Source organism: Anaerosporomusa subterranea (assembly GCF_001611555.1).
Lineage (GTDB): Bacteria > Bacillota > Negativicutes > Sporomusales > Acetonemataceae > Anaerosporomusa > Anaerosporomusa subterranea.
Map to the genome: position 1 here is coordinate 1 of NZ_LSGP01000013.1, position 57,671 is coordinate 57,671.

Consider the following 57,671-nt stretch of genomic DNA (forward strand, 5'->3'; position numbering starts at 1 on the left):
GACAGTTTTGAGGGAGCATACCTTAAAGGATGCACACCTCACTTATATCCGGTAACGATAGCTAAGGGGTTCCACCTGTTCCCATTCCGAACACAGCAGTTAAGCCCTTATACGCTGAAAGTACTTGGCTGGTGACGGCCTGGGAGGATAAGTAGTTGCCGGTTACGAAATGACCTACTGATGAAGTAGGTCATTTCGTTTATTTGTTTCTTTAGAGATAAGTTTAATACGGTGGCAGTAGGCTTAGCAGCATCCGAACGCGTCGAAGGTGCAATCAGTATTAAGCTAATTGTAGAGCAAGGCTTCTTTTCAGAACGGGTTCCGAAGGTGCAACCAATATTCAGCTATTTGTAGAGCTAAGGCTTCTTTTTAGAACGCGCACACATACGCCGAAAGTATCGAAGGTGCAATCAGCAAGAAGCATATTGTAGAGCAAGAGCTTCTTTTTAGAACGTTTGGCTGGTGACGGCCTGGGAGGATAGGTAGTCGCAGGTTTGTAAAACAGCACTCGCTGGAAGCGAGTGCTGTTTGCTTTTGTTATGCTTTAGCAAGTTTCAGGTGTTTACACCTGAAACGAAACCCGCCCGATATGTGGGTGAGATTCAATGTTTAAACAAGAACCACACCGGCTGTTAGACAATGATGGTGTTCAAGTCATCATAAAAATAACAGAGAAGGTGGTTCATTATTAATTAAGTGGAAAAAAATCGTTCGGGAAAGCAGATCAATAAACGCTTAAATCTAATGCTAGGGATAAATCTGATAAAAAACTCATTCCGGCAATACTGTTGCCTTTGTCATCAAGCAGGGGGCTAAACACCCCGATGCCCATTTGCTTGGGGACAACCGCTAAGATGCCGCCGCCAACGCCGCTTTTGGCCGGGATGCCAACTGTAGCGGCAAATAAGCCCGATTCGTTGTATAAACCGCAGGTAGCCATGACCGCTTTGACGATACGGCATTTTTCTTTACTGATAATGCGCATATTGCTTTTGGGATCTATGCCATTATTGGCAAGAACACTTCCTATCGCCGCAAGATCTTTGCAAGTAACATTCACAGAGCATAGCCGAAAGTATACGTCAAGCAATTCCTCAATATCTCCCTTGATGACACCTGTACTGTACATATAGTAAGCCAAAGCTCTGTTGCGATTACCCGTTAAGGACTCCGACGTATACACTTGATGATTGACAGAAAGGTTAGGGTTTCCGGACATAGTCCTCATTAAGTTCAAAATTCTAGTAAACTTTTCCGTATAAGTCGTTCCGCGAACAAAAGGAATAGTGGCAATAGCTCCGGCATTAATCATCGGATTTAGTGGTTTATGTGTGTTTTTCGTTTCTAAGCTGGCAATAGAATTAAACCCATCCGCAGTAGGCTCTACACTAATAGCTTGGGATATTTCTGCCAAATCATTGTCAAGGAGTGCGCAAGTAAACATGATTATTTTTGCAATGCTCTGAATGGTAAACGCGACATCGTGGTCACCTGCCGCATACTCACTGTTACAGCGTATATCCATGATGTAAGCTCCCAAAAACTTCGGGTTTACTTTTGCCAACTCGGGTATATAATCAGCAACTTTTCCATTCACACTCAACCCACTATTTTTGGCAAGAAGCCTGTTTAATAACGTTTGCATACTAGAATCCCGTCCCATCCTAGAACTGGTCTGTTCAGCTACCTTCATGCCATTGCCGGACGTTTGCCTATGCTTCAATATCCGCGATGAGGTCGCGCATCATTGTAGTGATATAACCACTCATCTGGATAATCCCTGTTATTCCGGGCTCCTGATAAAGCTTAATCCAAAAGCTTCAATGCGGCGTGTACACTCAGTTTCATTCCGATTGCAAGCGAATCCTCATCCAAGCTAAACTGGGGATGATGCAATGGAAAATCACAGCCTTTGTCTGGGTTTCCTGTTCCGACAAAGATGAAGCATCCCGGTGCTTTGTTGAGATAAAAGGAGAAGTCTTCGCCGCCCATCAGAGGCGGGACCTTCGCCACGGCTTGTTTGCCCCAAACCGCTTCAACGGTCTCCTCGACAATTTTAGTCATGGTTTCATCATTGGAGACCGCATCATACCCATAGTGATAGTCAATTTTGTAAGCAGCATCGTGGGTTTTCGTAATCCCATCAATGATCTTTTCGATTTGCTGCTCTGCCTTTTGACGAATCGTCTTATTGAAGCTGCGGATTGAGCCGCACAAGCTAACCGTATCAGGTATAACATTATTGGCAGTGCCCCCGTGGAAAGTCGTCACCGTAACCACCAGATTCTCCATGGGATCAAGCTTGCGGGAAACAATATGCTGTAAATTGGTTACAACCTGGGCGCCAATGACAATCGGATCGACAGCGAGATGTGGTTGAGAAGCATGTCCACCCTTTCCCTGGATAGTTGCTTCGAACGTATCAGATGCGGCCATAGCAGGACCATAAACAATTCCGATTTTTCCTACCGGGATATGACTCATTAAATGGAAACCGAGAATCATGTCTACATTTTCCATTACACCTGCCTGAATCATTTCACGGGAACCGCCAGGGAACAATTCTTCGGCATGTTGAAAAATAAACCGGACTTCTCCTTTAATCTGGTGTCGTAATTGGGAAAGAATTTTTGCAGTTCCCAATAGCATGGCGGTATGCCCGTCATGACCACAAGCATGCATAATTCCAGGAGCTTGCGAAGCAAAATCCAACTGGGTTTCTTCTTGTATCGACAAAGCATCCATGTCTGCTCGCAGTGCTAAAATTTTTCCGGGTTTATCGCCAAATAGGCGAGCCATCACGCTTGTCTTAGTGGGGCGAGAGACTTCCAGATCTTTCAACTTGCATAGATTGTCATAAACAAACTGAGCTGTTTTTTCTTCCTGGAAGGATAATTCCGGATTTTTGTGCAGGTGTCTTCGCCAGGCAATTACCTCTTCTTTTGATTGTTCTATCAATTTATCAACTATCACAATCCCAACTCCTCTCGCTAGTAGCTTGACCATGTTAGGATAACGTGGTCAAGCTGCTAGGTGTTTATTGCACCATATAAATGCAGGGTAAGAATTTCGCCCTATTTCGCAATATAATGAAAAAATTTTCTAAAATGAGAATAACACATTTACACAAAAAATATCAAGAACTTTTTCAATTAGCGAAATTTCATGACAGTTCTTGACAAATTCATTCAAAGACAAATATAATCATTTTAGAAATATATTCTTAAGTATTACTAAAATGATTAAGAGCTTTTTATAGTCCGAGACATTCGAGAAATAGCAATAGCTCTCTGTTAAAGAGGACCATTTACGAAACTGATAAAGCAAATTGTCTTATAAAATCGGGCTTTGACCAATTGTATAAAAGGCCAGGCATTATCGAAATAACTTAGCACGAAAAAGGACTATTGGGGCGAAAAAGGGGGGATCGAACCACAAACGAATAGCAAATTCCGAATATTACTCTAATGAAAGGAGGTTCAAGAATTACGGGTTTAATGTTCATCTAAATACTCGGCAAAAGTATTTTTAACATGAACGAATTTATTCAAACGTTAAATAATTTTATAAAGGCGGAATTATCATGAATGATTATACCGGTGGCAAACATAAATGGTATGAAAAAATACCAAGTGCATTCGTCATTTTGTTTCTAATTATTTGCGCTGTCTGCGCCTTAACCTATATTGTTCCATCAGGTGAATTTAAAAGAACAATGGTTAACGGGCGCAATGTCGTCGTTGCGGGAAGTTTTACCTATTTAGAAAAAACATCAAAAATGACAGTTGATGTATGGGGCCTCTTTAAAGCAATTCCCAATGGCATGGTTGCAGCCGGCCCCGTTATGATGATTGTTTTCCTGGCAGGCGGTATGTTTAAGATTTTGGAACGTACAAAAGCCATCGAAAATGCTGTAGGAATTACCATAAGGACTATCGGTGTATCCGCAAAATCCAAACAATTGATGTTAATTGTTTTAACATTTGTTTTTGGTTTCTTTGGCGCTGCCGTTGGCTTCGAAAATGTAATTGCCTTTGTGCCGCTTGGAATCATGGTGGCATTGAGTATGGGCTACGATCTCATGGTTGGAGCAGCCATTGTCATTGGCGGCGTCGCTATTGGATTTGGGACTTCGCCGATTAATCCATATTCTATCGGCATTGCCCATGCAATTGCTGAATTACCCATTTTTTCAGGAATGGTTCCCAGAACCGTGTACTGTATTGTCTGTCTTTTGATCTTGATTCACCACATCTCGCTCTACATGAAAAAAATAGAGAGAAATCCTGAAATGAGCTTGGTTAAAGGCATATCAACAGAAGGGCTATCCATTGATAAAGAAAGAATTAATGAGTATAAACTGGATATACGAGGAAAATTAGTTCTTTTACTCTTCGCTTCTTTTATTGTTGTCATTGTATTTGGAGTAGTACAATATAAATGGTATCTAACAGAAATTTCCGCTCTTTTTGTATTGTATGCAATTCTTTTTGGCTTAATTGCGCGTTTTACTGCAGACGAAATAGCGGATACCTTTGTCCAAGGAGCTTCCGAAATTGCCGGAGGGGCGATGATTGTTGGCTTTGCCAGGTCGATTATGGTTATATTAGACCAGGGTAAAATTGGCGATACCATTATCAACACCTTGGCAGCACCTTTAGTCAATTTCCCGCCGGTCATTTGCGCCATATTAATGACACTGGTTCAAGGCGTGATAAACTTCTTTGTTCCATCCGGAAGCGGACAAGCGATGGCAACGATGCCGATCATTATTCCTCTTAGCGATCTTATCGGCGTGAATCGGCAAATCGCCGTTCAGGCATTTCAAATGGGTGACGGCTTTTTGAATCTTATTATACCAACAGCGGGAGGCCTTTTAGCGATGTTGGCGTTAGCAAGAGTTCCATTTGACAAGTGGTGCCGTTTTGCCATTCCTCTTGTCGTAAAATGCATGGTCGTAGGTTGGATCTTTTTGGCGATTGCTACATATTATAATTGGCAATAATTTTTTCTCCTTGAGCTTGTTCAGGTGTTCCGCAATGAGCACCTGAATAAGCTCTTTTTATTATTCTGTGAGTAGTTTCATCAGAGTGGCCATATGGAGAAAAGATATTTACGATTCAGTTAAACTATAGTGTATAATAGATACGAAAATATTTACAAATTACGGGGTATAGTATGGCACACAGAATCGGAATCATTGGGCCTACCCGGTCAGTGGAACGGATCCTGACGATCGCTCAAAATTTTGAGCATAATATTGAATTTGTTCCGTTTCCCTTTGAGGATGAAAGCGACATTATCCGTATTTTACAAAAGAATCAGGCGGATACGAAAGGCTGGCTATTCTCCGGGTCAGTCACCTATTTCATCGCCAAGGAGTATTTGTCAACAGAAGACAACATCGCTTATTGCGAACCGACGGGGGCAAGTTTTTACATTAACTTGTTGCAAATGACGATAAATAATAGCGCTCTACCGCGTTTTTCTGTGGATATGTTTGAATCCTTAATGGATATTGAACGATTCATACAAGAAACCGGCATTAAATGGCAAGATGTTCATATTCGATATTACAAAGCCCAATATGATCCGGAGGAAATCATTCAATTCCACCTTCGTTTATGGCAAGAAGGAAAAATTGATGGGGCAGTTACCGCCTTGCGAAGCGTTTTTCATGCGCTAAAGGCACATGGCGTGCCTGTTTACCAGTTCACGCTAACCGAGCAGGAAATTTATCAGTCCTTGAAAATAATTATTGAAAAAGTCAAGGCATCTTATTTCAAAAATACCCAAGTCGGGCTTGTTCTTATTGAAATCGGCCAATACGATGAAATCATTGAGAAAGCGAAAACTCCATATGTTCTTCAAGCGTTAGAGTTGAAACTAAAAGAGCTTCTGTTGCCGCTTTGTGAAAACCTGGATGGTTATCTGTTGGATAAGGGAACCGGTGTGTATGAAATTTTTAGTACGCGCGGAGCAGTCGAAAGAGAAATTACTACGCTCCGGAATACGGTTCAGCAGCTTTTCGCCACTGTTGACTGTAACGTTCCCGTTATCGCTGGCATCGGGTATGGTGCCACTGTTTTTGCTGCTGAAAGGAATGCCCATTGCGCGATTCGAAATGCGCGTGAAAAAAAGAGCAACGATATAATCATTGTCCAGGATAACGGGGTCATTGTCGAAGCAATTAATGAGGACAAACAATTAAGCTACTCTTATTACTCAAATGACAAAGAGTTGATAGAAAAACTACATAAAGCAGCTGTAGGCATCAAGATATACCAGAAAATTGTGGCAACAATACGCCGAATGGGCTGGGATACGTTCACGTCAATCCAATTAGCCAGACAATTATCAGTTACTGAACAAAATATCCGCCGTATCATGAACGGCCTTTGTGCTGCGGGGTTAGCCGTGCAAGTCGGCGAAGAGATTGTCGCGGCGAGAGGCAGACCGGGTAAATTATATCGGTTAGTTTAATATCTGATCGAATAGCTTAGTTAAGGGGGGCCTTTGGGGGCTTCACAGTGGATAAAAAGTCTTGGTGGTCATGCCGGGAATTTATACCCGTTCCCATTCCGGACACGGCAGTTAATGACTCGAAGGTGCAATCAGTCCTTAGCACATTGTAGAGAGCATAAGACTCTTTTTAGAACGCTACGCCGAAAGTACTTGGCTGGTGACGGCCTGGGAGGGGCGTTCTGCCAGGCTGGACATCTGCTTTAGTGCCTTATGCTGGGTGCATTTTCGGTACGTAGTCGCAGGTTTATCAAAAAGCACTCGCTTTTCAGCGAGTGCTTTTTGCTTTGCTATCCGACCCAGTGCCAATTCATAAATAACGCAGCACAAATACATAAAACGACTGCGCTGACTGCAAGGTAACTATAATACCATGCATCCCGCAGTTGGGCCAGAAATAGGTATAGTGGAAAAATGACGAGAACAAATCTTGATGCACTGTATAGTGGCAGCCATGCTGAAGTTGACATCAGTGGGATTGCAAGCCATAACCAACCAATTAGTAAATAGGTTTGGCGGCTTCTAAAATTGGCTGAGAAACTCAATAGTGATAATCCGGCAACAGCCAACAATACCATAAACGTATCTAAAGATGCTCCTGGTTGGATGTATGGATTGGCATTTAAAGTTAGTCCAATGTTATTGGAAAAATTGTCTAAGGGAGAGTTGAAATAGCGCCCCCACTCATGCTGGGAGTGCAGGAATGCCAAGGGATTATCAGCTACATACTGATTGAACCCCATATAGGTGAGTAATGCAAGCGGTGGGAAAAAGAGTGGAATCAATGCCTTTGACTCATCTGGCGGCCTTTTTTCTTGCTTGTACTCGTAGAGCAGGTAGAAGAAAAGAAAGACTCCAAGATTTCGCGTTAGGGCTGAGAGGGCGCCATATACGCCAGCCATCATCCATTTCGATTGGCGAGCATAATACACGCACGATAGAGAGAAGACGAGAAATAGCGACTCGGTATAGATACTATTAATAAAGAATGATGTGGGCATAACTGAGTAGGCGATAAGTGCCCGTTGAGCGACTTTTTCTGAGTAGTCTAGCCTAAACGTTAAATACATAATCCGAAAGCTAAAAAAAGCAAACAGATTACAAGCGAGCAATCCTGCCGTTCCATAGCTCAGGCCCAAGTATGCCAGCGTTTTCATACAAATAATGATTGCAGGAAAGAAGACGACTGATTGTGCATCATAGCCATGCTGGGCAATATATGTATACCAGTGAGCATCCCATTTGATTAATTGACCGATTATAGGTTCGAGCGGCACTAGCGATTCATTAATAAAACCGGCAGGCGGTCGGTTGGGAAATACCTTGGTTAGAAATAATGCTATGGCGATTAGACCTGTATGAAGAGAATATGCAGTCAAAACTGCATTGTGTGAGTTCATGCTATACCCTCAATAGATGATATTCCTTGCTGACACTAGTGTTTCCAGTCAGGCTAATGTCATTCAGGCGGGTGCAGCATATTCAGAACATAAGTCGAGCGTCCCGCTTAATTGCGAGACGCTCGATCTGGTTTTCCCGATATTAAACCGCTCTAAAATTTCATCTTCGGCTAAGTGGAGTCCCTAAAGGAAGTCTTCGGCAACAAACTCATAGATTTCGATCCTCACTCTTAGAGCAGCCAAGTCCCTGAATAAGTGTAACTAGGATTCAGATGGAGTTAACGCCCCATCTGAATCCCAGTCTTCTTTACTACAGGCGGTTAGACGAATTCAAGACATTGCGGATTTTATGTTTAACCATAGCTTTAATTGCTTCTCGAGCTGGCTTTAAGTATTGGCGTGGATCAAAGTCTGACGGATTCACGGCTAAATGCTCACGGACAGATGCAGTCATTGCTAGTCGTAGGTCGGTATCAATATTAATTTTGCAGACGCCCAATTTACCGGCTCTCAATAACATTGCTTCCGGAACTCCTTGAGCTCCGGCAATACTGCCGCCATACTGATTGCACTTGGCGACAAATTCAGGCAGCACAGTTGAGGCGCCATGCAAGACAAGCGGGAACTGAGGCAGTAGTTTTGTGATTTTCTCCAGGCGTTCAAAGTCTAGTGTGGGGTCGCCTTTAAATTTATAGGCCCCATGACTAGTTCCGATCGCGATAGCAAGTGAGTCGACTCCTGTGCGTTCGACAAACTCAACGGCTTGATCAGGATCAGTATAAGAGGCATCTTTGCTGCTCACCTTGACAGCGTCTTCCACACCGGCCAAGCGGCCTAACTCGGCTTCGACTGTAACGCCATGTGCATGGGCGTACTCAACTACCTTTTTGGTTAAGGCAATGTTCTCTTCAAAAGAATGTTTGGAACCGTCAATCATAACAGACGTAAAACCGCCGTCCACACAGCTCTTACAGATTTCAAAGTCATCGCCATGATCGAGATGGAGACAAATTGGCAAACCGGAATCCTCAACGGCGGCTTCAACCAATTTAATCAAGTATATATGTTTGGCATACTTGCGCGCTCCTGCTGAAACCTGTAGTATCAGTGGAGACTGCTCTTCCTTGGCGGCGTCAACAATACCCTGAATAATCTCCATGTTGTTGACATTGAAGGCGCCAACAGCGTACTGGTTTTCATATGCTTTCTCGAACATTGCTTTTGAGGTGACTAACGGCATATTTATCCCTCCTGATTTATACTATTATTTTTCTCCCTATGGGAGGCTACTGCAGAGACATGTGTGTCTAACTGCTTCAACAACTGTTCAAGGTCTTGGGGTAAAGGCGACGATAGGCTAATGACAGCGCCAGTTATTGGGTGCTGCAGTTCTAAAAAGGAAGAATGGAGCGCCTGCCGTGCAATCAGGTCGGTTTTTCCTCCATACAAATCATCTCCTAACAAGGGATGCCCTATATGGGACAGATGAAGCCGGATTTGGTGCGTTCGGCCAGTTTCCAGTTCTAACTGCAGCAAGCTGGCGGTAGGGAAAGACTGCAAAACCCGGTAATGAGTAATCGCATCTTGCCCAGTTGAGCTTACTATTCGAATGATAATGCTGTCAGGATGTCGGGCAATCGGCAAGTCAATAATGCCCTCGGCAACCTCAGGAGTTCCGGTCGCAATTGCTAAATACCGCCGTCGGAGGCGCTGTTTGTTCATCAAATGGTGAATAGAGGATAATTTCGCGATGGTAAGAAGACCAGATGTATTTCTATCAAGCCGCTGAACTGGATGAAAAGCATGAGTGTATCCCAATTGGCGATAGTAATGGACGACCGCATTCGCCAGAGTACCGCCAGGTTGTTTTGGGGTGGGATGGACGAGCATTCCTGCTGGCTTATCAACAATTAATAACCAGTCATCCTCGTAAACAATATCTAAGGGGATGTTTTCTGGGGTAATCTGAGAAGCTACTGTCCACTCCATTTCAATTTCTGATTTTGGGCTGACTTTTGCATACCAGGGGCAGACAACGCCATCTATCCTAATAACACCATGATGTTTAATTTTGCGCCTCAAGTTTAGCGAAACACCAAGACGACGCAAGCAATCGGCGAGTGACATCTGTGGATAATGCTCGGGAACAATAAAAGTTTGGTGCTCAGTACCTTCGTCATTAATCATAATACATAGCTTTCCCTTTGAAAAGGCGAAAAACCTGCCGAACCGCAAAAAAAAATAAGCCACCCGTGGGGGCAGCTTACTGTCACAGTGAAGATTGAACCATGGCGATGAGTTCTGCGACATGTTCTCGTTCCATCACCAGAGATTCTTTTAAGTAGTCTCCCATGGGACTGGCTCGCCAGCCATAGATATGCCAGATACGTCGGTGCCTACGAATTAGGGCAACTAATAGCAGCGTTAGAAGAGTTGGGCTGATGCCTAGGCGATCATCAGCTTCGTCATCTTGGTCACGCAGGGCTAATCCGTATTTCTTGATTACGTTTGCCATTGCTTCGTCATGCAGCGTGATGAGATGGATAATATCCATGTAAGCGTGCCAATGATGTGTTGCGATATTATCTAGTGTATCTCGTAAGGTTCCGGCAGCTTCTTCTCTGGCATCGAGCGCGGTTTTCATTAATTCTAGCTGCTCAATGGCCTCTTCGTGCAATGTTCGCATGTGATTGATATCAACCGCGGTGGGTTTGCGATCTCGAGTAAGTGAAAACAACTTATCACATCCCTTGCGTTAGGAAAGGCTTAGAACCAGGAACGATGTCCTCTGAATGGAGCGATAAATCGCAACATTCTCAGGGGGATGTGCATAGACGCAGACTTGCCCCGCAGGCAGACGTTGACAATGATAAAGTCGCAACCTACATAACATAGAGTACCGCAGAAAGTCTCGCGTCTGCAGATTCTTGCATCTACCGACAACATCACTTCATTGCCTAACATGCACATGATACGGTCTTTCAAGGTTTCGGTTTGGAGCGGTTGCATATTATAGTTCGTGCAGTCATCAAACATCATTTCTTTGCCGTCGTAATCACAGACTGGACTCTTTTCGTCATCACAGTACCAGTGAGGATATTTTGCATCCATAAAGTGGTTACCCTCCTTTGCTTTCTGTCAGATGGCATGATACAATTTAATAGGTATCACTTGCTACATCATATGATGAGCTGATACATAATGCTACCGCCGGTTAACGAAACATTTTAAGGAGGACTGTATGGCTAGCAAAGATTGTTCATTCGATGTTGTCAGCGAAGTAGATTTGCAGGAAGTTGACAATGCTGTTAACCAAACAGGCAAGGAAATCGCGCAACGGTTTGATTTTCGCAACAGCAAGTCGTCACTTACGCTTGAGGGAGACAAGATAACTATTCTGGCTGACGACGATTTTAAATTAAAGAGTGTTATTGATATTCTACAAACAAAAGTCATGAAGCGTGGCATTGGTTTAAAAAATTTGGATTATGGGAAAATTGAATCTGCCTCACATGGCACGGTCAGGCAAATTGTCACAATAAAAAAAGGCATTTCCAAAGAAATTGCTAAAGATGTTGTTGCCCTTATTAAGGGGACAAAGTTAAAAGTGCAAGCACAAATAATGGATGATCAGGTCCGGATCTCTGCCAAAAATAAAGATGACTTGCAAGCCGTTATTGGTTGCTTGCGGCAGAATGACTTCCCGGTGGAGCTACAATTTGTTAATTATCGCTCATAGTCAACCAAAAATAATTATCAACTAATAAGAAAACTAGAAGGAATTTATTAGACTATGTCTAATAATAATCATAAGTAACTATATTAGGAGGGATGTATAATGAAATTTGCCGACGTATTCAAAAGTGCAGATTGGAAAACAGAGAAGCATGTTCCTGTCATTGAGGCTCCGACAAAGGTTAAAGCTGGGGAAAAGTTTACTGTTGAAGTCACAGTTGGAAAAGAAATTGCACATCCGAACACAACTGAACACCATATTCGTTGGATTCGCCTGTACTTTAAGCCTGACACCGGTAATGTCTACGATCTAGGCTTGTTTGAGTTCAATGCTCATGGTGAGTCTACAGAAGGGCCAAATAAAGGTCCGGCTTATACTGAGCCTTCCGCCCAAGTGACGGTAAAGCTTAATGCTAACGGTACTTTACTGGCTGCCGCTTATTGCAATATTCATGGACTTTGGGAAAGCACAAAAGATATTTCCATTAGCGAATAATTATTAAAAAAACGTTTCCGCAAAAAAGCGGGAACGTTTTTTGTTTGCGAAAATGTGCATTGGTAGAAGGAGTTTGTTCTTCTACCGAGAATATACTATCTATAATTTTGTATTTTTTGCAGGGACCGAGAAGGGATGGTATTATGGCATTTATCGTAAAAAAATTTGGCGGCAGTTCGGTGGCTACAACTGCTAAAATCGTAGGGGTAGCAGAGCGTGTATTGAAGGAAAAAGAACCAGATGATAAAATTGTTCTAGTGGTTTCTGCCATGGGAGATACGACAGATGAGTTAATTTCTATGGCGAAGGCTATTGACAATAGACCAAGTCAGCGAGAAATGGATATGCTACTATCAACTGGAGAACAAATAACAATTTCCCTGTTAACGATGGCTTTTCAAAAACTTGGCGTAGATGCGGTTTCTTTGACAGGCGGCCAGGCGGGGATAGCGACAAGTGGAGTGCATGCTAAGGCTAGAATTGTTGACGTCAACCCGGAACGAATTCTTGCTGAGCTAGACAAAGACAAAATTGTCGTGGTCGCAGGGTTTCAAGGGGTTACCGAACTGGGTGACATCACTACTTTGGGACGCGGTGGTTCTGATACGACAGCCGTTGCATTGGCTGGCGCGCTTGGCGCAGACATCTGTGAAATTTTTACCGACGTAGATGGAGTATACTCTGCTGATCCCCGGGTTGTCAAAGATGCTCGCCGGATGAAAGAAATTACCTATAATGAAATGCTGGAGATGGCTAGATTAGGAGCTGTAGTTATGCAACCCAGATCAGTGGAAATGGGTAAGCATTATGGTGTTCCTATCCACGTTAGATCCACCTTTACGCTAGAACAAGGTACGATAATCAGGGAGGAATATACGATGAAAGAACGTGAATTTACTATTCGAGGCGTTACCCATGATGTCAACGTCGCAAAAGTCGCTATACTTGGCGTGCCAGATCAGCCGGGTATCGCCTATACAATTTTCTCCGCACTGGCGGAAAAGGCAATCGATGTAGACATGATCGTCCAAAGTATCCGTAATGCTGATAAGAAAATCATTGATATGGTATTTACTATTTCTAAACCTGACGTTGACCAAGCAAAAGTGCTGGTCGAGAAGCTAGTTAAGGATATGGGCGCGCTCGGGGTTGTCATTGACGAGAATGTAGCAAAAGTGTCTGTTGTCGGCGCTGGTATGTATGGCAGCCCAGGGATTGCTGCTACCATGTTTGGTGCGCTAGGTGAAGCCGGTGTTAATATTGAAGTAATAAGCACCTCTGAGATCAGCATCTCTTGTCTGATTAAAGAAGACCAAGTAAAAGAAGCGGTAAATGCGATTCACCAGAAGTTCTTCAAAGAGTAATTAGCAAGCGGCGGCGCCATAATGGCGCTGTTTTTTTATACGTTCGAAAATTATATGGTTTCTCATGAAACAGTACCTTTAATTAACATAACAATTTAAACAAAACAAGAAGGTATTTGGATTAATCGGTAGAATAATATATTATGTAAAGTAATTAAGGGATGATGAATACCAAAGGAGTAAGGCGAGCGCTGTGAGGAAACGTGGACACTCATAGAAGGCTTCCTCAGGCCGGCGGTAAAAATCAGACCTTGAGCGCATTACAAAAAAACTATTTTACCGAGGAGGGCCTTCTATATGAAAAAGAGACTTCTGGTAGCCGCCGTTATGGCTGCGATGACCATCTCCGCTGTGCCTGCCTTCGCTGCTCCTACGTTTTACGGTGATGCCAACATCGAGTACAACGAACTGACTGGTCAGTCTAGCGATCTGACCAACCGTATTCGCCTATCAGTAGATAGCGCTATTGCGGACAACATGTATGTACATGGCCGCGTGGTTATGAACAATGATCTTAAGGACGGTTCTTCTTCACCGGCCGGAGACAACGAAATTCGGCTTGAACAAGCTTTTATCGGCGGCAAGCTCGGTAGCTTTGACGTAAAAGCCGGTCGCCAGCCGCTGTGGTTGGGTAAAGGTGCTTTAGCGGATGTCAATGGCATCAACGGTATTCAAGCTGCTACCACAGTTAATAACATCAAATTAAACGGTTTCTATGGTAAAGATGGCGACAATCATGTGACTGCTGCTGATTTCGGTACTTCCTACAGAAGTGTAAACTTTGGCGGAAGCTACCTGCAAGAGTCTGATGAAAACAAATTCATGGGTATCAACGCTGATACCAAAATCATGGAAAACGCTGTTCTTAATGTTGAATATGTGAAGAATACGGAAAGCAAGAATGACGGATTTTTAGCTGAAGTTAAAGTCGGCAACGCTGTCAAAAAAGGCGACCTCGACTACTCTGTGGCTTATCGCGACATCGAGGACGGCGCTGTTTCCGCTTACAGCACTGAAGGCAACTACAACAACTCCGAAGGCTTCCGCCTGCAAGCTAACTACAAAGTGGATGACAACGCTACTCTGACTGCTTACCAAGATTTCACCGATAGCCAAGACGGCACTAAAAAGAACCAAACAAACGTTGAATTCAGCGTTAACTTCTAATTTCACTCTCTCAACCAAGCGGCCTTGCGGCCGCTTGGTTTTTTGTAAAAAATTACGTTGTTATCTCCATTATTTCGCAGGTATGCAAAACCGAACGAAAAGGCAATCTAGTATCAGAACCCAATAACATCTTTGAGGAGGTTTTGCGAATGTCAAGAAGTCGTAAGCCTGTGAACCCTGCAGCGCAACAAGCACTGGACCAGTTGAAAGAAGAAACCGCTTCCGAAATCGGATTAAAAGATTACAAAAACACGTACAAAGGCGCCTTAACCTCGGCTGACAACGGACGTGTCGGCGGCCAAATGGTTCGCAAAATGATCGCAGCGCAAGAACAGGGCTTTGCTGGCACAAGCGGTCAAGCAAGCACTAACTCAACCCTTACTGCAAAATATGACGCTAATAACAAACCTTGACCCATGATCTGAGAAGAGCAGGCCATTTGGCCTGCTCTTCTTGTATGTCATATTTTTGGTCAACGAAAAAGGATTTGGTTATTCAGACCGCGAATGTTAGGAGAGTGAATACGGAAAGATATGTCATATGATCGGTAAAAGGAGTGGCTTAGACTTGGAAACCGTATTGATAAAAAACTTGGGCAGACATTCCGGACAGCAGATTACCGTGGAGGGATGGCTTTATAATCGTCGCTCATCTGGCAAGATTATGTTTCTGATTGTTCGTGATGGCACTGGCTTATTGCAGGGAGTAGTTGCAAAGAAGGAAGTCGGCGAAGAAGTTTTTGCTAAGGCTGATCAGTTGACCCAAGAGTCTTCGCTGCGCTTAACCGGCATTGTCCATGAAGAACCACGTTCAGTCGGCGGCTATGAAATGCATGTGACCAACGTAGAAGTGATACATATAGCACAAGAATATCCAATTACTCATAAAGAGCACGGTGTCGACTTTTTGGCAGAGCGCCGTCATCTGTGGATCCGTACGCCGCGCCAGACCGCAATCTTGCGGGTTCGATCCGAAATCGAGCATGCCTTTCGCGATTTCTTCTATCAGCGTGATTTCGTTTTAGCTGACGCACCGATTATTACCCCAGCCGCTTGTGAAGGAACCACGACTTTATTTGAGCTTGATTATCATGGCGAAAAGGCATTTCTATCGCAAAGCGGCCAGTTATACAGTGAAGCGAATGCGATGGCGTTAGGCCGTATTTACTGTTTTGGTCCCACCTTTCGCGCCGAGAAATCGAAAACGCGGCGTCATTTGATGGAATTTTGGATGATTGAAGCAGAGATGGCTTTTTTCGATCTGGAGCAAAACATGCGTTTGCAGGAAGATATGGTGTCGTACGTTGTTCAACGCGTGCTTGAACGCTGCCAAAATGAATTGAAAGTTCTCGAACGTGATATCTCAAAACTAGAAAATATCAAAGCTCCGTTTCCGCGAATTAGCTATACAGAAGCTGTTGAAATCCTTAATAAAGCTGGCGAAGACTTCCCGTGGGGCGAGGATTTTGGCGCTCCGCATGAGACCATTATCTCCAGCCAGTTTGACCGGCCAGTGTTTGTTCACCGTTATCCGACCGCGATCAAAGCTTTTTATATGAAGCCTGATCCGAATGATCCTAAGGTCGTACTCGGTGCTGACTTGTTAGCGCCTGAAGGCTATGGCGAAGTCATTGGCGGCGGCCAGCGCATTGATGATCTGGCGCTCTTAGAACAGCGGATTGCTGAACATAAATTGCCGGTGGAGGCGTTTGAGTGGTATCTCGATCTTCGCCGCTACGGCTCAGCGCCGCATTCGGGTTTTGGGCTAGGACTCGAACGGACCGTGGCCTGGATTTGCGGGCTTGACCATATTCGCGAAACTATCCCGTTTCCCCGGATGCTTCACAAGATGTACCCCTAATAACTTTTTATGTATGAGGAGGATTTTTCATGATTACAAGTGTAGCCGCATCCCATGCGAAAGGTAAGTTTGCAACAGACAACATTTTTGGAGCCAATGCAGCAGCCGTGCAAGCGGTTGCAAAATATGGCAAGGATAGTGTTACAAACGCTACCATCGGCGCGTTATTGGATGACAATGAAGTTCTTGTGTGTTTGCCGACTGTGGAAAAGGTTCTGCGTGGACTGCCAATTCAGGAAATCATCAATTACGCCCCGATTGCCGGCTTGCCAGACTTCCAAGAATCGGTTATTGACCTGGCCTTTGCTGAGCAGAAACCAGAAGCTTATGTGAAAGCAATCGCTACCTCCGGTGGTTCCGGTGTTATCCATCATGCCATCTGGAACTATACCGAGATTGGCGATACTGTGCTGACCTCAGACTGGTTTTGGGGTCCTTACCGGGTGCTTTGCGAGGATAAACTGCGGAAATTAGATACCTTCTCTATGTTTGATGAACAGCAGCGTTTCAACCTAAACTCTTTCCAGACAAAGCTTACTAGCCTTCTGGAGAAACAGAACAACGCTCTGTTAATCATCAATACCCCGGCGCACAATCCAACAGGTTATAGCATCTCAGATGACGAGTGGACTCAATTGCTGGATATTTGTAAAGAAAGCGCCAAAAACCCGGATAAACGAGTCATCCTGTTAGCTGATATTGCTTACATAGATTTTGCTGGTGAGAAACAAGCTTGCCGTGCATTTATGCGTCAGTTTAGCAATCTGCCTGACAATATCCTGGTTATTCTCGGCTATAGCATGTCTAAAAGCTTCACCGTATATGGCCAACGCTGCGGTGCGATGATCGGCGTTTCTTCCAACAAAGATATTATCAAAGAGTTTGAAGATATTAACCAATATACTAGCCGTGCTACTTGGTCTAACATCAATCGCGGAGCGCAACGCATGCTGGCAACTATTCATAAAGATCAAGCTCTGCTGGCTCAGGTCGATGCTGAGCGGGATCAAGGCTACCGGACCATTCAAGAACGCGCTGGGATCTTTACTGCGGAAGCTAAACAAGCTAACCTTAAGATGCTGCCGTTTATTGCTGGTTATTTCTTGACAATTCCGGCCAAAAACCCTGAGGCTGTCTGCAATAAGCTCCATGATGATTTGATTTTTGCTGTACCGTTAGGTAAAGGTGTTCGAATTGCGGTTTGTGCGGTTCCATCTCGGAAAATTAAAGGTATGGCTGCTAAAGTGGCTGCAGCGATGGCGGCAGTAGAATAACTACAAGTAGATTCCAGTAATGCCCCAATATAGCATGTGTTCTCCTGGCTATACTAATAGCAGAAAGGGGGATTACGCTATGGGCATTCGGCATGGAAACATGCTTGATGGCACAATGTGGGAATTTGGGCGGCCAGCATTTTGGGCTGTTCATCTGGCGGGCGCAGCCGTACTTTTTTTCCTAGGCATGCGGTTTGCTGTTCGCAGGGTTCCTGTTCCCATCATGCTGTTCAGCATGTTGCGATCGCTGTTAAGACATTGAACAGGGAGGCGGGTGATCCGCCTCCTTTCTTCATACTCTGCGAGGTTATCGGGAATTACAGGAATGGCATGAGCATATCATAATTATGGTTGCATACATTCCACTATTAGCAATGACAGTGGAATGTGGGATAGGAGGATGTAAATGGAGAAGATTACAATCTTATTCAGTAATGGTGAACAGCGCGAGTTTGATTGGGGAGTTTCGCTGCATGAAGTTGCTGTCAAGATGGCCCCTCTCTATACCTCACCGATTGTGGCGGCTGAAGTTGACTTTGTATTACGCGATTTGACATTTAAACTGGAGAAGGATTGTAAGGTTACTTTTCTGGACGTGTCTACTGAAAGAGGTAACAAGGTCTATCAGCGCAGTTTAGCGTTTGTTATGATCGCGGCGGCTGCAGAACTATTTCCGGGAAAACAAGTAACTGTCGAGCATTCGCTAGGCAAGGGCCTTTATTGTGAAATGCATCTCGGACGGGCTGTGACTCAAGCTGACATCGATCAATTAAAACAAAAGATGAATGAGATCGTGGCTGAAAATCGGCCTCTTGCCAGACGGGTTATGCCGGTCGACCAAGCGATTTCACTATTTGAAGCTGCTGGGGAAGCCGAAAAAGTTAAACTACTGATGCAGTGGAAACAACCGGACGTTGCTATTCATACCTGTGGTGAAGTGGCTGATTATGTCCATGGCGTCATGGCGCCAAACGCAGGCTGCTTGCGCCTGTTTAATCTGCGATTGTATACGCCAGGCATAATTTTATGCTTTCCGGAACAGAACAATCCCGACAAGCTGCCTGAGTTTGTCAGCCAGCCCAAGCTGGCTAAAGTCTTCCTAGAAGCTGAGCGATGGGGAGAAATTTTGCAGTGCAGCTATGTTGCCACCCTTAATGATTATATTACGCAACGCAAAATCGCAGATATTATGCGAGTCGCAGAAGCGCTGCATGAGAAGAAATTAGCAGAAATTGCTGATTTTATTTCCATTCATCGCAAGCAGGTTCGCGTTATTCTAATAGCAGGTCCGTCTTCTTCAGGCAAAACCACCTTCGCTCAGCGTTTGGGCATTCAGTTACGAGTGAATGGTATCAGACCTGTACCGATTTCTCTTGACGATTATTTTGTTGACCGAGACCATACACCTAAGGATGAATATGGTGAATTTGACTTTGAATCCATTGATGCGATTGACATTCCGCTATTTAACCAGCAGTTGCTGCAGTTGCTGGACGGTGAAACGGTGGAAGTGCCTACATTTAATTTTCAGTTGGGAAAAAGAGAAGACAAAGGCCATCTTGTTTCCATTAGCAAAGACCAACCCTTGATTATAGAAGGAATTCACGGCTTAAATGAACATTTGACTAAAGATGTTCCCCGCGAACATAAAGTCAAAGTCTATGTTAGCGCATTGACTCAACTGTCTATCGACAATCACAATCGGATACCAACAACTGATGCGCGACTGATTCGACGCATCGTTCGCGACAGCCAATTTCGCGGCCATGATGCCTTGACAACTCTACGGTTATGGCCCTCGGTGAGGCGGGGTGAAGAACGCAATATCTTCCCTTTCCAGGAAGAAGCGGACGCTATGTTCAACTCGGCGCTCATTTACGAATTGGCTGTATTAAAAAAATGTGCAGAACCGCTGTTGGCTGCAGTACCCACAGATCAGCCGGAATATACGGAAGCAGTGCGTCTGCTTGACTTCTTAAGCTATTTTGAGTCGATTGATGAAGACGATATTCCGATCAATTCGATTCTACGAGAATTTATCGGCAAGTCCTGTTTTCAGTAATCTTGTCATTCTTATTTATCCTTGCTGCGATAACAAGAAGCCCTTCCGGAATTTCCCGGAAGGGCTTCTTGCTATACGTATTCAGAACAAGTTAGTTGGATTTGGTCCGATGTTGCTCAAAAAACTTGAGAGCAACTTCCGGAAAGGAGGCGTAAGACAAGACATCTTCTGTTGTGGCACTGGGGTAGCCTTCTTCTGCCAATTTCTTGCGTAGGGAATCCATCTGTGGCGCAATATCATCAGCTGGACGATGGGTGATCAACGGTTCATCACCCAAAATCAGCTCTTTAACCGCAGGATCAATTGGCGCTGGAGTGCGGCCGTATTTGCCACGCGCCAGATCTTTGACCTCACGCGGCACAACTTTGTAGCGCCCCATCATGACGTTGAATGCAGCCATTGAACCAACAATCTGACTGGTAGGTGTGACCAGCGGAGGATAGCCAAGCTCAGCTCTGACTTTCGGCATTTCTTCGGTTACTTCGGGGAATTTGTCAGCCATGCCTTGCTCTTTCATTTGATTGAGCAGGTTTGACAACATACCACCAGGGATTTGGAACCGTAGAACTTTTGTGTCGATGTCGATAGCTGTATTTAACTTGAAGGTTTCAGCCAACTGCTTTTTAACACCACGGAAATGATCAGCAATCGGGAAGAGTCTGTCAAGGTCAATACCGGTGTCGCGATCTTGACCTTGCAGCGCGGCGACAAGCGCTTCAGTAGCCGGTTGTGATGAGCCCATGGCAAACGGAGAGAGAGCACAGTCAACGATGTCGGCGCCTGCCTCGATGGCTTTGAGATAGGTCATGGAAGCCATGCCGCTGGTATAGTGTGTATGGACATCGACCAGAATATGAGGGGGGAGGGATTTTTTAAGTGTACTGACCAGTTCATATGCAGTATAGGGGGCAAGCAGGCCGGCCATATCTTTAATGCAGATAGAGTCAGCGCCGCGCTCGACAAGTTCTTTTGCAACTTTTAGGAAGCTTTCGTTATCATGGTAAGGACTGATTGTATACACAAACGCGCCTTGAACATGGGCCCCGGCTTCTTTGGCTGCTTTTATGGATACTTCCATATTGCGAACATCATTAAGTGCGTCAAAAATACGGATAACACTGACGCCATTGGCGACCGCACGCTTAACAAATTCGACGACAACATCGTCAGCATAGTGGTTGTAGCCAAGAACGTTCTGTCCGCGTAACAACATTTGAATCGGGGTTTTTTTCAAGTGTTTTTTTAGAGTGCGCAGTCTTTCCCAGGGATCTTCGCCTAGAAAGCGTAGGCAACTGTCAAACGTTGCACCGCCCCAGGCTTCAAGGGAGAAGTAGCCGACGTCATCAAGCTGTTCAAGTAGGGGGATCATGTCGTCAATGCGCATACGCGTGGCAGCAAGGGATTGGTGACCATCACGGAGTACGGTTTCGGTAATTTTTACGGGGTTCTTTTGATTCATTAAAATACCTCCTCATATGTTATGTAGGGAATACTATGGATGAAGTTTGCGCGCTAGCAAGGTGGCGATCGGGCCTTCACCGGTTAGGGCCGGCAGATCGGTCTCATAGCCAAGACGCGTTAGGATAGCATAGACATGGGGATTTTCAACCGGAGTTGGTGCATGAGAGGCATCACCATAATCATTCACATGATCTGTGCCGATTTCTGGCGGCAGGATTCGGGCCGGACCGCCGACACAGCCGCCTTTGCAGGCCATCCCCTCAATAAAATTGGCATCAGGTTTACCTTTGCTGATTTCTTCAAGCACTTTTTGGCAGGCAGGAATACCATCTACCTGCAGGGGCGAGAAGCTTTGGGCTCTGCGGGGCACTAGTTTTTCTAATGTCCGAGCAACTGCGGCGCTGACGCCGCCGGTGCGGGCATATACTCGTCCTGCCCAGGATGCTTGTGAGTTTTCCTCATCAGGCATGGTGGCAGGATCGACCTCAGCAGCTTCAAAAATCGTAGCCAGTTCTTGAAAAGTCAGAACAAAGTCAATAGCGCCTTTAAGATCAGGCAGCAGCGCCTCGGATTTTTTAGCGACACAGGGTCCGATGAAGACCACTTTAGCCTCAGGAGTCAGCGCTTTAATCACCCGCGCTGAAGCCACCATCGGCGATACGGAAGGAGAGATATGACCCAATAAATCGGGAAACTTGTTTTCAATTAGCTTTATCCAGACTGGGCAGCAGCAACTGGTAATTAAAAAATCATCAGTGGTTTGAACGTGATCATTAAATTCAAACGCTTCCTTCATGGTGACCAAATCGGCGGCAAGAGCTGTTTCTACTACATCTTCAAAACCTAGCTTCTGCAAGGCGGTTCGCAGTTTGCCTGGCGTAACCTCTGGGCCGAACTGGCCAGCGAAAGCCGGAGCGATTGACGCATAAACCGGGTTTGTTTTTTGTCGAAGAAGATCAATAAGGGGCACGAATTGAGACTTCTCAGACAATGCGCCAAAAGAACAGGCTGATACGCAATCCCCTTCGCCCAGGCAAAGGTCATAGTCTATAACCAACCGACCGTCTGCGTCATGGGAGATGGCGCCTTGGGCGCAAGCGGCTTCACATTTGCGGTCTACTGACTGGCAGTTGGCGCAAGCTGCTGTATTAGCAACCACGACCGGCTCACTAGCCATACCCATTAATGCTTCTTTGTCATGCTCATAGAGTACGACATCGTCATCGTGAGGGTCAAGTCCCATTGCAATCCGGATCTGGTTTGCTACATGGCGTCGGGTTGCTTTGTCTTGAAACTCGCGCTGTAGCAGTTGGCAGATTTCTTCGCGTCGTTCTAGCAGTTGTCCAAGCCAAGCCGCCTTTGCGACCTCAAACAGTACGCGTGGGCGAATATTCAATTCGGCGGTAGGACTTTCCACATATAACACCCCCTAGTGCATATTTTGCTATTTAGTAGACAAAATCCTTTTTTACTTCTATTCTAATGTTTGTTACCGTTTACTTAGCTATTCTACTAATTTGATAATCAAGATATTGACTATTGTATCATGTATACCGAATACAAGGCAAGAATATTCAGTTATCTATGGAGATATTTAATACAGCTCCTAGCTGCATTAAATATCTCCGACACGATGACAAGCAACAAAATGCTCTGTCCCCGCTAGCGCCGAGAAGTCAGGTGAGTCTACCGCGCATCGGGGTTCAGCGTAACGACAGCGGGTCCGAAACTTGCAACCGCTAGGGGGATTTAACGGGCTCGGCGGATCACCTTGGAGGATAATTCGTTGACGTTTGGTTTCGACAATTGGATCAGGGATTGGGATAGCGGACAATAGCGCCTGTGTGTATGGATGACGAGGGTGGCTGTACAATTCATCACTGGGCGCTAGCTCAACCAGCGAACCAAGATACATAACTGCAACTCGGTGGCTAATATGTTTTACCATCGATAGGTCATGAGCGATAAATAAGTAGGTAAGACCATAGGTCTCTTGTAATTCTTGCAACAAGTTCACGACTTGAGCTTGGATCGAAACATCCAGAGCGGAAATTGGCTCATCACAGACTATGAACCGTGGATTCACGGCTAAGGCTCTGGCAATACCGATGCGCTGCCGCTGACCGCCACTGAATTCGTGCGGGAAGCGGCTGGCGTGTTCTGGATTAAGACCAACCTGTTTTAACAAGTGGTAGATAGCTTCCCTGCGGTTGCTGCCAACGGCCAGTTTGTGAATTTCAAGCGGCTCACCAACGATATCGCCCACAGTCATGCGAGGGTTTAGTGAAGCGTAGGGGTCTTGGAAAATCATCTGTACCTTGCTACGCATGGCGAGAGCGTTTGGACCAGCGATTTCTTGATGAACATCTTGTCCGTCAAACCGGACTTGGCCACTTGTCGGCTGGTAGAGACCGGCTACGGTCCGACCAATGGTGGATTTTCCACAACCGGTTTCACCAACCAAACCTAGTGTTTCTCCAGGCCAGACTTCGAAGCTGACAGCTTCTACGGCTTTAACAAAGGAGAGCGGTTCACCCCAAAATGAATGTTTGGCGGTGAAGTACTTGGTTAAGCTTTGAACTTGCAATAGAGGCTGAGACTGGGTCATGCTGACACAACCTCCCCCAATAAATCTGCTGGACGCAAGGGAGAGCTTTCATGAACAAGCCAGCACCGGCATTGCCGATCGTTCTCAACTGGAAGCAACGGCGGCTCTTGACGGCAAACCTCCATGGCATAGGTGCAACGCGGCATATAGGCGCAGCCAGGAGGAGGAGCCAGCAAATCAGGCGGCTGCCCGACGATAGATTCAAGCCGTGAACGGCTGCCGTCAAGACGGGGCACTGATCGTAGCAAGCCCCAGGTGTAAGGATGTTGCGGATTGGAGTACAGTTCGGCCACGGTTGCGGCCTCAACGATTTTCCCTGCATACATGACGATCACTCTACTGCATAGACCAGCAACCACACCTAGGTCGTGTGAGATGAGAATAATTGAGGTTTGAAGTTGTTGGTTCAATCGTTTCATCAATTCAATAATCTGGGCTTGAATAGTTACGTCCAGTGCAGTGGTCGGTTCATCGGCAATGAGGATACGCGGGTCGCAGCCCAGCGCCATAGCGATCATAACTCGTTGACGCATACCGCCTGATAGTTGATGAGGATATTGTTTCAGCCGCAACTCAGGTTCGGGAATACCGACTAGATGCAGCATGTCGATGGCTTTATTTAAGGCTTCGTGCTTTGACAGGGATTGGTGGGTCATAAAGCATTCAGCCAGTTGTAGACCAATGCTTAGCACCGGATTCAGTGAGGTCATCGGGTCCTGAAAGATCATACTGATCGAGTTGCCGCGAAGCTGGCGAAGTTGTTCAGCGCTCATTGTAACGATATTGTTTCCTTCAAATACTATGCGGCCAGCCGTGATTTCGCCCGGAGGGGTTGGAATCAATCCCATCAGTGCACTGGCAGTCACACTTTTACCGCAGCCAGACTCGCCGACGATACCGATAATTTCTCCTTTACCCAGAGAAAAACTGACATCATTAACAGCTTGAACTTCACCGGCATATGTATGAAAAACCACGTTAAGGTTTTCGACTGACAAAATGGTCTCCAAGTTCGCAGTCCCCCTTTATTTGCGCATTCGCGGGTCTAACGCGTCACGCAATCCATCACCAAGAAAGTTAAAGGAAAGCATGGTTATGCTGATTGCAAGGGCCGGGTAAAATAGTTGGAACGGGTAGGAGTGAAGTGATGTGACTCCTTCTGAGGCCAACACTCCCCAGCTAGCCATTGGAGCTGACACACCCAGTCCGATGAAGCTGAGAAATGCTTCTGTAAAGATCGCTTCTGGGATGGCCAGCGTCATCGTAACGATGATCGGCCCCATGCTATTGGGCACCAGATGCCGCAAAATGATTCGCCAAGGGCTGGCGCCGATCAGTTTGGCGGCTAAGATATACTCTTGTTCGCGTAGAGAAAGTATTTGGCCGCGGACAATCCGCGCCATTCGCAGCCAGTACACCATACCAAGCGCGATAAAAATGTTGGTTAAGCCTGGCTGCAGTACAACCATTAACAAAATTACATACAGAAGTAATGGAATACCATACAAAACATCAACTATCCGCATCATCACACTGTCAATGCGTCCGCCAAAATAGCCGGCGATGCCGCCGTAGATGACACCAATGGTTAGATTGATCAGACTGGCGACAATGCCGATGGAAAGCGATATACGAGCTCCGTAAAGTACGCGGGTGAATAGATCGCGGCCCAGGTTATCAGAACCAAACCAGTAAACAGCGTTGGGCAACTGGTTGGCCATTTCTAATTGCTGGTCAGAGTAGGAGTGCGCTGTAAATAGGGGACCGAAGATTGCAAGCAATGAGATGACCAGTATCATCCATAAGCCCAGCATAGCGGCCTTGTTCCTTTTCAGACGGCGCCAAGAATCTTGCCAGTAGCCGGTACTGGGGCGAGCGAAATCATAAGTACTATCTAATGTAGAGTCGAGTCGGCGGAATAATTCTGGTTTCGGGTCCATGCTATCCATCCTTTCTGGCATCAAGCTTGATGCGTGAATCTAGCAAAACGTAAGCTATATCCACCAGAAAGTTAAGAAATACCAACAGCGTGCTATAAAAAACGGTGACCCCAAGAATAACTGTGTAATCCCGGTTATAGATACTGGTCACAAAGTGGCGTCCCAAGCCTGGAATTGCGAAAATGGTCTCAATGACGAAACTGCCAGTGAAGATGGCGGCAATCAAGGGTCCAAGGTAGGTTACAACCGGAATCAACGCGTTTTTTAATGCGTGTCGATAGATGATCAGCAAGTTTGATAATCCCTTGGCTTTGGCTGTTTTTATGTAATCTTGACTCAAAACTTCTAGCATGCTGGAACGCATCAGGCGAGCAATAAAGGCAGTAGGCAAACCGGCAAGTGATAAGGCTGGCAGTATCATGTATTCGAAATCGCCCCACATAGCGGCTGGTAATAATTCGAGTTTAAGGGCAAACACATAAATCAGCAAGGTAGCTAAAATGAAATTTGGGACAGATATACCAATCGTACCCATGAACATGGCCAGATAATCTGGCCATTTGTTTTGCCTAAAGGCAGAGAGAATACCGACAGGAATCCCAACAGCAGCCGAGAATAGCACCGTGACGGCTCCGAGTTCCGCCGAGACAGGAAAACTCTCAGCAATGACCTCATTGACAGTGCGTGATTCATACTTAAATGACGGACCCAAATCACCTCGGGCAATATTCTTTAGATAATCCAAATACTGCATCCACAGTGGGTCATTAAGATGATAGCGTTCCTCGATATTCTTCATCACCGCTGGCGGCAGATTGCGCTCATCTGTGAACGGCCCCCCCGGGATGGAGTGCATCAGAGTAAAGGTTGCTGTAATAATAACCAGCAATACGATTAACATGGAGACAAAACGTTTAATCATGTAAAATACCAAATTATCTCTCCTCCTGATCGGAAGGATATATTGCCATTATGCATGTTTCGTTGTATTTAGCTGCTTTCCCTGCCAGTTTTTTTGTATATTTCCATTGGTTCCGGGCGTTGGATACTCCTACATCTCGGTAGTCCTGCTAAAAGAGCGATGCATACTGACGTATGCATCGCTCTTTTAGCAGCTAGTGCCCGTGTCTATTAGCCTAGGACGGTTGCGTTATTCACCCGATTTCGTCCTTCTTCTTTGGCTCGGTATAAAGCTTTATCGGCAATGGCGATTATTTGCTCTTTGGAAGGCGGGTCAGGTGCCAGGAGAGGATTATAGGTTGCTATACCTAGGCTGGCAGTAATGCGCGCACTAAAACTGCCTTGGCTATCAGGAAATTGACTAAGTTCAACTGATTGGCGAATCTTTTCAGCAATGACCATTGCTTCCGCGTTTGAACACTCCGGTAAAATAATGCTAAATTCTTCGCCGCCATAACGCGCGGGAAGATCAATGCCTCGGACATTTTGGCACAGTATTTGGCCGACTTGAGCCAGCAGTTTGTCGCCAGTTAGATGACCATAGGTGTCGTTATACGATTTGAATCGGTCCAAGTCGAACATAATAAGACTGAGCGGACGTTTTAATGAGGTAGCTCGACGCAATTCCGCTTCCAAGAACATATCAAAATTGCGGCGATTTGCCAATCCGGTTAGGCCGTCAGATAATGCCATGGCTTTTACCTGGTTATAGAGTTGTGCTTTTTCTAGGCCAAGCGCAATTTGCTGGGCCATTAAGGCCGCGAAGGAGAGGCGGCACTGTTCTGGTTGCTGATTTTTTTGCCAACTGAGCAAGATCACACCCAGTGCGTGATGATCAACAACCAGCGGCAGGCTGAGTAGCTTTGCCCCTTCGATGCGCTTAGCATTTAGCCCCGGCAGTTCGCTTGCAGCTATCAGACCAGGTTTAAGTCCGCGAATGACAGCGGCAAGTTCCTGATTGTGCTCTAATGCGATTTCTTTCACATCACACTCATAATTGATCGTTGCTTTAATAAATAACAAATCGCCAGTGTTTGAACAAGTTAGGCAGATTCCGCTGTCCGCATAGAGCGCCTGCATGATAAAGGGTAGACACTGCGCGAGAATCGTATCCGGATCCATGGTCGATGCTGCTGCTTGGCTAATTTGATAGAGGAATTGTTCCTCAGATAGACGGACTTTTGTTTCCTCATATTGCCTGGCGCTAGCGATTGCCGCGCCCGCATGGCGACCTAGTGCCTGCAGCAATAAGCAATCATGCAGGCTAAATGCATTTTTTTCACTGGCGTAGGCCTCGACTCCGCCAATGATTTGTTTACCATCAAATAGTGGGGCGCTAATGATGGCTTGAATTTCGGAGAAGATTAACTGGGGTCTAAACAGCTCAGGTCGGCAGGTTAGATCATTGACAATTTGTGCTTTTCTGGCTGTAATCGCGGCGCCGGCCAGACTGTCGTCAAAAGGAACGAATTCCGGTGGCGCGCTAATCCCGTGTGTAGCTACGACCTGCAGCAACGCCCGATTTTCGCCCGCAAGAGCGACACAGCTTTGACTTGCATCCATCATGTCTGTGATCATATCAGCAATTGCCCGGTAAGTGTCATCAAGATTTAGCCGTGAGGAAATTAGAGTGCCTAGTTTTGCCAGCGTGTCTTCCATCAGGTCGCACTGTTTGAGTGATGCTTGATAGAGGTGTTCGTTGTTGGTTGCCAACGCTTCCATTTCATCTTTCATAGTCTCGACTTCTTCATAGGGTTTTCGAATGACGATGATATATACTGCTCGCAATAAATAATAGTAGGCGAATAGCCTGAACACGTGACCAACCAGGCTTAAACCAGTCGGATTGTGCAATGCAATGGCAAAGCAGCCATCTGTCAGTATGCCAAACACAATAGCACGGCTGAGAAAGTGGTAGGCTGAGTGATTCTTTGCTTGTGCAGACAGCAGGAAGAGAGCAATCATCTGTACGAGTATAGAGGAATAGGGAACCAACTGAATCAGGGTTTTAACAATTCTCGAGAATTCTGCAAAAGGCCATAGGTAAGTGCTGAGATAGATATTGGCGGTAAATACTGTGATGAGCAAAACGGCAAATGCGAGTACGGCTTTTTGCATGGTAGAGCAGGCGGCACCATTCAAGCGAGTCTTTGCAGCGTACAGCATGCCGCAAGCCCAGATCAGCCGGGAGAAGACCCAGTACAATTGCCAGACGATGAGCTTTTCGGGAATGCTTGTTTGACTAAACAAGGGACTGGTCAGTAAATGTGCTGAATCCAATACGCTAACCCACAGTATAGCTAGACTAAGAATGGTAATATGCATTCCATTCATACGAATTGTGCCATACCAAGTGAGAAAAAAGACGATGAAGCCGAGGATTATCCCCGGAAACACCAGCACATTATGGCTAGTATGCCAGACATCGGCAGGTATGAGAGGAGAGAAGAATCCAAGTAAGCATAGTAATAAGATGCCAGCAGTCAAGTAAAGCGGCAAGACCTTGCTTGGACGGCTGTTTACTTCCAACGGTGACATAGAGTACCTCCGTTATTGGTAAAGTTATTCTGTTATACTATATGCGTCCGAAAAATGTAAAGTCACAGGAGGGATGAGCTTGCGTGTTTGTTCATTATGCAATAGACTGAGCCAAATGGAAAAGCGCTGTCCGGCTTGCGGCCTGCTGCTGGCAGACGGCGGACCAGTAGCAGACTACTATGGCCCGTATAGTCCTTATATGAGTAGAGATAGTATCGAACGCATCGCAGATCCGCGTTGCATTCATCTGTTCTACTGTCCGCATTGTGGTTTTGATACTCGGGAGTGCGCGCCGGAAACAGAGGTATGATTGATACAAGAATGGATAAAATGCTGGGTTCTGAAAGATACTAAAAAAAATGAGAGGGAGGCTGATTTGCTTGTCTAACCCAGTTGTAAAATGCACAGTAGATTCCTGCACCCATTACATGCCTGGCGATCAATGCATGGCAGCGAAAATTAGCGTATATAACGACGAAGAAAAGGCCAAATCCAACACATCCGAAGATACTCTCTGCAAGTCCTTTTACCCGGGGAAATCATTGGGCAATATGGTTGGTGCTCTGCATAACGCCAATGTGGGCGGCGTAATGTCAGCTCCTTTTGTTGACGGCACTCAAATCACCCCACAGGTTGAGTGTTTTGTAAAATCCTGCAAGTTCTGGGATTCGCATAACCATTGCGATGCGGAAGCCATCCATGTTGTGGGCAAAAATGCGTCGTCCACGAGCGAAACGGATTGCCATACGTACGAATCTAGCCACTAATACTAAAAATAGGACGCAAAAAAGAGGTCCGGTCGGGACCTCTTTTCGCGCCCTATTTTTTAGTGATGTTTATGCTGACAGCCGCAACCGCAGCCGTGATGATGATCTGGTGTGCCAGCGGCGTCGAGTTGTTCTTTGACTCTTGCCTTCATCACGTCAATATATACGCGGCGAAGTTCGGCTTGCTCTGACAATTCTGCCTCAGAAAGCGTTTTTTCGCGTTGTTTGCGGGCTAACTCATTAATGCGGGCTATCATTTCCGGGGTTATCATTTACGCACCTCACAAGCAAGTCTTCTTTACCTACACTAGCAAAATATTGACAATAATGCAAGGCATGATAAACTGAAAGAGGCCTAATTTTGTTAATATACAGAACTTTTTGCGGAGGTGCGGTATGAAGTGGCGTTGTAAGGTATGTGGATATATTCATGAAGGAGATCGTCCACCACTCGAATGTCCTCTATGCGGTGTCGGTCCAGACGAATTTGAGCAAGTTGATGAACCGGCACCTAAAGCCATAACAGCTAAACGTTGGAAATGCGTTGTTTGCGATTATATCCACACTGGCGATAACCCGCCTGATGTTTGTCCGCTTTGCGGAGTTGGACCTGACAAGTTTGTCTTGCTGGAAGATGTGCAGCGTGCGACGTTGACAGCTGAAACAATCAGCGATACCACTGAGGGCACAATCCGTTCGGCGCTTGACAAGGTTAGCTATGGATTGTACATTTTGACATCACATAAGGGTGATGCTATTAATGGTCAGTGCATTAACACTGCTTTCCAACTGACAGATCAGCCCTTGCGTCTAGCCGTCAGCCTAAATAAAAGCAACTTAACCCACGAATATGTGATCGACAGCGGTGTGTTTGCTATTTCGATTCTCAGTGCAGATGATGTAGAAATGGTAAGGCGATTTGGCTATAAATCCGGCCGCGTGGTGGACAAGTTCGATGGAGTCGAATATGTTGTTGGCAAGACGGGATCTCCTATTCTCAAGGAATCGCTTGCCTTTTTAGAATGTGAGATTCTACGCGATAAAATAGTGGACGTGGGGACTCATACTCTGTTTGTTGCGGATGTTATCAACGGACGAGTGCTGCGGGATGTTTCATGCCTGACTTATGAATATTATAGAAGCTGCAAAAATAAATAAGTAGGAGGATTTGCAGCAAAAGGAGATGAATTCTTTTGTTCGACCTGCTTGTGATTGGCGGTGGACCTGCTGGGATGACCGCCGTGGTTTATGCTGCCCGCAAGAAATTGAATACCCTGCTGGTGACGCAAGATTTAGGCGGGCAAGTCTTGTGGACTCGGGATATACAAAATTACATGGGCTATCAGTTTGTCACAGGACCTGAGCTAATGGCCAAGTTTGAGGAACAAGTCAGAATGTTTCCAGTGACGGTAAAATATGAGGATGTTGTAAAACTGGAAAAAATGTCTGATGGCTCTTTTACTGTTCGCACAGCCGAAGGTGCTGAGTATCAGGGGAAAGCCGTGATTCTCGCCTCAGGCAAGCGGCCGCGTAGGCTCAATGTGCCAGGCGAGACAGAGTTGACCGGCATGGGAGTCAGTTACTGCGCAACTTGTGACGGTCCTCTGTTTGCCGGTATGTCAGTCGCTGTTGTTGGTAGTGGCAATTCAGCCTTGCAGGCCGCGATCGAACTCGCTAATGTTGCAAAGCAAGTCTATCTGGTATCGAGAGACCCCTATATAGCTGATCCGATTATCATTGAAATGCTGGAAAAATATCCGAATCTCGAAGAAATTAAAGAACACGAGTCAAAAGAGATCATTGGCAAGTACTCGGTTGAGCAATACATCATCCATCCTAACGGTCGTCCTGAACAGTCGCGGGAGCTATCTGTACAGGGGGTATTTGTTGAGGTGGGTTTGATTCCTAATTCCGAGTTTGCCGACTTAGTTGAACGTAATGAGTTCGGTGAAGTTATAGTAGACTGCCGTGCCAGAACCAATATTGAGGGCTTATTTGCCGCAGGTGACGTAACTGACGGTCCTGACAAACAGATTGTCATTGCCGCTGGCGACGGGTCAAAAGCCGCATTAGTGGCTTACGAGTACTTATTACATCAACGCTAAAGCAGAACTGCCTCAGCAAAAACAATTGTGCTTGTCTGATAAACAAAAAGTGAATTTGATTGCAGGAATTCCACTGTACAAGAGCGAAATAATTTTAGGTCTTCAGGTATAAAGAGAATAGGGCTATCACCGCCGTATCGATGTCACAGCTTAAATGCAGAACAAAAACGTGTAACAATATGTATGCTTACAAATTGTGCACGTTTTTTTTAGCCATGAATTGGACGGGAGGGGATCTGGGTGCATAGATTTACGTATCACGAACCTAGTTCGTCGATGCAAGCTGTAAAAATGCTGTCCGAATTCGAAGATGCCAAAGTTCTGGCCGGTGGGACAGATCTGCTGGTGGGAATGCGTAAAGGCGCATCGCTGCCTAAACATATTATCAACATTAAAACCGCGCCTGAATTATCCGGTATCAACGCAGGACCTGACGGAATTGCGATCGGCGCGGCAACAACAATGTATGAAACAGAAAAATATCTTCATCACCTCCCTGAATATCATGTTCTTTGCCAAGCCATTCATCATGTTGCGTCATGCCAAATACGCAACCGGGCGACTGTGGCTGGGAATTTGTGTAATGCATCTCCGGCTGCCGATACGGCGTCGGCGCTCTTGGCTATGGGGGCCAGTGTTAAAGTATTAGGGGTAAACGGAGAACGTATTATTCCAATTGACAAGTTGTTTGTCAGACCCAGACAGACGACCTTGGCGCAGGATGAACTTATCACAGCTGTTCTTTTGCCGACCATGAAGGGGATGAATGGCATTTTCCTGCGTAAATCGCGCCGTCCGTCTGTAGACCTGGCTACTGTAAATGTAGCAGTAGTTACGGATAACAAGACTGTGCGGATTGCGCTCGGAGCTGTCGCGCCAACAGTCGTTAGAGCGACTGAAGCTGAGGAACTGCTGAATCGTGAAGGTCTTAACCAAACAACGGCGGTTGTGGCGGCCAAACTGGCGCAACGATCTGCCAGCCCGATAAGCGATCTTCGCGGCACCAAAGAGTATCGTCTGGAACTGGTGCAGGTTCTAACCGAGCGGGCGTTGCTCGCCTTAGCCGGAGGTGAAGCATAGTGAAAACGATTCAGGTAAAGGTCAATGGTTATGTAGAAAAACTAACAATTGCTCCTAATCGCACACTGCTTGACGTTTTACGTGAAGATTTGGCGCTAACAGGCGCGAAACGCGGCTGCGAAGCCGGTGAATGCGGCGCCTGCACAGTTATTGTCAATGGACGGCCAGTCAACTCCTGCATGATTCTGGCAGTGGAGATGGATGGGGCTGAGATTTTGACCATTGAAGGACTGTCTCGCGGCACACAACTAGACGACATGCAACAATCGTTTATTGATGAATTCGCTCTCCAATGCGGCTACTGCACTCCAGGCATGATTCTAATGGGGAAGGCATTACTGGCAGAAAATCTGCAGCCGACAGAAGAAACCGTGCGTGAATACATCGGAGGCAACTTATGCCGCTGCACCGGCTATGAGAATATTATCAAGGCGATATTGGCAGTCGCGGCTGCCCGCAAGGGGTGATGAGAATGGGTGAATTTTCGGCCATAGGCAAGAGCATTTTTCGCAAAGATGCAGTTGAAAAAGTAACTGGCTCGGTTAAATTTGTCGATGACCTGCATTTTGGCCCAAACACCTTGATTGTCAAAGTATTGCGGAGTCCGCATGCTCATGCCTTGATTAAATCAGTAGATGTCAGTAAAGCTGAGGCACTGCCGGGAGTCCGGGCAGTTGTTACCGGCAAAGAATATCCTAACCAAACCGGTTTGTATCTGGCCGATCGGACTGTATATGCGGTTGACCGGGTTCGCTTTGTCGGCGAGCCGGTAGCGGCTGTCGCTGCTGTCGATGTGGCAACAGCGGAAGAAGCGATTGGACTTATCAAGGTTGAGTATGAGCTGTTACCTGGGGTCTTCGATCCGGTCAGCGGCGCAAAGGAAGCAGCTGTCCAAGTTCATGAACAACCCAGCCGTACCGATCAATGGTGGCAGGGCTTGTCTTGTATCAAAACAAGTGTGTCAGACAATCCGTCTCTATTGCATGAAAATCTCTGCGGCTATACTTGTGCGCCGTTCATCTTTCCGGTCCCGGGCACCAATATTAGTAATCACTTTAAGCTACGCAAAGGCAAAATTGAGGATGGTTTTGCGTCAGCTGACATCATCGTAGAAAATGCTTACGCCATCCCACATATTCAGCACGTTCCGATTGAGCCGCATGCCGCAGTAGCCTATACAGATCAAACCGGGAAAGTCACGCTCTGGGTTTCCAGCCAATCGCCGAATGCGGTTCGTAAAATGATTGCAACTGCCTTTGATTTGCCAATGAATAAACTGCGTGTTATCGCCCCGCCAGTTGGTGGCGGCTTTGGCGGTAAAGCGGGATTGACCTGTGAAGCGCTCGTTGTGCCGCTGGCGATGAAACTGCCTGGTTATTACTGCAAACTTACCCTGACGCGCGAAGAAGTCTTTCAATGTACGTTCGTTCGCCAAGGCTTGGTAGCGAGAATTAAAACCGGCGCGACTGCCGAAGGTAAGCTGGTAGCCCAGGAAGCAGAACTTTTCTGGGACGGCGGAGCGTACACAGAATACGGCGTGAATATTACCCGCAGCGGCGGCTACTGCGCTTCTGGGCCCTATGAAGTTCCCAACATAAAAGTAGATTCCTACTGCGTCTATACCAATCATCCGGTCGGTGGCCCAATGCGCGGCTTCGGCATGCCGGAAATCCATTGGGGTATTGAACAGCAGATGGATATACTTGCTGAAAAAATTGGCATTGACCCGCTGCAGTTCAGGCAAATCAATGCTATTCGCGAAGGTCGGCCGGCGGCGTTTGGCGGTCCGATGCCTGATGCTACGCTTCCGGATACTTTGGATGCTATCGCTAAAACCCATTGGGAATTGCCGAAGCCAACGCCTACAGCGCCGCATAAAGTCGTCGGACGGGGTTTGGCCTCTATGTTCAAGGCGCCTTCGATGCCGCCCAATGCACAGTCATCTGCTATTATCAAATTCAATGAAGATGCGACCGTTCATGTACTGACTACGGCTGTCGACATCGGTCAAGGAGCCTTAACCGCCCTAGCGCAAATCGCTGCCGAGGAACTGGGTATACCAGTGGATTGGGTCACAGTGTTGACCCCAGACACAGACTACACCCCCTATGAATGGCAGACTGTTGCCAGCCGGATTACTTACTCCTGCGGCAACGCGGTCAAGCGCGCCGCCAGCGACGCCAAGCAACAACTACTGGCTCTGGGCAGCGTGATTTTTGGTGTCGCGGTAGACTTGGTTGATATTAAGGAAGGGTTCATTTTCTCGAAGTTTAATCCTGCAAATAAGTTGCCGCTGTCTGACATTGTCATGGGATATCTGATGCCTAATGGCGCGGTCGGCGGTCCAGTAATCGGGCGCGGAGCCTTTATTCCGTCCGGTTTGACCGGACTTGACCGCGAGACTGGTCAGGGAGAACGCCCGGCTGTGTTCTTCACCTTCGGCACACAGGCAGCTGATATTGAAGTGGATACCCTTACTGGTGAAATTAAAGTTCTGAAGGTCAGCGCCGCTTACGAAGTCGGTAAAGTCGTCAATCCGGCATTGTGCAAGGCCCAGGTTCAGGGCGGAATCGTGCAAGGATTGAGCTCGGCACTTTATGAGAATTTGGTGCTTAAGGAAGGCAAGCCGCTGAATAATGACTTTGTTGATTACAAAATAGCCGCAGCTACCGATACCCCAGAAATGAATATTATACTTCTTGAAACCGGCCCGCAAGTCGATGGTCCTTATGGAGCAAAAGCTATTGCTGAACCAGCGATGGTTCCGACAGCTCCTGCCATCGCCAATGCATTATACGATGCTCTTGGCATACGGATTTGTGAACTGCCGCTGACTGCAGATAAAGTTCTGGCAGCAATCCGGAAGCAGGGCTGAGTCATTTCGCGGCAGGTGGATAGGCCGCCTGCCGCGAATTGGATAATATAGATAACAAACAATGAAGGGATGGTTTCGCGTGGAAAGACGTATTATTCAAGTTGAGGAAAAAGTACCTCTATCGCAGGGAATACCCCTAAGTCTACAGCATTTATTTGCGATGTTTGGCGCCACAGTTCTTGTTCCTTTCCTTTTCAAAGTCAATCCTGCTACATCGTTGCTCATGAACGGCATCGGCACTATTATCTATCTCATTATCTCTAAAGGACGCATACCTGCTTATCTAGGTTCCAGCTTCGCCTTTATTTCTCCGGTCTTTGCCGTTATGGGCGCCGCGGGGTTAGGCGGTTATGCAGCCGCTCAAGGTGGCTTTATCGTCTTTGGCTTGTTCTTTATACTGGTTGCTATCGTCGTCAGAATGGTTGGTACAGACTGGATTGATATTATATTTCCGCCAGCTGCAATGGGAGCTATTGTCGCAATTATCGGGTTAGAGCTTGCTCCTGTAGCCACAGATATGGCTGGATTGACTGGTAAACTTATCGAACAATTAAAGATTCCATATACTACGGCAGTAACGGTATCGATGTTTACTCTGGGTGTAACTATTTTAGGCTCTGTTTTGCTGAGAGGTTTTTTAGCAGCCATCCCGGTCTTGATCGGGGTTATAGCCGGCTATATCTTGTCGCTGGCGATGGGAATCGTTGACTTGAAAAGCATTGCTGATGCCCCCTGGTTTGAAGTTCCTACTCTCTATGCCCCTGTATTCAACATGAATGCCATTTTGATGATCATGCCAGCGATGCTGGTCGTATTGGCAGAACATATTGGCCACTTGGTTGTCACTGGCAACATCGTTGAGCGAGATTTAATTAAAAACCCGGGCCTTGACCGCTCACTGCTGGGTGATGGAATATCCAACGTTCTGTCCGGTCTGGTTGGCGCGACTCCGAACACCACATATGGTGAGAACATCGGCGTTATGGCGATCACCAAAGTTTTTAGCGTCTGGGTAATCGGCGGCGCAGCTGTCATTGCCGTTGTCATCTCGTTTATCGGCAAATTCGCAGCCATTATTCGCAGTATTCCTGTACCTGTCATGGGCGGAGTTTGTATTCTATTGTTCGGGGTCATTGCAGCCGCAGGCATCAGGATGTTAATCGAGAAGAAAGTTGACTACACGAAGTCACGCAATCTGATTTTGACTTCAGTTGTTCTGATCAGCGGTATCAGCGGCACTGCTGTTAAGTTTGGCACAATCGAACTCAAGGGAATGGCGTTGGGTACCATTGTCGCCATCATAATCAGTTTGCTGTTCGAGCTGTTTACCCGTATGGGCATAGCCAATGATCTGGACAGCAAACCTTCAAGATCTGCCTAATATAATCCAGGCGCTTGTTCAAACTTTGCGCCAAGCATTGGTTTAGTTTAATAGAGCACCGGTTTCCGTACAGCCTGTGACCCCTCGCCCGTTACCGGTCGCGGAGTAGCAGGCTGTCAGCTCAAATAATCGGCATTAAACATCTATAGGAGAGTTACATGACCACGGTTCTTATTAAAAGTGGTGGCGATATTGCGACCGGAATCGCCCATCGGCTATTTGTTTCCGGTTATCAGGTCGTCATCACTGAATTGCCTGAACCAACTGTCATCCGGCGAACGGTATCCTTTGCTGCAGCTGTGTATCAACAACAGTGCCAAGTAGAAGGCGTTACCGCCAAATGCGTCAGCTTCAGTCAGGCGGCGGAGTGTTTGTCTACCGGTGTTATTCCCGTATTGGTTGATCCAGAGTGTCGCTCGCTAGCGCAGTTTCAGCCGGCGGCTGTCGTTGATGCTATTTTAGCGAAACAGAACACAGGAACCCAGTTGGCAGACGCATCGCTTGTCATCGGCATCGGCCCTGGCTTTATCGCCGGACGCGATGTTCACTGTGTAATTGAGACAATGCGCGGCCATGACCTGGGGCGAGTCATTACCGATGGCTCAGCCCTGGCCAACACAGGTGTACCAGGTGAAATCGGCGGCTATAGCCTGGAACGTTTGCTGCGTGCGCCTTGTGACGGTGTGTTTACGCCGATCCGGGAGATTGGTAATGTGGTTGCCGCTGGCGAGGTTGTTGCTCAGGTATCCGGTCAGCCGGTAGTTGCAGAGATTAGCGGTGTCCTTCGTGGTCTGCTGTTTGACAGACTAGTCGTTAGACAAGGCATGAAAATCGGCGACATCGATCCACGTTGCCGTCGTGAGCATTGTTTTACGATATCAGACAAGGCCCGTGCAGTTGGCGGTGGCGTGCTTGAAGCGTTACTTGGCCACAAGGTGCTGCCAGGCAACTAAATGTGAGGTTAATGATGAAGGGGACTATTATTTCGTCTGATGTGAGGCTACTGGACAGATGGAACGGCGGGCTGCAGGGAGAAGTGCATAGCGTGTACTCAGGAGCGATCTACCTGAGAGACAATCATGGTCGTCTTGCTTGTCTGACAACAGCCGAGCAACACGACGGCCCTTGGATTGCTCGCATCGATAGGACCAGCTTTGCCGATGCGGCTGAGCTCGGCTTGCGGCAGGGAACTGCATTTTTCGTCAACGATTCGTCTGCATTGCATTGTGGCCGACTGGAGTTGGCATTTTCGCACAGTAGGAAATGGGACCGCCCACTGCCGGTATTTCCACCAATGACTGTCTCGACAGCGATACTTTCGACTGCTAAGGAGTTACTGCTGAGTGACGGTAATGATGGCGGGTATAAATATTTTTTTCAGCACAAAGAGCCAGCGGACTTATTTGCGACAGCGTTGCGGCAGCGGGGACAGTTATTGCTGACTGCGCTCAGACACAGTCGGTTTGCTGAAGCCAAAACACACGGGTTATCATTGATTGGTCTCGGCCATGGTCTCACGCCATCAGGTGATGACTTTTTGGCCGCCCTGATTACCGTTTTCCATTTGCCTGGCGGTCCCTTTCCCGAAGAATGCAGGCAAATCGGACAGTGCTGGGCGACCGCTGCAGACAGTACGACAACGACGGTGGGGGCGCTTTTGCTGCACACGGCTGCCGAAGGTCGAGCGAGAGAGCCTGTCTCTGAATTTATCGCAGCTCTGGCAACAAATCAGACAGAGGCAATCCTGCAGGCAGCAAGACAAGTACTTGCTTTTGGCTCTTGCTCCGGAACGGATTGGCTAGCTGGCCTAATTGCAGGGGTAGAAGCAGGCTGGGAATTAATTCATCGCTAGAGAGGAGAGTAAGAATGGCAGATACAGTTATCATCAGAAAAAATGCCTATCATGACTCAGTCACGTTAATGGCGCTATCTGGCAAGATTAAAAGCGTTCCCGGGGTGACCGAAGCAGTTGTCGCTATGGCTACGGCGTTAAACAAAGATCTATTACAATCAGTAGGACTTTGGACAACCGAAGTGTCTGATGCTTCGGAGTCAGATTTGGTATTGGCAGTACGGGCAGAAAGCGAGGAAGTCTGTCAACAAGCCATGGAAGCGGCTAACAACTTGTTAGCCAAGAAACCAGCTGGAGCGGCGGGAACACTGAAGTTACGGCCATCCAGCATCCAAGCAGCTCTAATTACCATGCCTGATGCTAACCTGGCAGTCATCTCTGTACCAGGCCGTTTTGCGGCGCGGGAAGCAGAGAAGGCCCTCAACAGAGGGATGAATGTCATGTTGTTTAGCGATAATGTTACACTTGCAGAAGAAAAAAAACTAAAAGAATTGGCCCACGCTAACGGATTATTAATGATGGGACCAGATTGCGGGACGGCAATCATTAATGGAGTGGGTCTTTGCTTTGCCAATGCAGTTCGGTCTGGCAATATTGGCGTCATTGGCGCTTCTGGCACCGGTCTGCAGGAAGTCACAGTTTGCATCGACGGCCTGGGAGGCGGGATTTCGCAGGCTTTTGGTGTTGGTGGTCGCGATCTGCAGGAAGCTATTGGCGGCATCATGATGCTTGATACGTTTGCCGCTCTTTGCGAGGACACCAAAACCGATGTGATCGTTTTGGTATCAAAACCGCCCGCGGCCTCGGTTGCAGCTAAAATTCAGCAGGCGGTAGATGCCTGTAACAAACCAGTCGTATTCTGCTTTGTCGGTGGCGCAGGCACAACCGACTCTGACAAGATATATGTAGCAGATACTCTTGAAGCTGCGGCAATTATCGCCACCGCTCTGGCAAACGGTCAGAAACCAGTTGCGGACGTTTCCTGGCAACAGCAGCTTGCCAGCCAGGCAAAACCGCTTGCTGCAGCATTAACGCTGCAGCAGCGGTACGTGCGAGGTCTATTTTGCGGCGGCACCCTCTGCGGTGAAGCGGTAACAATCCTGCACCACTCACTTGGGAAAGTGTATTCCAATACCGGGAAAGCCGATCAATTGGCGGATATTCACACTAGCCAGCAGCATACCTGTATTGATCTTGGTGATGATGTTTTTACCATCGGCCGTCCGCACCCGATGATTGAGCCATCGTTGCGGTTGCCGCGACTGTTGTCTGAAGCCGCTGATCCCGAAGTTGCGGTTATTTTGCTCGATGTTGTGCTGGGATACGGCTCGCATCCTGATCCAGCTGGACTCACTGCACCAGCAATAAAAGAAGCTATCGCCACTGCGGCAGCTCAAGGTAGATGTCTGGTTGTTATCGCCTATGTTTGTGGCACGGAGGGCGATCCGCAAACCAAGGCGATGCAAGAGAAGATACTGGTCGATGCTGGCGCGATTCTGGCCGACAGCAATGCACGCGCTGCCTGGCTGGCGGCAGCAATTGCACAAAGGAGGGATGCGTAATGGCCACATTATCTTTAATGTCAGGTAATTTGAAGGTAATTAACATTGGCGCAGAGCTGTTTGAACAGGAACTTGCCAAGCAAAACACGCCTGTCATTCAACTCGACTGGCGTCCACCAGCTGGCGGCGATCCTGAATTGGCAAAAGCACTGGATATGCTGCTGGATAATCCGAAGGTCGACGCTGCTAATGAGCTAGCTGTTGAACGGTTAAAAAACGCCCGTCCGGTATTTGTCGATATTGCTAAAGCCCTTGATGTTGTACCAGGCATGACTTCCCATACAATCTGCCACGCCGGGCCGCCGGTGGCTTGGAAAAAGATGGCCGGACCGATGAAAGGCGCTGTCATTGGAGCTCTCATCTATGAAGGACTAGCTAAGGATGAAGCCGAAGCGGTCAAACTGGCCGCATCGGGAGAGATTATTTATTCGCCTTGCCATGAGCATAATGCCGTTGGTCCGATGGCCGGCATACTGTCTGCTTCAATGCCTGTGCAAGTCATTGAAAATAAGACGCATGGCAACTTTGCTTTCTGCACATTAAATGAAGGATTAGGCAAAGTTCTGCGCTTTGGCGCCTACAGCGAGGAAGTTATTAACCGGTTAAAGTGGATTGAGCAGGAACTGGCTCCCGCACTCAAAACAGCGATTCGTCTGTCAGGCGGCATTGATCTCAGATCGATGATTGCCCAAGCTCTGCACATGGGAGATGAGTGTCATAACCGTAATAAAGCAGGCACTAGCCTGTTTATCCGGACAATTGCGCCGTTTTTAGCGCAGGCGGGACTGCCTGCTGAGGTGCTGGTTCGCGTATTGACCTTTATTCACTCTAACGACCACTTCTTCTTAAATCTATCTATGCCAGCTTGTAAAGCCGCGCTTGATGCCGCGCACGGTATTGAAAATAGCACACTAGTGACGACAATGGCCCGTAACGGCGTAGAGTTTGGTATTCGAGTTAGCGGTTGCCCGGGTCATACTTGGTTTACCGGACCGGCTCAGTATATACAAGGCTTATTCTTCCCAGGCTACACCCAGGCGGATGCGAATCCAGACATTGGCGATAGCGCGATCACAGAAACATGTGGCATTGGTGGTTTCGCCATGGGCGGCGCGCCGGCGATTGTCCAGTTCGTTGGCGGCACGGTGACTGACGCTCGCGAGTACACCGAAAAAATGTATGAGATTACTCTGTCTGAGAACGGCAACTTCACCCTGCCGAATCTCGATTTCCGTGGCGCAGCGACAGGTATTGATGTGCGCAAAGTGACAGAAAGCGGTTTGTTGCCTGTTATCAACACTGGGATGGCTCACAAAGACCCAGGCGTCGGCCAGGTCGGCGCCGGAGTGGTACGGCCGCCGCGCGAGTGTTTTGAAAAAGCTGTCCGTGCGCTAGCAGAGCGTATGAGATAAATTGAAAAAGTAGAGGAGAGATAAACGATGGTTAAGAATTGGGACAAAGTGAAAATGTATGATCTGACTCAAAGATTGAGTCATCTGACACCACCCTGGCCTACATATGAGCCACTGCAAATTAAATTCTTCAAACGCCTGAGCTCAAACGGCGCAAATGGTCAATTGATTACGACTTCGAATCATGTGGGGACCCACCTCGATGGTTCGCTGCACTTTTGCACCCATGGCCGCGATATCGCCAGCATTCCGTTGACTGATCTGATCGGCCCTGGCGTTGTTGTCGACCTAAGCGATATCTGTGAAGATTATGGAATTTACACGTCAAAAGACATCATGGAGCGTGCTGATGTTCGTAAAGGAGACATTCTGATCCTTCACACCGGCTATCTGAAATATAGCTGGGATCAGCCTGAAGCCGACGAAGTGCGCTATATGGTCAAACATCCAGGACCTACTCGCGAATTTGCGAAATGGTGTCGCGAGATGGAAATTAAGTACATTGGCGTAGATGCAGGCTCCGCAGACCATCCGATGAATACCAAGATTCGCGACTGGTGCCCGAAACAAGCCGCTGAGTGTGACGCCTATTTGAAAGGTAAATACGGCAAAGGGCTGGACGAAATTTTCCCGCCAGATCATTATCAATTGATGCATGTCGATTTGTTCCCGCATGATATCATCCACATTGAAAACATTGGCGGCGAATTGACCAAAGTTCTGAACAAACGCTTGATCATCGGCTGTTATCCCTGGCGATTTGTTGACGGTGAATCTTCTATTTGCCGTGTAGTCGCATACGACGAGGAATAATTGGTTACATCTTGCACAAGCCGCAAAGAAGGAGCAGTGATTGCATTGCAGGAAGTCCAAGAGTTGACAATCCAGAACATACATCACCTTTTGCAGACTGGCGAGCTATCTGTGCGAGAATTGGTCCAAGCTTATTTGGCGAGAATTGAGCAATTTGACCAACAGGGACCGGCGATCAACGCGGTGATTCAGGTCAATCCGTTAGCCCTTAAAGCGGCGGATGAGCTGGATGCCGCGCGGCGTCGCGGTGATGCTTGCGGTTTGTTGCATGGCATTCCTGTTCTCGTCAAAGACAATATTGAAACAGCCGGTTTAGAAACAACCGGAGGATCTCTCAGCTTGGCTGGCTACATACCGCAACAAGATGCCTTCCTGATCTCCCGGCTGAAGCAGGCGGGAGCAGTTATCCTAGCAAAGACCAATTTGCATGAGTTCGCTATTTGGGGTGAAACCGTCAGTTCAATGCTAGGGCAGACACTCAACCCCTATGACCTGACACGGTCTCCCGGCGGGTCGAGCGGTGGAACTGGGTCAGCAGTAGCTGCTAACTTCGGGGCTGTCGGTATTGGCACTGATACGGTGAATTCGGTACGCTCACCATCCTCGGCCAACTGTCTAATGGGAGTCAAACCGACGCTGGGATTGGTCAGCCGTACCGGGATTATCCCCTACTCACTGAATCAAGACACAGCCGGTCCGATGACGCGTTGCGTAGCGGACGCGGCTGCCGTATTATCGGTTATCGCCGGTTATGATTCTGCCGATTCCGCGACAGCTGATTGCAGAACAAAAGAACCTGTGAACTATTCTGCGTACTTGAATAATGAAGGCTTGCGAGGCAAACGCCTTGGCGTTGTTCGCAACTTTTTTGGCAAGGATCCCATTCATTCCGAGGTCAACGCAGTAATGGCTACTGCCTTGCAGCAACTAGCTGATCAAGGAGCCACTCTGATTGAGCTAACTCTGCCTTGGACTGCAGACTTTTTAATCAGTGATGTCAGCTTGCACCAGTATGATTTTAGAGAACACTTGGAAGCCTATCTAGAAGGCCTTGGTGACCAGGTCAGTGTTCACTCTATTGCTGATATTTTGGCGTCAGGCAAATACCATCCAGGAATAAGCGACACACTGAACCGTGCCGGTCAACTCAGTCAACGCGGCGATGAATATGCCCGCCGCGTTAGGCTGCGGCAAGAAATAATAAGCACAACTCAAGAACTCTTGGATAACCAGCGCTTAGACGCGCTCGTGTTTCCCCATCAGAAACGTCTCGTCGTGCCGGTCGGTCAGCCGCAGCTTGATCGCAACGGCGTCCTGGGCGCTGTGACGGGCTTTCCTGCCTTCACCGTGCCTGCTGGCTTCTCACAGCCAACCGCTACTGCGCCGTTGGGAGTGCCGGTTGGGATAGAATTCGTCGGTCGCCCTTGGGCAGAGCCCGATTTGTTTGCGATAACTTATGCATTTGAACAGGCGACCAGCGTTCGCAAGCCGCCTCTCGTAAAGTAGGAGGAGTCACTGTGATTCAGGTGGCAGCTGCTGTCATCATCAAAGACGGCCAATGTTTGATAACCCGGCGCGCACCCGGTCAAAACTTGGCTGGATTGTGGGAGTTCCCTGGTGGTAAGCTTGAACCAGGTGAAACACCGGAGGACTGTTTGAAACGGGAACTTTGTGAAGAACTATCAATCAAAATTTCAGTAGGCCGATTTATTGCCGAGAGCCGTTTTGGGTATCCAAGCGGCTCTATTCATCTTCTTGCCTACCAGGCTACTTGGGAAAGCGGGAAACTTCAACTCAGTGTTCACGATGATTATGCTTGGGTTGCTAGCAACAAACTATTAGAATACAGCTATCCGCCGGCTGATGAGCCAATATTGCAGGCGATAATCCAAGGAGGCTGGTTGAGGTGAACCTGATAAAACCACAGTTTCCCGGAGGCCAAATTTGGCTGCCGCTGTTAACAAGCGGCAGCTCAAATATCATTGCGATCACAGGCGGTGGCGGGAAAACCAGCTTATTGTATTATTTGGGCCGCTTGCTCGCAGCGCACGGGATAAAGGCCATCCTTTCGGTCACGACAAAGCTGTTTCGGCCAATAGGCGGCGACCATCAGGTTCTATTTGCTGATAGCGCCAACTCACTAGTCCAGACTGCTCGCAAGGCTGGTTGTGGTTTAACAACGATTGCGGCAGGAATTGATTCTGCCGATACTAGAAAATTAACCGGTTTGCCGCCTGAATGGTTTAATGAGGCAGCCGAGAGTTTGCCAGATGTCATCTTTTTGATTGAAGCAGATGGTTCAGCCGGCAAATCCTTAAAAGGATATTTAGAACACGAACCAGTCGTCCCTAGTAGTACATCGCTTATCATTCCAGTCGTTGGTGTGGATGTAGTAGGCCATCTGCTGACTGCGGATTTTGTTCATCGTGCTGCGATTGCTGCAGCGGTGACCGGTCAGCCTCTTGGGGCTGTCATCACAACAGATGTTGTCGTTAAATTGTTATTATCGCCGGTCGGCTATCGGCGAGGATTCCCGACTACCGCTCGAACACTATTTTTTTTGAATAAGGTAGAATCTGATCGTGACTATACTATAGCCACGAGTATTGCTACTGCTGTTTTCGCTGTTGCCTCAGAGCTGGAAGGTATAGTAGCAGGCAGTATTGTTAAGGATCAATTTTCCATCTGTCTGCCGAATCGTGAACGCATTTTGTAAAATCAGCTTGGTTTTTATCGCGAAATATGTATAATAAGTAGAAAGATAGACTTTATTATATTTCGTAATGTCTATTGCAATTAGACAGCTAGGAGTGTGGCAAATGAAAGTTGTGCTTACAATTGTAGGACGGGACCGAGTTGGCATTATCGCCATGGTTAGCGCCATTCTGGCCGGAAACTCAATCAATATTCTCAATATCAACCAAAATATTGTTGATGGCTTTTTTAATATGGTGTTGATTGCTGATATGAGCCAATCAAAAATTGCTCTGACTGCTTTGCAACAGCAGCTTAAACACGAGGGAGAGGCTATAGGCCTAGACATCAAAGTGCAGCATGAGGACATTTTCCAAATTATGCACCAGATTTAGGAGGATAACTATGCTGACATTGAAAAATATTTTGGAAACCAACCGGATGATTGAAGAAAACAATCTAGATGTCCGGACGATTACGATGGGGATTAGTCTTCGTGATTGCGCTCATCCCGATCTCAAACAGTTCTGCGCCAATATCTATGATAAGATTACTACGTCGGCCGAGAGGCTGGTTCAGGTCGGTAAAGATATAGAAGCCGAATACGGCATTCCAATCATTAATAAACGGATATCAGTTACCCCGATTGCCATTGCTGCTGAAAGCTGTAAAACGGATAGTTTTGTTCCTGTCGCCGAAGCAATGGATGCCGCCGCGAAAGCGGTTGGAGTCAATTTTATTGGCGGCTTTTCAGCTTTAGTCGAAAAGGGCTATACCAAAGGCGACTCAGTGCTGATCGCCTCGATCCCAGAAGCCTTGGCCAGGACTGAGCGGGTCTGCTCGTCAGTTAATCTCGCTTCTACTAAGGCTGGCATCAATATGGATTGCGTGCGTCAGATGGGTGAGATTATTAAACGTGCGGCAGCGCTAACGGCCGATCGTGATGCACTGGGTTGCGCTAAACTGGTTGTGTTTGCGAATGTACCAGAAGATAATCCCTTCATGGCAGGTGCCTTTCATGGAGTTGGCGAACCAGAAAAGGTAATCAGTGTCGGTGTTAGCGGGCCCGGAGTCGTGAAACGTGCGCTGGAAGACGTGCGAGGACAGGACTTTGGCGCGGTGGCGGAAACCATTAAACGAACGGCGTTTAAAATTACCCGGGTGGGTCAACTGGTAGCCCAGGAAGCCTCAAGACGATTGGACGTTCCCTTTGGCATTATCGATCTTTCGCTAGCGCCCACGCCTGCCGTTGGTGATAGCGTGGCCTATATTCTTGAGGAAATGGGTCTGGAAAGCTGTGGCGCGCCAGGTACCACCGCGGCGCTAGCGCTGCTAAATGACGCAGTGAAAAAAGGCGGTCTGATGGCCTCCTCTTATGTAGGCGGCCTTAGCGGAGCATTTATTCCGGTCAGCGAGGACGCTGGCATGATTGCAGCAGTTGAACGCGGCAGTCTAAGCATTGAAAAGTTGGAAGCCATGACTTGCGTGTGCTCAGTTGGCTTGGATATGATTGCCGTGCCTGGGGACACCTCAGCGGCGACGATTTCCGCCATTATTGCTGATGAAGCGGCGATTGGTATGATCAACAATAAAACCACCGCTGTGCGAATCATTCCTGTTCCTGGGAAAAAGGCCGGCGATCGGGTTGAATTTGGCGGTTTGTTGGGCCATAGTCCGATTTTACCGGTAAGTAGCTTCCGCTCTGATGAATTTATTGCCAGAGGCGGTAGAATCCCGGCACCGGTGCGGAGTTTAACGAATTAGCGATCTAAGATGTGTTGCATGATCATGGTTGTTTTGTAAGGAGAGTGGTGTCATGGCGGTTGTTTCTGTAAGGGTCGAAGATGCCATTGGCAAAGTCCTAGGTCATGATTTAACTAAAATTGTGCCTGGAGAATATAAGGGACCGGCTTTCCGCAAAGGCCATATCATCCGACCGGAAGATATCCCGTTTTTAAAAAATATTGGTAAAGAACATATTTATTTGATCGACCTGGCTGAGGGTCAACTGCACGAGAATGACGCTATCCGCCGCATGGCAAACGCTGTCGCTGGAGATCATGTCGTTCTTTCTGACCCGGCTGAAGGCAGAATTAACATTAAGGCTGGCATGGATGGTCTGTTAAAGATCGAAGAACAAGCCGTTCATGCCATCAACCTGGTTGAACACGCGGTTTTATCCACTCGCCACGGCAACGTATTGGTGAAGCAAGGTGACCTGCTGGCAGGTGTAAAAGTGGTACCCCTAGTTGTTGAAGAACAGATGGTTTCAACGATTGAAGCCATTGCCGCGCAGTATCCGCCGATTATCAGTGTAAAACCGTTGCGTCAACTGAAAATCGGCTCTGTGATTACCGGTAACGAAGTCTATTATGGCAGGATAAAAGATCGTTTCGCTCCCGTGTTCGCTGAAAAGGCGCAATTCTATAATTCGATACTGCTGGGTACTGTCTACTGCCCGGATGATCGGGATCAAATCAAAGACGCGATCCTAACATTCAAACAGCAGGGAGCAGATGTGATCATCGCTTCTGGCGGCATGTCTGTTGACCCTGATGACGTCACTTCAGATGCTATCGCCGCTTCCGGCGCAGAAATTGTTACTTATGGTACGCCGGTTCTGCCTGGAGCGATGTTTATGGTTGCTTATCTAGGCGATACCGCCGTTCTTGGCATGCCGGCCTGTGGCATGTTTGCTAAGATTACGGTGTTTGATTTAGTTTTTCCCCGGATTTTAGCGGGAGAACGCTTGACCCGACCGGACATCACTAACATGGGCTATGGTGGACTGTGCCTGTCTTGTGAAACTTGCACATTTCCTAACTGCTCCTTTGGCAAGTAAATGATTGCAATAATAATTCTCGCTGCTGGATCAGCCCGGCGGATGGGTCAAAGTAAACAACTGCTGCCGCTTGGCGGCAAGACGATGGTTTGGCAGACCGCGAATGCGGCTTGTTGCGCTAGTGTGGGCGAGGTCATCGTGGTCACAGGGGCTGAGGGCGACAAGGTGAAAGCTGTGTTAACAGATCTGCCACTACAGGTCGCCCATAATGAAAATTGGGAAGCAGGGCAAGCGACTAGTATACGGGCCGGGATATTGGCACTTAACGCCGAGACTCAGGCTGTCATTTTCTTGCCAGCTGATCAGCCGCTAGTGACAGCTGAACTGTTAACAGAACTGGTCTTGCTTTACCGCAGCAGCGGCGCTGCCGCAGTGCGGCCGTGTTATCAAGGCAGACAGGGCAGTCCGGTGCTGTTTGACCTAAACGTCTGGCGACCGAAGTTGCTTAGTCTGGAAGGTGATAAGGGGGGCAGGGAACTGCTGAAGTCACAACCTAATAAGGTTGCTACGCTTGAAATCGCCGATGGCAGTATGCTATTTGACGCCGACTCGCTAGAGGAATATGAACAGCTTAGAGTACTATGGGCTGTCAGACAGGGGGGGAACAGCTTGCGGATAACCAAAACGATAAAAAACGAGATGCTGGCCCGGTTGGCAGACTCCTATGGTAATACGAAAACAGCGTTGGAATACCGAAATCCGTTTGAACTGATGATTGCGGTTATTCTTTCGGCGCAGTGCACTGATGTCAGGGTTAACATCATTACTGCCCGGTTGTTTCCTGAATATAGCACCCCGGAAAAGATACTTGAATTAGGACAAGAAGGACTGGAAACAAAAATTCGCGACTGCGGCTTGTTCCGCGCTAAAGCGAAGAATATTTTAGCCGCCTGCCAAATACTCTGTGAACGCTACAACTCACAAGTGCCTACTCAGTATGATGAACTGATCACACTTCCGGGAGTCGGTCGCAAGACGGCTAATGTATTGGTTAGCTGCTTGTTTGACACGCCGGCGATAGCAGTTGATACCCATGTGTTCCGAGTCGCCAACCGATTGCGCTTAGCGACTGGCAAGACTCCGCTCGAGGTGGAAAAAGGGTTGATGAAAGCGATTCCTCGAGAGGATTGGAGCCATGCTCACCATTGGCTGATCTGGCATGGCCGGCAAATTTGTCGTGCGCGTCAGCCACGGTGTGGTGAATGTCCGCTGGCTGATTTGTGTCCAGCTAATGAACAGACTAATCTGGATCAAACAAAAAAGAGAGGGTGATAACTGTGGTGTATCGCAAGGCAACCTTTAAGGATGTAGAAGCTATTCACAAAGTCGTCAATGATTATGCTTTACAAGGAGTTATGCTTTCCCGCGCGCGCAATACGATTTATGAAACACTGCGTGAGTATATACTGGCTGAACAAGACGGCGAAGTGGTAGGCTTAGGCGCTTTGCATCTGGTTTGGGATGAATTAGCGGAGATCCGCAGTCTGGCTGTCGTTCCTTCAACCGTTAAGACTGGTATCGGCAGAGAAATCGTCGAGCGACTTACGCAAGAAGCGCTCGACCTTGGTGTTAAGACCGTATTCGCCCTTACGTATCAGCCAGGATTTTTTGCTAAGCTTGGTTTTCACGAAGTGGAGAAAGAGACACTTTCACCCAAGGTCTGGAAAGAATGTATTAATTGCCCGAAGTTCCCGCACTGTGACGAGATTGCAGTAGTAAAGGAAATAGGGACAAAAGCATAAAAAAGAAGATTGCCCTCACGGTTTCGCAATGACAGGAATGTCTTTGCAAAGTCTTAAGCCCGTGGCAATCTTCCCGATACGTAAACAATTAAAAACGTATTCTTATGCGATTGATATCGTTTCTCCTGGGTTCATGATCCTGACCGGTATCTGTGAGCGGTTTTCTACTTTTTGCTTGAAGGCTTCCGGGTCCTGGGCGATAACCGGCCAGGTATTGTAGTGCATGGGAATGACCTGCTTCGGTTTCAGCAGGGCGACCGCTTCGACGGCGTCGTCAGGTCCCATGGTATAATTGTCGCCAATTGGCAAGAGCGCCCAATCGATGGACGCTAACCGCCCTAACAAGGCCATATCGCCGAACAGGGCGGTATCACCGGCGAAATACACCGTAGTTCCGTAGAAATTCACGATGAAACCGCAGGCATGACCGCCTGGTACGCCAGCACCATGGAAGGCCAGTGTCAGCCGCACATAGCCAAAGTCAAAAGCATGCTTGCCGCCTAGATGCATTGCATGGGCTTTACAATCTTGCTTACCGCATACGCCGGCAATTTCAGCAGTCGAAATTACGGTTGCGTCATTTTGCTTTGCAATGCTGATCGCGTCACCAAGGTGGTCAGCATGGCCATGGGAAACCAATACATAGTTGCATTTTACCTCAGTTGGTTTGACAACTTGAAACGGATTGTCTGTTAAATAGGGGTCAAAAATAATTGAGGTTGTTTCATTGCTTAATTGAAAACAGGCATGACCGAGAAAAGACAACGTAGTCAAGGGTATTCGCCTCCTTTATTGTTTTATATGCGATAACGTATTCGATCTAACTATGCAAAAATCCTTTGACACAGCTTCCTGAGGTGATAGCATGCGCGATGCCTTTAACCGAACAATCGAATATTTACGGGTGTCGGTAACTGACCGTTGTAATTTCCGCTGTGTTTATTGCATGCCGCCACAGGGAGTAGAGCCGCTTCAGCACAGTCAAATTCTCAGCTATGAAGAGATACTGCGCATTGTGACAGTGTTAACAAAACATGGACTTAAACGGGTGCGACTAACCGGTGGTGAGCCGCTAGTCAGGCGTGGTCTCATTGAGTTTGTCAGAAATTTGTCCGCTATTAGGGATTTGCAGGATATTGCATTGACGACTAATGGCAGTCTACTGGCCCCCATGGCAGCCGAACTTAAACAAGCTGGGCTGAACCGGGTGAATATTAGCATAGATACTGTTAACGCTGAGCTGTTTCATCAGATTAGCGGCGGTGGCAGGGTTCAGGATACTCTAGATGGCATTGAGGCGGCCTTGTCTGTTGGTTTGCAGCCAGTTAAGTTAAATGTTGTCGCAACAACCTATTTAACAGATGCTGACCTCGCGTTTTTTCTTAACCTTGCACGCAATCGCCCTGTTGCTGTTCGGTTTATTGAATATATGCCTATCGGCTATAATACAGCAGATGTCAGCATAAGCATTTCCCATTTGCGTGAGAAACTTACGGAAATCGCTGGCGCCGCATTGATTCCTATCCAATTTCCGCAAGGGGGTGGCCCGGCGAGCTATTTCACGCTGCCGGGTATGATAGGAAGGCTTGGCTTTATTGCGCCAATCAGCGAACATTTTTGTAGCTCGTGCAATCGAATTCGACTGACGGCAGACGGAAAGATCAAGCCGTGTCTATTACAAAACATGGAGTTTGATATTAAAAGTCAATTGCGTTCTGGCATCAATGATCTGCAATTAGCTCAACTGTTATTGCAGGCTGTCTGCTTAAAGCCTGCCGGGCATGAGCTAAATAGCTCTGGTAGCGCGGACTCGGCTGTGACCCGCCAGATGTCGCAAATTGGCGGTTGAAAAAGGAGACGACATGGAGCTAACACATTTTAATGAAACCGGTCGAGCCAGAATGGTTGATGTCGCAGAAAAAAGCGATACTCGGCGTCTAGCCGTTGCTGTAGGCAAAGTCTTGATGCAGTCGGAAACGCTTGCGTTGATTCAACAAGGCCGTATCGCCAAAGGTGATGTTCTTGCAGTTGCGCAAGTCGCTGGTATTATGGCAGCCAAGCGAACCTGGGAGCTTATCCCCATGTGTCACCCACTGTTACTGACTGGCGTGGATCTGTCGTTTTCCATCAAGCCAGAAGAGTGCTCTGTCGAACTAACTGCTACGGTGAGTACCACCGGCAAAACCGGCGTGGAGATGGAGGCGCTAACCGCGGTTTCCGCAGCTGCGCTGACTATTTACGATATGTGCAAGGCTGTCGATCGCGGCATGACAATAGAATCGATTTGTCTGCAAACCAAGTCAGGCGGAAAAAGCGGCCATTATCAGCGAGGAGGCAAGCCATGAAAGCGGGAACAATTGTTGCTGTTTGCACCAGCAAACACAAGGGTGAACGCAAACAGAACGTCGGTACGTCAACCGTATTGACCGGACTGGGGCTGGAAGGCGATGCTCATGCGGGATTTCAGCACCGCCAGATCAGTCTGCTAGCCCTGGAGAGTATCGAGAAAATGCAAAAGCTTGGCTTGGACGTTCATCCTGGGGATTTTGCGGAAAATCTGACAGTTAGCGGACTTGATCTGGTCGCATTGCCAGTGGGGACGAAAATGCAGGTGAATGATGTTCTGCTCGAAGTCAGCCAGATTGGCAAAGAGTGTCATACTCGTTGCGCTATTTATTATCAGGCAGGCGATTGTGTCATGCCTAAAGAAGGCATCTTCGCGGTTGTGCTTACAGGCGGTACAGTATCAGTTGGCGATCGCCTGGAGGTGGTTGGCCATGTTTAAAGTGGGCATCATTACGGCCAGTGATAAGGGATCGCGCGGCGAGCGCGAAGATGTCAGTGGACGTGAGATTGTCGATCTGTTGCGCGGACTAGCTGAAGTAGCTAGCTATCTTGTTGTTCCTGATGAAAAGGAAGTGCTTAGTGCGCAGATGATCCATATGGCTGACAGCCTGGGGGTTGATCTCATTCTGACTACTGGCGGCACCGGCTTAAGTCCTCGCGACGTCACCCCAGAAGCGACACTGGCGGTAATCGATCGTCTCGTACCCGGTATCCCAGAAGCGATGCGAGCTGCCTCGATGCGGATTACCGATCGGGCGATGCTGTCACGTGCAGTGGCTGGCACACGGGGGAGGACGCTAATCATCAATCTTCCTGGCAGTCCAAAGGCAGTGAAAGAGTGTCTCACCGTCGTGCTGCCTGTGCTGGAGCATGGCCTAGCCATTCTTTCAGGCAAGACGTCAGAATGCGCTCGTTGAGTCAACTAATTTATAGCCCATCCTGTCACGGACGGGCTTTTTTGTTAGGGGGAGGCACTTGAAAAATTTACCACAAGAGACTAAGCCGCTATGTATCGCAATTGTTGGGCTAGGTATGATCGGCGGTTCAATCGCTATCGGCTTGAAACGCTATGTTAAGCCCTGCCCGGTTATCCTGGGGCTGGATCGTAATGCCAATTCATTGTCTGCCGCCAAACAACAGCAGGTTATTGACAGAGTCAGCCAAAGCCCGGGACCGGAACTACTTCAGGCAGATATCGTTTTCCTTTGCACTCCTGTGCTGCAAATGGAGGTTGTAGCTGCATCGATTGCGCCGTTTTTAAAATCCGGTGCAATCATTACTGATGTGGGCAGTACAAAAAGCTGGTTGGCGCCGCGGATGAAGTCATTACTGCCGCCCCATGTCCGATATATTGGCGGTCACCCGATGGCAGGACGTGAAAAAAGCGGCTATTCGGCCGCTGACGGTAATTTGTTTCGGGATAAGTGGTACCTCCTTTGTCCTGATTTAGACACAGATACCCAGGCTTTGCAGTTGATCAGAGCCTTGGCGGAGAGCCTTGGCGCCAAGGTTGATGTCATGGACTCGGTTCGGCATGATCAATGCGCTGCCGTTATCAGTCATACACCGCACATTGCCGCCGCTGCGATGGTGAATCTCTTGGATTGCTACCCAGATCCACAAACCAGCCTGAAGCTGGCCGGTGGCGGCTTTCGTGACACCACTAGGATTGCTTCGTCTGACGCCGACATGTGGGCTGATGTCTGTATTAGTAATGCTCCAGCCATTCTCGGTAGTCTGCAAGCCTACCAAGGCGTCCTCGCCAATTTGTCTGCGGCGGTGGAACAAGCTGACCGAGCAGCCATCCGTGCGTTTTTTGCGTCAGCCAAAGTACATAGAGATAGTCTGTTAGAACAGCTTGACAATAATAAATGAGGCTGGGAGTCAGAAAGACAAGGAAGGAACGGAACACTAGCGCCACTACAGATAATCGACTAATGCCTAGCGGTACTATTGTGTCGCTCGTGTATCGCTAGTGCCGCTCGTGTTCATCGTGCTATACAGTACCCGGTAACCCTCTGCGATTGCCCTCAGCGCACTCTGCGTACTCTGCGGTTCGCATTCTCCGTTACCCTAAAACCGTACGTTGTTCTATGTCAATCTGTCACTGTCTTCCAAAAATGATTGATCACGTTGCCCATCAGCCGTTTGCCCTCGATGTCAATATGCAACCCGTCTACTGCGAAGCGAGCAGGCAGTTCCCGGTTATCATCGAGAAAATGCGGTTCCAGGTCAATATAATAGCGCTGTTGACGGATAAAAGCATTCACCAGATCAAATTCTGTCCGCCAGTTGGGTACGGTTGGTTCTTGAAATACATTCTCTATGGCAATAGGGTTGATTGGCGGCAGAGTGAGGAAGATTGGGCGTATGTCATAGCGCAGGCACTTCTCGCGGATAGCAATCAAATCAGCGATTACCTGAGCAGCTGGTGTTCCACCGCGCAAGCTGTTAGTACCGCCGAGAATCAGTAAATAGCGTGGTTGGAACGGTAAAACATCTCGTTCAAATCGCTCCAGCATCGTGGTAGACGTATCACCGCTTTTCCCAAGATTAACCTGAGGAAAGCTTAGATATGTCTGATAACTGTATTCCCAATCGGCAGGTGAATAGGAAACCGCGCCGCCGCCATGGGTGATGCTGTCGCCAAAGCTAGCCGCATAGTTTCCAGCCGCTAAGTCGACTTGAAAGGGGACCGCGTCAGAGTATACGCCAATCGCTCCACCCTGTGCGTCAAGCGCCCGGACCCGCCAATAGTAGGTTCCCGGCTGGCTGCGCGCCGTGTCATCATAGATGCCATAGCCGGTCGCCCGCTTACTCCAGATACGGTACGCTGACGGGCTGACACCACCCGGATTTTCCGGTAGCCTATTGGTTACTTCCACTTCATAGGAGGCGGCTCCGGTTAACGGAATCCAGTAATACACAGGGTATAGTGGCGTTGACTGCTTATTTTCATTATAACGGGTCGTCGGCAACGGCTTTAGTGGTTCGTTTCGCTCCGGATCGATATAGATTTGACTGGCTTCGGAAAATAGTCCAATCGGATTGCCATCATAATCAAGTCCACGCACCCGCCAGTAGAGCGGGCGGTCTGTTAGCTGGCTGAGATCGGCATGATAGCCGTTAGCAAAGACTTCGCGGGTGGCAAACAGGCGGTGGCTCGAGGCGGCATCAGCGTTGGTGGGAGGCGCGTTTAATATCTCCAGCTCATAATACACTGCCCCGGCAACACTCGTCCAGGTGAGAAATGGCTTGAGTGGCGCAGGCATACTAGCCGGATAGAGGGAGAGCGGTTTTGGCCTAGTGGATGGAGTCGGGGCAGCTTGAACTGACTCGCTTAGAATCTGTGGTTGTGAAAATGCGCCTAGAGGAGCCTGCAATGCGCTACGCGCTGATACTCGCCAGAAGGTTTGAAAAGGATAGCGGGCAGTTAATTGGAACTGACTCTCCCAAGTTTGAAAGCTGTCGATGATTTGCCACGCTGGCGTAGGCTCATCAGAATCAGGCTGACAGGCTAGTACATCTATGGCATAATAACAAGGTAGAGGAAAAGCGTTCCAGGCTAGAGCCGGTTTATTACCATCGATGACAGATAGAGTTACCTCAGGCCGGTACTGAGCAGCTGCTTTCCAAGCGAGACATTCATAACCCACGGCAGTCGCAGTGAGTAATAATAAAAGCTGAATCAGCAAATGTTTTGGTCGTATCATTAGCTACACCTACAGGTACAAATTTGGGCTATACGCATTCAAGAAGAGTATGCCGCACAACGTCGGCTTGAATACCGGGGCGATAGTGATGTTGATTAATCGCGAACTTTATACCAAACAATTTATCGGTCTCATTTTAGCCAATATGTTTTTTTGGATGAGTACCAATGTCTTCATGCCTGTACTCCCTTTATACTACCATAGCTTGGGTATGAATGACCACCAGGTTGGCATTGCTGTGGGCGCCTTTTCTGTAGGTGCTATTTTATTCCGTATCTTTTCCGGTAAGGCTGTAGATCGGTATGGCGGTACTCGTATTATTGCCAGCGGCATTGTGCTGTCCACTGTTGCCATCATCAGCTATGCTTATAGCCATACACTGCTAACCGCTGCACTTTCCCGCTTTTTTCATGGAGTTGGCATATCCTTTTATAGTGCAGCTGCTTTAACGACAGCCTCGTTAATTCATTCTGACAAACACACAGCCGAGGCACTGGCTACGTATACGCTATTTGCGATGTTTGGCGTAGGTATCGCCAATGCCAGCGCTAACTATCTCTATCAGTTCGGGTCGCTAACCCTAGTGCTGGCTGTTGGTGGTACAGCAACACTGTTGTCGCTGCTGCTATATCCAAAAAAACCAAAGTTGTACGTCCGTCCGGCTGCGCCTGTTGCAGCGTTGCCGATCGCTGAGGTTATTAGCCTGCCGGCGGTATATGTGCCTACACTCAGCCTACTGGCAGTCCAATTCTGTTTTGGCAGTGCCATGACCTTTATGCCGTTGCTTATGCTTTCCTATCATATTAACGAGATTAGTCCCTATTATATTGCCTATGCGATTACGGTCATCTTCTCGCGCGCCTGGGTCAGCCAGCTTTGCAATCGCTTCACCGCACAGCGGGTAGCTTATGCTATTTTGCTATTATTTACGGTTAGCATGCTAGTTGTCGGTTTATTTCCGTCCACATTAACGCTGGTTCTGTGTGGTGCCGGCCTTGGCATCGGTTATGGACTGGCCTTTCCATCACTGGCGACCATTATCACTGACGCCACTCAGCCAGCTAACCGGGGAACCGCTTTTGGCGTCTATACCACCGCTG

54 protein-coding genes, 1 rRNA gene and 2 pseudogenes (1 of these 57 running past the window's edge) are annotated in these 57,671 nt (G+C 47.6%); 40 read left to right on the plus strand and 17 right to left on the minus strand.

The features are described 5' to 3' along the window. The first annotated feature begins 47 nt into the window (after positions 1-47). A 5S ribosomal RNA gene (gene rrf / locus AXX12_RS03535) occupies positions 48-164 on the plus strand. A 560-nt stretch (positions 165-724) separates the two neighbouring features. Here rrf and glsA read toward each other — a convergent pair. Next, complete coding sequence (gene glsA, locus AXX12_RS03540) at positions 725-1,645, minus strand: glutaminase A (protein WP_066238266.1); 921 nt, start codon at positions 1,643-1,645, stop codon at positions 725-727. Positions 1,646-1,806: 161 nt separating this feature from the next. Continuing rightward, positions 1,807-3,006 (minus strand): M20 family metallopeptidase, encoded by a 1,200-nt coding sequence (locus tag AXX12_RS03545; protein WP_066238269.1) that lies wholly within the window; start codon positions 3,004-3,006, stop codon positions 1,807-1,809. A 577-nt stretch (positions 3,007-3,583) separates the two neighbouring features. On the opposite strand from AXX12_RS03545, the gene AXX12_RS03550 reads away from it, so the two are divergent. Then, the gene (locus tag AXX12_RS03550; RefSeq protein WP_066238272.1) at positions 3,584-5,005 is read left to right on the plus strand and encodes a YfcC family protein; all 1,422 of its coding nucleotides are present in this window, start codon (positions 3,584-3,586) and stop codon (positions 5,003-5,005) included. Between the two features lie 173 nt (positions 5,006-5,178). Continuing rightward, positions 5,179-6,483: a hypothetical protein gene (locus AXX12_RS03555; protein WP_066238274.1), complete on the plus strand. Its 1,305-nt coding sequence runs from the start codon at positions 5,179-5,181 to the stop codon at positions 6,481-6,483. Positions 6,484-6,812: 329 nt separating this feature from the next. On the opposite strand, the gene AXX12_RS03560 is transcribed toward AXX12_RS03555, so the two are convergent. The 5 genes from AXX12_RS03560 to AXX12_RS03580 form a co-directional block, all read right to left on the minus strand. After that, on the minus strand, positions 6,813-7,922 hold the full coding sequence (locus AXX12_RS03560) for a mannosyltransferase family protein (RefSeq protein WP_066238277.1): 1,110 nt from the start codon (positions 7,920-7,922) through the stop codon (positions 6,813-6,815). Between the two features lie 310 nt (positions 7,923-8,232). After that, on the minus strand, positions 8,233-9,162 hold the full coding sequence (gene fba, locus AXX12_RS03565; protein WP_066238279.1) for a class II fructose-1,6-bisphosphate aldolase: 930 nt from the start codon (positions 9,160-9,162) through the stop codon (positions 8,233-8,235). Between the two features lie 2 nt (positions 9,163-9,164). Beyond that, positions 9,165-10,109 (minus strand): RluA family pseudouridine synthase, encoded by a 945-nt coding sequence (locus AXX12_RS03570; RefSeq protein WP_066240203.1) that lies wholly within the window; start codon positions 10,107-10,109, stop codon positions 9,165-9,167. A gap of 82 nt (positions 10,110-10,191) precedes the next feature. Continuing rightward, entirely contained in the window at positions 10,192-10,659 is a 468-nt protein-coding gene (locus AXX12_RS03575) for a hypothetical protein (protein ID WP_231881781.1), read from the minus strand. Positions 10,660-10,688: 29 nt separating this feature from the next. Continuing rightward, the gene (locus AXX12_RS03580) at positions 10,689-11,033 is read right to left on the minus strand and encodes a hypothetical protein (RefSeq protein WP_066238281.1); all 345 of its coding nucleotides are present in this window, start codon (positions 11,031-11,033) and stop codon (positions 10,689-10,691) included. Positions 11,034-11,163: 130 nt separating this feature from the next. Here AXX12_RS03580 and AXX12_RS03585 point away from each other — a divergent pair, with 130 nt between their 5' ends. From AXX12_RS03585 to AXX12_RS03625, 9 genes and pseudogenes are all read left to right on the plus strand, one after another. After that, positions 11,164-11,661, plus strand: a complete 498-nt coding sequence (locus AXX12_RS03585; protein ID WP_066238284.1) for a YajQ family cyclic di-GMP-binding protein — start codon at positions 11,164-11,166, stop codon at positions 11,659-11,661. A 99-nt stretch (positions 11,662-11,760) separates the two neighbouring features. After that, positions 11,761-12,153 (plus strand): class II SORL domain-containing protein, encoded by a 393-nt coding sequence (locus AXX12_RS03590; protein WP_066238287.1) that lies wholly within the window; start codon positions 11,761-11,763, stop codon positions 12,151-12,153. Between the two features lie 143 nt (positions 12,154-12,296). Further along, positions 12,297-13,517: an aspartate kinase gene (locus AXX12_RS03595; protein ID WP_066238289.1), complete on the plus strand. Its 1,221-nt coding sequence runs from the start codon at positions 12,297-12,299 to the stop codon at positions 13,515-13,517. 297 nt (positions 13,518-13,814) lie between these two features. After that, positions 13,815-14,684: a hypothetical protein gene (locus AXX12_RS03600; protein ID WP_066238291.1), complete on the plus strand. Its 870-nt coding sequence runs from the start codon at positions 13,815-13,817 to the stop codon at positions 14,682-14,684. Between the two features lie 149 nt (positions 14,685-14,833). After that, positions 14,834-15,031 (plus strand): annotated as a pseudogene (locus tag AXX12_RS03605) (small, acid-soluble spore protein, alpha/beta type); the annotation flags it as partial. A 220-nt stretch (positions 15,032-15,251) separates the two neighbouring features. Next, complete coding sequence (asnS, locus tag AXX12_RS03610; protein WP_156478581.1) at positions 15,252-16,544, plus strand: asparagine--tRNA ligase; 1,293 nt, start codon at positions 15,252-15,254, stop codon at positions 16,542-16,544. A gap of 29 nt (positions 16,545-16,573) precedes the next feature. Further along, the gene (locus AXX12_RS03615; protein WP_066238299.1) at positions 16,574-17,818 is read left to right on the plus strand and encodes a pyridoxal phosphate-dependent aminotransferase; all 1,245 of its coding nucleotides are present in this window, start codon (positions 16,574-16,576) and stop codon (positions 17,816-17,818) included. A gap of 79 nt (positions 17,819-17,897) precedes the next feature. Next, positions 17,898-18,080 carry a hypothetical protein gene (locus AXX12_RS03620; RefSeq protein ID WP_066238302.1) on the plus strand — a complete coding sequence of 61 codons (183 nt, stop codon included), beginning with the start codon at positions 17,898-17,900 and terminating at the stop codon, positions 18,078-18,080. A gap of 144 nt (positions 18,081-18,224) precedes the next feature. Beyond that, positions 18,225-19,880, plus strand: coding sequence for a nucleoside kinase (locus tag AXX12_RS03625; RefSeq protein WP_066238305.1), 1,656 nt, complete (start codon positions 18,225-18,227; stop codon positions 19,878-19,880). 91 nt (positions 19,881-19,971) lie between these two features. On the opposite strand, the gene AXX12_RS03630 is transcribed toward AXX12_RS03625, so the two are convergent. The 7 genes from AXX12_RS03630 to AXX12_RS03660 all read right to left on the minus strand — a co-directional run bounded on the left by AXX12_RS03630 (position 19,972) and on the right by AXX12_RS03660 (position 29,387). Continuing rightward, entirely contained in the window at positions 19,972-21,339 is a 1,368-nt protein-coding gene (locus AXX12_RS03630; protein ID WP_066238308.1) for a pyruvate carboxylase subunit B, read from the minus strand. A gap of 33 nt (positions 21,340-21,372) precedes the next feature. Continuing rightward, positions 21,373-22,758 carry a [Fe-Fe] hydrogenase large subunit C-terminal domain-containing protein gene (locus AXX12_RS03635; RefSeq protein WP_066238311.1) on the minus strand — a complete coding sequence of 462 codons (1,386 nt, stop codon included), beginning with the start codon at positions 22,756-22,758 and terminating at the stop codon, positions 21,373-21,375. A gap of 198 nt (positions 22,759-22,956) precedes the next feature. After that, positions 22,957-23,949, minus strand: coding sequence for an ABC transporter ATP-binding protein (locus tag AXX12_RS03640; RefSeq protein ID WP_066238314.1), 993 nt, complete (start codon positions 23,947-23,949; stop codon positions 22,957-22,959). After that, positions 23,946-24,959: an ABC transporter ATP-binding protein gene (locus tag AXX12_RS03645; protein WP_066238316.1), complete on the minus strand. Its 1,014-nt coding sequence runs from the start codon at positions 24,957-24,959 to the stop codon at positions 23,946-23,948. Before AXX12_RS03645 ends, AXX12_RS03640 begins: the two co-directional genes overlap by 4 nt. 15 nt (positions 24,960-24,974) lie before the next feature. After that, positions 24,975-25,889 (minus strand): ABC transporter permease, encoded by a 915-nt coding sequence (locus AXX12_RS03650; RefSeq protein WP_066238319.1) that lies wholly within the window; start codon positions 25,887-25,889, stop codon positions 24,975-24,977. 1 nt (position 25,890) lies between these two features. Then, positions 25,891-26,811, minus strand: a complete 921-nt coding sequence (locus AXX12_RS03655; RefSeq protein WP_066240209.1) for an ABC transporter permease — start codon at positions 26,809-26,811, stop codon at positions 25,891-25,893. A 209-nt stretch (positions 26,812-27,020) separates the two neighbouring features. Further along, positions 27,021-29,387: a diguanylate cyclase gene (locus AXX12_RS03660; protein WP_082816688.1), complete on the minus strand. Its 2,367-nt coding sequence runs from the start codon at positions 29,385-29,387 to the stop codon at positions 27,021-27,023. A 79-nt stretch (positions 29,388-29,466) separates the two neighbouring features. On the opposite strand from AXX12_RS03660, the gene AXX12_RS03665 reads away from it, so the two are divergent. Then, entirely contained in the window at positions 29,467-29,697 is a 231-nt protein-coding gene (locus tag AXX12_RS03665; protein WP_082816689.1) for a hypothetical protein, read from the plus strand. 70 nt (positions 29,698-29,767) lie between these two features. Beyond that, positions 29,768-30,154, plus strand: a complete 387-nt coding sequence (locus tag AXX12_RS03670) for a DUF1540 domain-containing protein (RefSeq protein ID WP_066238325.1) — start codon at positions 29,768-29,770, stop codon at positions 30,152-30,154. A 59-nt stretch (positions 30,155-30,213) separates the two neighbouring features. Here AXX12_RS03670 and AXX12_RS03675 read toward each other — a convergent pair whose 3' ends face one another. Beyond that, positions 30,214-30,426 (minus strand): DUF896 domain-containing protein, encoded by a 213-nt coding sequence (locus AXX12_RS03675; RefSeq protein ID WP_066238328.1) that lies wholly within the window; start codon positions 30,424-30,426, stop codon positions 30,214-30,216. A gap of 124 nt (positions 30,427-30,550) precedes the next feature. Between AXX12_RS03675 and AXX12_RS03680 the strand changes: the two genes are divergently transcribed. From AXX12_RS03680 to AXX12_RS03770, 20 genes and pseudogenes are all read left to right on the plus strand, one after another. Further along, positions 30,551-31,312, plus strand: a complete 762-nt coding sequence (locus AXX12_RS03680) for a flavin reductase (protein WP_082816690.1) — start codon at positions 30,551-30,553, stop codon at positions 31,310-31,312. Between the two features lie 35 nt (positions 31,313-31,347). Beyond that, positions 31,348-32,259 carry an NAD(P)/FAD-dependent oxidoreductase gene (locus AXX12_RS03685; RefSeq protein ID WP_066238331.1) on the plus strand — a complete coding sequence of 304 codons (912 nt, stop codon included), beginning with the start codon at positions 31,348-31,350 and terminating at the stop codon, positions 32,257-32,259. A gap of 240 nt (positions 32,260-32,499) precedes the next feature. Continuing rightward, on the plus strand, positions 32,500-33,339 hold the full coding sequence (locus tag AXX12_RS03690) for an FAD binding domain-containing protein (RefSeq protein WP_082816691.1): 840 nt from the start codon (positions 32,500-32,502) through the stop codon (positions 33,337-33,339). After that, a complete protein-coding gene (locus AXX12_RS03695) occupies positions 33,336-33,806 on the plus strand; it encodes a (2Fe-2S)-binding protein (RefSeq protein WP_066238335.1) in 471 nt (156 codons plus the stop codon). Before AXX12_RS03690 ends, AXX12_RS03695 begins: the two co-directional genes overlap by 4 nt. Positions 33,807-33,811: 5 nt before the next feature. Next, positions 33,812-36,214, plus strand: a complete 2,403-nt coding sequence (locus tag AXX12_RS03700; protein WP_066238338.1) for a xanthine dehydrogenase family protein molybdopterin-binding subunit — start codon at positions 33,812-33,814, stop codon at positions 36,212-36,214. A gap of 79 nt (positions 36,215-36,293) precedes the next feature. Further along, complete coding sequence (gene uraA, locus AXX12_RS03705) at positions 36,294-37,595, plus strand: uracil permease (RefSeq protein WP_066238342.1); 1,302 nt, start codon at positions 36,294-36,296, stop codon at positions 37,593-37,595. Positions 37,596-37,753: 158 nt separating this feature from the next. Then, positions 37,754-38,548 (plus strand): selenium-dependent molybdenum cofactor biosynthesis protein YqeB, encoded by a 795-nt coding sequence (gene yqeB, locus AXX12_RS03710; protein WP_066238347.1) that lies wholly within the window; start codon positions 37,754-37,756, stop codon positions 38,546-38,548. 11 nt (positions 38,549-38,559) lie between these two features. After that, the gene (locus tag AXX12_RS03715; RefSeq protein ID WP_082816693.1) at positions 38,560-39,447 is read left to right on the plus strand and encodes an oxamate carbamoyltransferase subunit AllH family protein; all 888 of its coding nucleotides are present in this window, start codon (positions 38,560-38,562) and stop codon (positions 39,445-39,447) included. A gap of 14 nt (positions 39,448-39,461) precedes the next feature. Beyond that, positions 39,462-41,009 (plus strand): acyl-CoA synthetase FdrA, encoded by a 1,548-nt coding sequence (gene fdrA, locus AXX12_RS03720; RefSeq protein WP_066238353.1) that lies wholly within the window; start codon positions 39,462-39,464, stop codon positions 41,007-41,009. Further along, a complete protein-coding gene (locus tag AXX12_RS03725) occupies positions 41,009-42,421 on the plus strand; it encodes a YlbE family protein (protein WP_066238357.1) in 1,413 nt (470 codons plus the stop codon). The genes fdrA and AXX12_RS03725 overlap by 1 nt, the downstream gene beginning before the upstream one ends. A 27-nt stretch (positions 42,422-42,448) precedes the next feature. Beyond that, positions 42,449-43,234, plus strand: coding sequence for a cyclase family protein (locus AXX12_RS03730; RefSeq protein WP_066238360.1), 786 nt, complete (start codon positions 42,449-42,451; stop codon positions 43,232-43,234). After that, positions 43,235-44,740, plus strand: a complete 1,506-nt coding sequence (locus AXX12_RS03735; protein ID WP_231881784.1) for an amidase family protein — start codon at positions 43,235-43,237, stop codon at positions 44,738-44,740. Positions 44,741-44,751: 11 nt separating this feature from the next. Beyond that, the gene (gene mutT / locus AXX12_RS03740) at positions 44,752-45,144 is read left to right on the plus strand and encodes an 8-oxo-dGTP diphosphatase MutT (protein ID WP_066238363.1); all 393 of its coding nucleotides are present in this window, start codon (positions 44,752-44,754) and stop codon (positions 45,142-45,144) included. Next, positions 45,141-45,950 carry a selenium cofactor biosynthesis protein YqeC gene (gene yqeC / locus AXX12_RS03745; protein WP_066238365.1) on the plus strand — a complete coding sequence of 270 codons (810 nt, stop codon included), beginning with the start codon at positions 45,141-45,143 and terminating at the stop codon, positions 45,948-45,950. Before mutT ends, yqeC begins: the two co-directional genes overlap by 4 nt. Before the next feature lie 103 nt (positions 45,951-46,053). Next, a complete protein-coding gene (locus tag AXX12_RS03750; protein ID WP_066238368.1) occupies positions 46,054-46,323 on the plus strand; it encodes an ACT domain-containing protein in 270 nt (89 codons plus the stop codon). A gap of 10 nt (positions 46,324-46,333) precedes the next feature. After that, positions 46,334-47,692 (plus strand): PFL family protein, encoded by a 1,359-nt coding sequence (locus AXX12_RS03755; protein WP_066238371.1) that lies wholly within the window; start codon positions 46,334-46,336, stop codon positions 47,690-47,692. 52 nt (positions 47,693-47,744) lie between these two features. Beyond that, a complete protein-coding gene (locus AXX12_RS03760; protein WP_066238374.1) occupies positions 47,745-48,770 on the plus strand; it encodes a molybdopterin-binding protein in 1,026 nt (341 codons plus the stop codon). Beyond that, a pseudogene (locus AXX12_RS19770) lies at positions 48,771-49,250 on the plus strand (nucleotidyltransferase family protein); the annotation flags it as partial. A gap of 129 nt (positions 49,251-49,379) precedes the next feature. Further along, positions 49,380-50,042 (plus strand): endonuclease III, encoded by a 663-nt coding sequence (nth, locus tag AXX12_RS19775; protein ID WP_066240221.1) that lies wholly within the window; start codon positions 49,380-49,382, stop codon positions 50,040-50,042. Between the two features lie 5 nt (positions 50,043-50,047). Further along, positions 50,048-50,512 (plus strand): N-acetyltransferase, encoded by a 465-nt coding sequence (locus tag AXX12_RS03770; protein ID WP_066238377.1) that lies wholly within the window; start codon positions 50,048-50,050, stop codon positions 50,510-50,512. A 102-nt stretch (positions 50,513-50,614) separates the two neighbouring features. On the opposite strand, the gene AXX12_RS03775 is transcribed toward AXX12_RS03770, so the two are convergent. Further along, positions 50,615-51,286, minus strand: coding sequence for a metal-dependent hydrolase (locus AXX12_RS03775; RefSeq protein WP_066238380.1), 672 nt, complete (start codon positions 51,284-51,286; stop codon positions 50,615-50,617). A 91-nt stretch (positions 51,287-51,377) separates the two neighbouring features. Here AXX12_RS03775 and moaA point away from each other — a divergent pair, with 91 nt between their 5' ends. Genes moaA through AXX12_RS03800 form a run of 5 tightly spaced genes read left to right on the plus strand, consistent with a single transcriptional unit; the run spans position 51,378 to position 54,733 of the window. Beyond that, entirely contained in the window at positions 51,378-52,361 is a 984-nt protein-coding gene (gene moaA, locus AXX12_RS03780; RefSeq protein ID WP_066238383.1) for a GTP 3',8-cyclase MoaA, read from the plus strand. 13 nt (positions 52,362-52,374) lie between these two features. Then, positions 52,375-52,857 carry a cyclic pyranopterin monophosphate synthase MoaC gene (moaC, locus tag AXX12_RS03785; protein WP_066238386.1) on the plus strand — a complete coding sequence of 161 codons (483 nt, stop codon included), beginning with the start codon at positions 52,375-52,377 and terminating at the stop codon, positions 52,855-52,857. Then, positions 52,854-53,297 carry an MOSC domain-containing protein gene (locus AXX12_RS19780; RefSeq protein ID WP_066238389.1) on the plus strand — a complete coding sequence of 148 codons (444 nt, stop codon included), beginning with the start codon at positions 52,854-52,856 and terminating at the stop codon, positions 53,295-53,297. Before moaC ends, AXX12_RS19780 begins: the two co-directional genes overlap by 4 nt. Beyond that, positions 53,290-53,775, plus strand: a complete 486-nt coding sequence (locus AXX12_RS19785; RefSeq protein WP_066238393.1) for a MogA/MoaB family molybdenum cofactor biosynthesis protein — start codon at positions 53,290-53,292, stop codon at positions 53,773-53,775. Before AXX12_RS19780 ends, AXX12_RS19785 begins: the two co-directional genes overlap by 8 nt. A gap of 58 nt (positions 53,776-53,833) precedes the next feature. Further along, positions 53,834-54,733: a prephenate dehydrogenase gene (locus AXX12_RS03800; RefSeq protein WP_231881785.1), complete on the plus strand. Its 900-nt coding sequence runs from the start codon at positions 53,834-53,836 to the stop codon at positions 54,731-54,733. Between the two features lie 221 nt (positions 54,734-54,954). Here AXX12_RS03800 and AXX12_RS03805 read toward each other — a convergent pair whose 3' ends face one another. Beyond that, on the minus strand, positions 54,955-56,571 hold the full coding sequence (locus AXX12_RS03805; RefSeq protein ID WP_066238396.1) for a GDSL-type esterase/lipase family protein: 1,617 nt from the start codon (positions 56,569-56,571) through the stop codon (positions 54,955-54,957). Between the two features lie 49 nt (positions 56,572-56,620). Here AXX12_RS03805 and AXX12_RS03810 point away from each other — a divergent pair, with 49 nt between their 5' ends. Continuing rightward, a protein-coding gene (locus tag AXX12_RS03810) for an MFS transporter (protein WP_082816696.1) crosses the window boundary here: on the plus strand, positions 56,621-57,671 show its 5' portion. The gene runs 161 nt beyond the window's last position; 1,051 of the gene's 1,212 nt are visible here — the first part of the coding sequence; it begins with the start codon at positions 56,621-56,623; its stop codon lies off the right edge, out of view.

Excerpts from the sequence above, each read along its gene's own strand:
- glsA (WP_066238266.1), bottom strand. The coding sequence starts at position 1,645 with ATGCAAACGTTATTAAACAGGCTTCTTGCCAAAAATAGTGGGTTGAGT.
- AXX12_RS03545 (WP_066238269.1), bottom strand. The coding sequence starts at position 3,006 with ATGGTCAAGCTACTAGCGAGAGGAGTTGGGATTGTGATAGTTGATAAA.
- AXX12_RS03550 (WP_066238272.1), top strand. The coding sequence starts at position 3,584 with ATGAATGATTATACCGGTGGCAAACATAAATGGTATGAAAAAATACCA.
- AXX12_RS03555 (WP_066238274.1), top strand. The coding sequence starts at position 5,179 with ATGGCACACAGAATCGGAATCATTGGGCCTACCCGGTCAGTGGAACGG.
- AXX12_RS03560 (WP_066238277.1), bottom strand. The coding sequence starts at position 7,922 with ATGAACTCACACAATGCAGTTTTGACTGCATATTCTCTTCATACAGGT.
- fba (WP_066238279.1), bottom strand. The coding sequence starts at position 9,162 with ATGCCGTTAGTCACCTCAAAAGCAATGTTCGAGAAAGCATATGAAAAC.
- AXX12_RS03570 (WP_066240203.1), bottom strand. The coding sequence starts at position 10,109 with ATGATTAATGACGAAGGTACTGAGCACCAAACTTTTATTGTTCCCGAG.
- AXX12_RS03580 (WP_066238281.1), bottom strand. The coding sequence starts at position 11,033 with ATGGATGCAAAATATCCTCACTGGTACTGTGATGACGAAAAGAGTCCA.
- AXX12_RS03585 (WP_066238284.1), top strand. The coding sequence starts at position 11,164 with ATGGCTAGCAAAGATTGTTCATTCGATGTTGTCAGCGAAGTAGATTTG.
- AXX12_RS03590 (WP_066238287.1), top strand. The coding sequence starts at position 11,761 with ATGAAATTTGCCGACGTATTCAAAAGTGCAGATTGGAAAACAGAGAAG.
- AXX12_RS03595 (WP_066238289.1), top strand. The coding sequence starts at position 12,297 with ATGGCATTTATCGTAAAAAAATTTGGCGGCAGTTCGGTGGCTACAACT.
- AXX12_RS03600 (WP_066238291.1), top strand. The coding sequence starts at position 13,815 with ATGAAAAAGAGACTTCTGGTAGCCGCCGTTATGGCTGCGATGACCATC.
- AXX12_RS03615 (WP_066238299.1), top strand. The coding sequence starts at position 16,574 with ATGATTACAAGTGTAGCCGCATCCCATGCGAAAGGTAAGTTTGCAACA.
- AXX12_RS03620 (WP_066238302.1), top strand. The coding sequence starts at position 17,898 with ATGGGCATTCGGCATGGAAACATGCTTGATGGCACAATGTGGGAATTT.
- AXX12_RS03625 (WP_066238305.1), top strand. The coding sequence starts at position 18,225 with ATGGAGAAGATTACAATCTTATTCAGTAATGGTGAACAGCGCGAGTTT.
- AXX12_RS03630 (WP_066238308.1), bottom strand. The coding sequence starts at position 21,339 with ATGAATCAAAAGAACCCCGTAAAAATTACCGAAACCGTACTCCGTGAT.
- AXX12_RS03640 (WP_066238314.1), bottom strand. The coding sequence starts at position 23,949 with ATGACCCAGTCTCAGCCTCTATTGCAAGTTCAAAGCTTAACCAAGTAC.
- AXX12_RS03650 (WP_066238319.1), bottom strand. The coding sequence starts at position 25,889 with ATGGACCCGAAACCAGAATTATTCCGCCGACTCGACTCTACATTAGAT.
- AXX12_RS03655 (WP_066240209.1), bottom strand. The coding sequence starts at position 26,811 with ATGATTAAACGTTTTGTCTCCATGTTAATCGTATTGCTGGTTATTATT.
- AXX12_RS03660 (WP_082816688.1), bottom strand. The coding sequence starts at position 29,387 with ATGTCACCGTTGGAAGTAAACAGCCGTCCAAGCAAGGTCTTGCCGCTT.
- AXX12_RS03675 (WP_066238328.1), bottom strand. The coding sequence starts at position 30,426 with ATGATAACCCCGGAAATGATAGCCCGCATTAATGAGTTAGCCCGCAAA.
- AXX12_RS03680 (WP_082816690.1), top strand. The coding sequence starts at position 30,551 with ATGAAGTGGCGTTGTAAGGTATGTGGATATATTCATGAAGGAGATCGT.
- AXX12_RS03700 (WP_066238338.1), top strand. The coding sequence starts at position 33,812 with ATGGGTGAATTTTCGGCCATAGGCAAGAGCATTTTTCGCAAAGATGCA.
- yqeB (WP_066238347.1), top strand. The coding sequence starts at position 37,754 with ATGACCACGGTTCTTATTAAAAGTGGTGGCGATATTGCGACCGGAATC.
- AXX12_RS03715 (WP_082816693.1), top strand. The coding sequence starts at position 38,560 with ATGATGAAGGGGACTATTATTTCGTCTGATGTGAGGCTACTGGACAGA.
- fdrA (WP_066238353.1), top strand. The coding sequence starts at position 39,462 with ATGGCAGATACAGTTATCATCAGAAAAAATGCCTATCATGACTCAGTC.
- AXX12_RS03725 (WP_066238357.1), top strand. The coding sequence starts at position 41,009 with ATGGCCACATTATCTTTAATGTCAGGTAATTTGAAGGTAATTAACATT.
- AXX12_RS03730 (WP_066238360.1), top strand. The coding sequence starts at position 42,449 with ATGGTTAAGAATTGGGACAAAGTGAAAATGTATGATCTGACTCAAAGA.
- AXX12_RS03750 (WP_066238368.1), top strand. The coding sequence starts at position 46,054 with ATGAAAGTTGTGCTTACAATTGTAGGACGGGACCGAGTTGGCATTATC.
- AXX12_RS03755 (WP_066238371.1), top strand. The coding sequence starts at position 46,334 with ATGCTGACATTGAAAAATATTTTGGAAACCAACCGGATGATTGAAGAA.
- AXX12_RS03760 (WP_066238374.1), top strand. The coding sequence starts at position 47,745 with ATGGCGGTTGTTTCTGTAAGGGTCGAAGATGCCATTGGCAAAGTCCTA.
- moaA (WP_066238383.1), top strand. The coding sequence starts at position 51,378 with ATGCGCGATGCCTTTAACCGAACAATCGAATATTTACGGGTGTCGGTA.
- moaC (WP_066238386.1), top strand. The coding sequence starts at position 52,375 with ATGGAGCTAACACATTTTAATGAAACCGGTCGAGCCAGAATGGTTGAT.
- AXX12_RS19780 (WP_066238389.1), top strand. The coding sequence starts at position 52,854 with ATGAAAGCGGGAACAATTGTTGCTGTTTGCACCAGCAAACACAAGGGT.
- AXX12_RS19785 (WP_066238393.1), top strand. The coding sequence starts at position 53,290 with ATGTTTAAAGTGGGCATCATTACGGCCAGTGATAAGGGATCGCGCGGC.
- AXX12_RS03805 (WP_066238396.1), bottom strand. The coding sequence starts at position 56,571 with ATGATACGACCAAAACATTTGCTGATTCAGCTTTTATTATTACTCACT.